We start from the raw sequence: 56,654 nt of genomic DNA on the forward strand, positions 1-56,654 counted from the left end.
CCCGCCTCGATGTCCAGGCCCGCCTTGGGGTCCTCCATCGGCTCCTCGGGGCACAGCTCCACGCCGCCGACGGCGTCGACCAGGCCGACGAACCCGCCCATGCCGATCTCCACGTAGTGGTCCACCCGCACGCCCGAGGCCTGCTCGAAGGTCCGCACCAGCGGCGCCGGGCCGCCGCAGACCTCCTCGCCCTCCTCGTCGGTGCCGCAGACGGCGTCGGCGAAGGCGGTGTTGATCTTGTTGGGGGCGTAGCCGGGGATGGCCAGCTGCACGTAGGAGTCGCGGGGGACGCTGATGATGGTGGGCTCGGCGTCATCGGTGTCGGGGATGTACAGCAGCATGATCGTGTCCGTGCGGCGGCCCTCGGCCCGGCCGGTGGACAGCTCCCGGATCTGGTCGTCGTCCAGCCCGTCGCGGCTGTCGGAGCCGACGATCATGTACACGTCGCCGTCCTGGCGCTCGGGGCGGCCCTCGTAGTCCTGGAGGGCGTCGACCCGCTGCAGGCGCGCGTTGGACCACAGGTAGAACCAGGTGGGCAGCACCAGCACCGCGGCCAGCAGCACCACCAGGGTCACCACGGTCACGTTGCGGGCCTTGCGGGCCGTCCTCTGGCGGCGCCGCCGGGTGCGGCCGGTGCCGTCGTACTCGCGCCCGGCGTGGTGGGTGCGGCGCTGCGGGCGCTCGGGCCGCAGCGGGGGGACGTCCCCGGCCGCGGGCATCCGCCGGGTCTCGCCGACGACCCGCTGCTCCGATTCCCGGCCCCGGTACAGCTTCTCGAACGCGTCGGCCCCGTCCCCGTCCCCGGCGCCCTTGCGCCGGAAGACACCCGGTCTGTCGTGCTCACCGGTCGGGTCGGAGCCTTCCCGGTGCCGTCGGTCTGCCATCGAACCGCCTATCTCCTCCGCGACGCAGAAGGTCCGTGGTCACGGCCTCCACTGTGTGGGATCGCAGAAAGGGTAGCGGGGTTCGATGAACCGACCCTGATCCGGAACCGGGGGATATTCCGGAGGCGTCCCCGGGGTGCGGAGGCGGCCGCGGGCCGCCCCCGGGAGCGCCCCCGGTCAGCGCAGCCGGTGCGCCCCGGCGGCCGGGAGCGCCGAGCGCACCCGCGGCGGCACCAGGCCCCGGCCGATGAAGGCCTCCTCCAGGGCGGCGCCGATGCCCGCCACCCGGTCGTCGGCGGCCAGCGCCAGGGCGGTGCCCGCCCAGCCGCTCATCCTCACCCCGCGCGCGCCCGCCCGGCCGGCGGTCTCCACCGCCAGCTCCACCTCGGGCACCGGGAGCCCGGCCCGGCGCAGCGACAGGTGCGAGGCCGTGAGGATCACGCCGACCTCCCCGAACCGCTCGGCGCGCAGCAGGCCCACCACCGCGTTCAGGCGGTGCACCTCGGTCACCGCGTACTCCACCCGGCGGCGCTGGGCGGGGGAGGGCAGCCGGGACAGCGCGGCGGGCAGGTCGCGGACGGACCGCAGCGGGCCCAGGACCTTCCCGGCGCGCTCCAGGTCGGCGGCGTGCCCGGGCCGGGGGTCGCGGCGGGGCAGCGCACCGGTGTCCACCACCAGCAGGCACAGGTCCTCGGCGGCCGGGTCGAAGGGCAGCACGGTGGTGCCGAGGGTGCGCAGGTTGACCCGGACGGCGCAGCCGGGCCGGGCTGCCAGGGACACCCGCTGGTCCACGGTGCCGCCCTCCGGGGGCGGGCCCCCGGCCAGGTCGGCCAGGGCCAGCGCCACCGCCGCCCCCACCGCCCCGGAGTACCCCAGGGAGGCGTCGCCGGGCAGGTCGGAGCCGAGCATCACGCGCAGTCCCGTCCCGGCCTCCAGCAGCCCCGTGCGGCGCGCCGCGGCCACGGCCCGGGCCACCGCCGCGCCCTCCGCGCCGCGGGCCCGCAGCGGCCCGCTGAGCGCCGCGGTCCGCACCCTGGGGTCGCCGGGCACGGCCCCCACGGCGGCCGTCACCCCCCAGGGCAGCGCCGCGTACAGCCCCACCCCGCCCGAGGGGGCGGTGTGCTCGCCCAGCAGCGCGACCCGGCCGGGGGCGTGCCACACCCCCGCGGGCGGCTCCCCGAACAGGGCGTCGAAGCCCTTGGCCAGCCCGTCGGCGTCGGGCGCCTCCGTCGGCCATTCCCCCCGCGGCCCCGCCGACCGCATTCCCAGCGCGGCCCTCCACCGCGCCCCCGCGCCCCCCACGTCGTCACCCTTCCCCCGGTCGACCTCTGTCCCTCCAAGTCTGCCCAAGTCCGGGAGTATCCGGTGTGGGACCTTCGAGACAGAGCGGGTAGGCCGTTAGCGTTGCGGTTCGACGAGGTGGGGGAGGGCGCGGTGGCCTCGGTGCTGGACAGGGCCAGGGAGACGGTCCGGCACTACCGGAACACGTCCATGGACGCCTACTGGGCGCTGCGCCGGCGCCGTCCGGGCGTGGACCACCTGGTGCGGGCCTACGAGCGCTACGCCGACCGCAACGGGAACCAGCTGGCCGGCGCGGTCACCTACTTCGCGTTCCTGTCGTTCTTCCCGCTGCTCGCGCTGGCGTTCGCCGCGGTCGGGTTCGTGCTGGCCACGCTCCAGATCGAGCTGGGCGGCCAGCTGGACCGGGCGCTGGACGACGTGCTGCCCGGCCTCTCGGAGCAGCTGCCCATCGACCAGATCGCCGACGCCCGGGTGGGCGCCGGCCTGTTCGGCCTGGTGGGCCTGCTGTACGCGGGCCTGAACTCGGTATCGGCGCTGCGCGAGGCCCTGCACTCGATCTGGCTGAAGAACCCCAAGGAGGGCCCCAACCCCTTCCTCGCCAAGGGCACGGACCTGCTGGTGATGATCGGCCTGGGCCTGGCCCTGCTGCTGTCGGTCTCCGTCACCGGTGTCGCCCAGGCCGCCACCAGGTGGCTGCTGTCCCTGGTCGGCCTGGACGGGTCGATCGTGGCGAACATCGCGCTGCGGCTGCTGGCCCTGGCGATCGCCATCGGCGCGAACGCGCTCATCTTCATGCTGGTGTTCGCGCTGCTGTCCGGCAGCGGGCGGCCCGCCCGCACGATGTGGCGGGGCGCCCTGCTGGGCGCGGTGGGGTTCGAGGTCCTCAAGGCCGCGGCGGCGCTGCTGCTGACCGGGACGCTGAGCAACCCGCTGTACGCGTCGTTCGCGGTGCTGGTGGGCCTCCTGGTCTGGATCAACCTGGTGATGCGCCTGGTCATGTTCAGCGCCGCGTGGACGGCGACCCGGCTTTCGGTGCCGCCGCCCTACACGGGTTCGCTGCCGCTGCCGGAGGAGAACGGCATCGACTGGACCCGGCCCGCCCCCGTCGTGCGGGTGGACCCGGTCGAGGCGGCCGAGCGCAGGCGGGTGCGGCGCGGCCTCGCGGCGGGGCTCTCGGCGGCGGGGGCGCTGGGCGCGGGAGGGCTCACGGCGTGGCTGTTGCGGCGGCGGAAACGTCCTGTTGCCTAGTGTGACACTCTGTTAGCGGAAAATGACGCTGAAGGTTCCCCGTGCCCGTATGTTCCAGGTTCCGAGGGGGTAGTCCTCCCCTGTCCCGGCCGAGAGCCCCGCCGGGGCACGACCGGTTCGCCGAACGAAAAGTTCGGCAGACACCCCCCTCGGAGGGCAGATGGGAACCGCATTCAAGTCGTCCGAACGCGCGACGATCGGCGTGGAGTGGGAACTCCAGCTCGTCGACCGCCGCAACCGGCACCTGCGGCAGGAGGCGCAGAAGCTCCTCTCCGAACTCCCCGAACTCAGTTCCGCGGCGGCGGTCCCCCCACTGCGCCACGAGCTGATGCAGTCCCAGGTGGAGGTCGTCACCGGGATCTGCGAGACGGTCGAGCAGGCCAAGGACGACCTGGCCCGCAACGTCTCCCGCATGCGGCAGGTGCTCGCCCCCTGGGGCACCACGCTCACCTGTTCCGGCACCCACCCCATCGACGACTGGCGGGACCAGGACTTCAGCCCCGGCACCCGGTACCGGGAACTCGTCGAGCAGATGCAGTGGGTCGCCCGGCGCATCCTCACCTGCGGCGTCCACGTGCACGTGGGCGTGCGCCACCAGGACAAGGCCATTCCCATCGTGAACGCGCTCGCGAGGTATCTCCCGCATTTTCTCGCTTTGAGCGCCTCCAGTCCATTCTGGGCGGGTCACGATACCGGTCTGGCCTCCGCCCGCTCCGTGATCTTCGGCGCGCTGCCCACTTCCGGTCCGCCGCCGAACCTCCCGAACTGGTCGGCTTTCGAGGAATACCTCGAAACGCTTCTCAGGGCGGGTACCATCGCATCCATCAAAGAAGTGTGGTGGGACATTCGTCCGCACCCGGATTTCGGGACCATCGAGATCCGGATGTTCGACGGGATCCCCACCCTGCGCGAGGTGGGAATGGCCGCCGCGCTCTCCCAGAGCCTGGTGGAGTTGTTCGACCACCAGCTCGACCGCGGGTATCGGCTGCCCAGCCCGCCGTCCTGGCTGGTGAGGGACAACAAGTGGCGGGCCACCCGCTACGGGCTCGACGCTCGCGTCATCACGGACGGCCGAGGGACCACCGTCCCGATCCGTGACGACCTCTACGAGCTGGTCCGCGAACTGAGGCCGGTCGCGACCCGGCTGGGCTGCGCCGAGGACCTGGACCTGATCTCCGAGATCCTGGACAAGGGCGCCTCCTACGAGCGTCAGCGCGCGGTCATCGCCGAGGGCGGCACCCTCGACGACGTCGTCGACATGCTCGCGGCCGAGCTCGACGACGGACCCACCCGTGCAGGGGTCGGTGCCGGCGACGGCGCCGGCGCTCGGTAAGACATGGGCGAAAGCGTAGAGAGGGCCCTCGTATGCAGGGACGAGACCTGCCGGAACAGTTGACCGCTTTTCTGGCGCGCCGCGAGCGGGACTTCATCGGCTTCCGCCGTGACCTGCACATGCACCCCGAACTCGCCTTCGCCGAGCATCGCACCACGGGGCGGATCGTCGAGCACCTGCGCGGGGTCGGGCTGCACCCCCGGGTGCTCCCCGGCGGTACCGGGCTGGTCTGCGACATCGGCTCGGGCCCCGGGCCCACCGTCGCCCTGCGGGCGGACATCGACGCCCTGCCCCTCACCGACGAGAAGGACGTCCCCTACCGCTCCACCGTCCCGGGGGCCGCGCACGCCTGCGGCCACGACGTCCACACCACGGTCCTGCTGGCCACCGGGGTCTTCCTGGCCCAGCAGGACCGGGCGGGCGCCCTGCCCGGCCGGGTCCGGCTGGTCTTCCAGCCGGCCGAGGAGCTGCCCGGCGGCGCCGTCGAGGTGATCAACGCCGGGGCCCTGGAGGGCGTCGACCGGATCTTCGCGCTGCACTGCGACCCCCGGCTGATGGTCGGCCGGGTGGGCCTGCGCACCGGCGGCATCACCGCCGCCTGCGACCAGCTGACGGTCCGGCTGTCCGGGCCGGGCGGGCACACCGCGCGCCCCCACCTGACCGCGGACCTGGTGTACGCGATGGGCAAGGTCGTCACCGAGCTGCCCGCCGCGCTCTCCCGCCGCATCGACCCGCGCGCCGGGTTCAGCCTGGTGTGGGGCCGCATCAGCGCCGGGTCGGCGCCCAACGTCATCCCCGACGACGCGGTCGCCGAGGGGACCGTGCGCTGCCTGGACGACGAGGCGTGGCACGCGGCGCCCGACATCGTCAAGGGCCTGGTGGAGTCGGTGGCCGCCGCCTACGGGGCCGACGCCGAGGTCACCTACAAACGCGGCGTCCCGCCCACCATCAACGAGGCGTCCAGTGTGGACGTCATGCGCGAGGCCACCGCCCTGGCCCTGGGGCCGGACGCGGCCTCGCCCACCCCGCAGAGCCTGGGCGGGGAGGACTTCGCCTGGTACCTGGAGAACGTCCCCGGCGCCCTGGCCCGGCTGGGCACCCACTCGCCGGACTGGGACGGGCCCATGCTGGACCTGCACCGCGGGACTTTCGACGTGGACGAGCGCGCCATCGGCGTCGGCACCCGGTTCCTGGTGACCACGGCCCTCACCGCCCTGGCCGCGGACGGCCGCGACCGCGTCCCGGCCGCCGAGGAGGCGGTGTCCTTCTGAGCCCCCCGACCCCCGGCGCGACCTGCGCGGACGCCGTGGATCTACCGGGTTCCCGGTAACTTCGCGCCGGGGTGTCGGGCCGGGTGCGGCGCCGGTGGCATTCTGAGTACATGAACCAGCCACTCACAGTCGAACAGATCCGGCGGGCGCCCAAGGTGCTCCTGCACGACCACCTCGACGGCGGGCTGCGGCCCGCCACGGTGGTCGAGCTGGCCCGGGAGGTCGGATACAAGGACCTGCCCACCTACGACCCGGTGGAGCTGGGGCACTGGTTCCGCGAGGCCTCCGACTCCGGTTCGCTGGAGCGCTACCTGGAGACGTTCGCGCACACCACCGCGGTCATGCAGACCCGCGACGCCCTGGTCCGGGTCGCCGCCGAGGCGGCCGAGGACCTGGCCGCCGACGGCGTGGTCTACGCCGAGCAGCGCTACGCCCCCGAGCAGCACCTGGGGCGCGGGCTCACCCTGGAGGAGGTCGTCGAGGCCGTCCAGGAGGGACTGGAGCTGGGCGAGAAGCGCGCCGCCGACGCCGGGCGGAGCATCCGCACCGGGCAGCTGGTCACCGCCATGCGCCACGCCGCGCGGTCCTCGGAGATCGCCGAGCTGGCCGTCCGCTACCGCGACGCCGGGGTGGCCGGGTTCGACATCGCCGGGGCCGAGGCCGGCAACCCGCCGACCCGGCACCTGGACGCCTTCGAGTACCTGCGCCGGGAGAACTTCCACTTCACGATCCACGCGGGCGAGGCGTTCGGGCTCCCGTCGATCTGGGAGGCCCTCCAGTGGTGCGGCTGCGACCGGCTCGGCCACGGCGTGCGCATCATCGACGACATCACCGTCACCGAGAACGGCGCGCCCCGCCTGGGCCGGCTGGCCCAGTACGTGCGCGACAAGCGCGTGCCCCTGGAGATGTGCCCCAGCTCCAACGTGCAGACCGGGGCCGCCCCCTCCATCGCCGAACACCCCATCGGCCTGCTGCGCGACCTGCGCTTCCGGGTGACGGTCAACACCGACAACCGGCTGCAGAGCGGCACCAGCCTGTCGGAGGAGTTCGCCCGGCTCTCCGAGGCCTTCGGGTACGGCTGGGACGACGTCCAGTGGTTCACGGTCAACGCCATGAAGTCGGCGTTCCTGCCCTTCGATGAGCGCCTGGCGCTCATCAACGGTGTCATCAAGCCCGGCTTCGCGCAGCTGAAGTGGGCGGCCGACCGATGAGCGGACCGGCGCCGGGTGCCAGCCCGACGGTGCACTACTCCCTCTTCTCCCGGGTCCTGGCCGTGGTCTGGATCGTCGTCGCCGTGCTCCTGCTGGCCGACCTGTTCCTCCGCGGCCGGGGGCCGGAGATATGGCTGTACGGCGCCGTCCTGGTGGCCAGCGTCGCGCTGGTGTACCTCGTGTGGCTGCGCCCGCGCATCGTGGTCACCGAGCGGGGCCTGCGGGTGATCAACCCGCTGCGCGAGACCTTCGTCCCCTGGGCGGCCGTGCGGTGGGTGGACGTGGTCGACGTGCTGCGGGTGCACACCACCGACGGGGTCGTGCGCTCCTGGCCGCTGCGCGAGACCAAGCGGGCCCGGGTCCGCGACAATCTGCGCCGCGAGGGCGGGTTCATGGACGGGCCCGACGAGGAGGACCCGCGGGGGATGCGCCCGATGGACCGGGCCGCCCTCCAGTTGCGCCAGGACGCCGAGCGCCACAAGGCGCGCCCGCTGGCCGGCCCGATCCGCGACATCGACGAGGCGGGGCCCGCCGCGCTGGGCGCCGAGGACCGCCCCCAGACGATGGTCTCGGTCGAGGTGGTGGTCATCGCCGGTGCCGTCGCGGTCCTGGTCGCGGCGGCCCTCCTGCTGGCCTGAGCGCCCCTCTCCCGGATCCGGACCCGGCCCCCGCCCGGGCGGGGGCCGGGTCCTTTCTCCGTCGGTGCGCGGGGTTGACGGGACCCGGTCGGCTCTGGTTAGGTAAGGCATGCCTAATGGAGAGTGTTCCGGGCGGGAGGGCTTCGCGCGGATGGCCGCCCGCCCGGACCTTCTCCGAGGCGCCACGCTGTTCTGACGAGCTGTTCCGACGAACAACGGGAAGAGGAAACGGTGTCCCACGGCCCGTGAGTCCAACGGGGTCTGCGGGGATCCTGCACGGGCGGGACACCGGAGCGGGGCACACGCCTCCGGACGGAGCACGGCCGGTACCGTCCACCCCAAGGCCTCGGGGTGTACGCTCGCCACGCCGGTACCGGACGGGTCCGTTCGGAGGCGGCCCCGCGACGACGCCTCCGGGCCGCGTCGCGCGATCGAAGGACCTGCGGGGGTCCCGCGCGGCGCGCCCGGGGAGCGCCGAGGGACCCGGCACCGCCGGGTCCCCTCTCTTCTCCCCCGACCGGGCCCTCAGGCCCGGACCAGCAGCCGGTTGAGCAGCTCGCCCAGGCGGCGCGCCCGCTGCCGGACGATCTCCAGGGCCCGCTCCCCGTCGAACGGCTCCAGCACCGCGCCCAGGGCGTCGTTGCTCACGATCGACAGCCCCAGCACCTCGGCGCCCATCTCCACGGCGGCGATGGCCTCCAGCGGGATCGACCGCCCCACCACGTCCGCCCCCGCCTGGCGCAGCACCTTCGACTCCGTGGGGGTCTGCAGCTGCGGTCCCGGTGTGGCGGCGTACACCCCCTCCGCGAGCGAGGCGTCCACCTCGTGGACGAGCCGGCGCAGCCGCGGGCTGTACACCGACGACAGGTCCACGAACGTGGGGCCGACCAGCGGGGACCTCGCCGTCAGGTTGATGTGGTCGCTCAGCACCACCGGCTGCCCCGGCGCGATGTCCACCCGCAGGGAGCCCACCGAGCCCGTCAGCACGGCCAGCCGCGCCCCGGCGGCGATGCCGGTGCGCACCGCGTGCACCACCCGCATCGGGTCGTGGCCCTCGTACAGGTGCAGGCGCCCTGTGAAGACCACCACTCGTTTGTCCCCGACCCACATGCTGTGGACGGTGGTGCCGTGGCCCTCCCCGGCCGGTGCCAGGAAACCGGGCAGCTCCCGCGCCTCGAACCCGATGTCCGGCGAACCGAGCGTGTCCACCGCGTCCGTCCACCCGGAACCGAGCACCACCAGGGCGTCGAAGCCGTCGGCCCCGGCCCGGGTCAGGAGTTCGTGCGCCGCGTCGGCCGCCAGTGCCCGGGCCTCGGCGGTCGTCGTCGGCGGCTGCTCTGTTTCACTCACACAGCGGATGCTACCGCCGTGTAGCCGGATGATTCCGGAACGCAACGCTACGGTGGCGGTAAGGGGAATGCCCGACCCCCGGCCGGGGCGGGTGCGGAATCCGCCGGCCGGTATGGCCGACAATAGGGGTAAGGCGAGAGAACCACATGCCGCCCCGTCATGCCCACCGCCCCCGACCGGGACGGGCGGGACGACGGCCGGCCGCAGAGGGAGTGAAGCAGAGTGACGAAGGTCGTGATCATCGGGGGCGGTCCCGGGGGCTACGAGGCGGCACTGGTCGCCGCGCAGCTCGGCGCGGACGTGACGGTGGTGGACCGCGACGGCATCGGCGGCGCCTGCGTCCTCACCGACTGCGTTCCCTCCAAGAGCCTGATCGCCACCTCCACCCGCACCACCTACGTGCGCGAGTCCGAGAACCTGGGCATCCAGGTCGACGACCAGCTCGACGGCAAGTCCTCCGTGCGCGTCGACATGCCCACGGTCAACAACCGGATCCTCGCCCTGGCCCAGGCCCAGTCCGACGACACCCGCGCCCGGCTGATCAAGGAGGGCATCGAGGTCGTCAGCGGCGAGGCGCGCCTGGTCGACCCGCGCATCGTCGCCGTCGGCGACACCCGCATCCGCGCCGACGTCGTGCTCGTCGCCACCGGCGCCCACCCGCGCGAGCTGCCCTCGGCCCGGCCCGACGGCGAGCGCATCCTCACCTGGCGCCAGCTCTACGACCTCCACGAGCTGCCCGAGAAGCTCATCGTCGTCGGCTCCGGCGTGACCGGCGCCGAGTTCGCCAGCGCCTACCAGTCCCTCGGCTCGAACGTGACCCTGGTCTCCTCCCGCGAGCACGTCATGCCCACCCAGGACCCCGACGCCGCCCGCGTGCTGGAGGAGGTCTTCCTGCGCCGCGGCATGACCGTCCTCAACCGCACCCGCGCCGAGTCGGTGGTGCGCACGGAGGACGGGGTGCTGGTCACCCTCTCCGACGGCCGCACCGTCGAGGGCTCCCACTGCCTGATGACCGTCGGCATGATCCCCAACACCGACGGGCTCGGCCTGGAGGAGGCCGGCGTGCGCCTGGGCCAGGGCGGGTTCGTCGAGGTCGACCGGGTCTCGCGCACCACCGTCCCCGGCGTGTACGCGGCCGGCGACTGCACCGGCGTCAACATGCTCGCCTCCGTGGCCGCCATGCAGGGCCGCATCGCCATGTGGCACGCCCTGGGCGAGGCCGTCGCCCCGCTGAAGCTGTCCACGGTGGCCTCCACCGTGTTCACCCACCCCGAGCTGGCCGCCGTCGGCGCCAGCGAGGACGACGTGCGCAGCGGCCGCATCGACGGCCGCTCCGTCACGCTGCCGCTCAACACCAACCCGCGCGCCAAGATGAACGAGGTCAAGGACGGCTTCGTCAAGCTCATCTGCCGCCAGCACACCGGCATCGTGCTGGGCGGCGTCATCGTCGGGCCGCGCGCCAGCGAACTGATCCTGGCCGTGTCGGTGGCCGTGCAGCAGAGGCTGACCGTGGACGACCTCGCGCACACCTTCGCGGTGTACCCGTCCCTGTCGGGCAGCGTCACCGAGGCGGCCCGCTCCCTGATGCTGGCCTCACCGGAGTAGGCTCCAGAGCAACGGCCCGAGCCCTGCGGCCGGGCCGTTTTTACGTTTCCTTAACGCCGATGAGAGTAGCGTCCTGTTGTGATCTGTCCCAAATGCCAAAGCAACATGCGCACGTTCGACCGTCACGGCGTGCACATCGAGCGGTGTGACGGGTGCCAGGGCATCTTCCTGGACCGAGGCGAGCTCGAGCGCATCGTCGAAGCCGAGAAGCGCCACTACAGCTCGACCCCGCCGCCCGACCCGCAGGCCCCGCCGCCCTCCGGCGGCTACGTGCCCCAGGGCCAGCCCCGGCCGGGCTACCCGACCCCCGGGTACCCCGACTCCCCCCGCGGATACCGCCCCGGCTACCCGGACTCCCCGCGCGGCTACAGCGACTCGCCGCGCCCCTACCGGCGCCGCCGGAAGAGCTTCCTCGAGGACCTCTTCGACTAGAGAAACCACCCCGTGCACCCGCTGATCTGTACTCACTGCGGGGAATGGGACCCGACCCCCGACACCTCGTCGGGGGTCTCCGTGTTGCTGTGCCGCTTCTGCGGCCGCACCCGCCCCTTCCTCCGCCTCCCGCTCTACTGCGTCTCCGGCCCCAGCGGCACCGGCAAGTCCACCGTCGCCGGGCTGCTGCTGGAGCGCCTGCGGGACCGGTTCGTCGTGCTCGAACAGGACCTGCTCTGGGTGGGGGGCCTGCGCGACCCCGCCGACCACCACCGCCTGTTCCGCTCCACCTGGCTGCGCACCGCCGCCATGGTGCAGCAGAGCGGGCGGCCGGTCGTGCTGTGCGGGACGGTCGTCCCCCCGGAGTTCGAGCCGCTGCCCGAGCGGGCGCTGTTCGACGGCGTCCACTACCTGGCGCTCACCTGCGACCCGCGGGTGCTGGCGGAGCGGCTGCGGTCCCGGCCCGCCTGGCGGGAGTGGGACGAGGAGCGCATCGCCGAGACCCTGGAGTTCGCCGCCTGGGTGGAGCGCGAGGCCGACCGGCTCGAACCGCCGCTCACCCTCGTGGACACCACCGACGCCGGACCGGAGGCCACCGCCGACCGCGTCGCCGCCTGGGTCGGGGACCTGGACGCGGCCCGGGTCACCGGTCCTTGAAGTAGCGGAACAGGTGCTCTTCCCGGACCAGGGCCGTCGCGGCCGCCGCACCGACCAGCGCCGCGAGCACCGCCGCCACCGGGCCGCGCACGTCGATCAGCACCGTGTCCCACGGGTCCGCGGGATTGCCGACGTGCGCCGCCACCACCAGCGCGCAGCCCGCCAGGGCCAGCCCGGCCAGTGACCACACCGCGGTCTCCAGGGCGGTCCCGGCCAGCAGCGCCCGCCGCGACACACCGACGTGGAGGGCGCCCGCCAACTCCAGGCGGCGCAGCCGGACGGCCACGAAGCCCAGCACCAGCCCGGCCAGGGCCGCCGCGGGCGGCGCGAACCTGGTGGGGCGCTCGGCGAACGCCGCCGCTCCGTCGAAGGTGGCGCCCAGGCTCGTGTTGAGCTGGCCCAGGGTGACGGACAGGCTCGGGTCCGCGCCGGGGCGCACCGCCCAGCGGAGCAGTTCGTCGGCCTCCTCCGTGGGCGGGCGCACGTCCGCCCAGCACTGGTCGAACACCCCCGCCGCGGGCTCGGGCACCAGGACCGCGTAGCCGAGGCGGCTGTCGCGCCCGTCGTCGGGGTAGTCGAACACCCCGGCCAGGGTCACCGTCCCCGAGTCGGTCTCCAACCGCTGCCCCGGGCCCACGCCCAGGGTCTCGGCCGTCCCGGTCGACACCCACACCCCCGAGGCCGCCTCCGCCCGCACCCCCAGTACCGACGCCATCCCCGGCGTCACCCGGTAGGCGGGCAGCGGGTTGTCCGGCATGGCGGCCAGGCGCAGGGAGCCGTCCTCCGCGAGCGCTCCGGAGGCGCCGATCCCCGGGACGCCGGTGAGGGCGTCGCAGGCGCTCCCGGCGACGTTCCCGGCGACGTTGAGCACGCGGACCGAGGCGCCCGCGGCGGTGAACTCGGCCGAGCGCTGGTGCAGCCCCACGATCGCGCGCGCGTCGGCGACGGCGAGGGCACCGACGACGGCCGCCAGCGCGAGGGCGAACAAGGCGGCCCGGGTGGTGCCGGTGCCCAGGTTCCGCCGCACCTCTCCGATCAGTTCGCGGACGTTCATCCGGTGCCGCCGGGCGGGGTCGCGGAGCGGAACGCCCTGCTCGGCGGCGGTGTCCTGGGGTGGCTTCTCACGTGGGTCTCCCGGGGGTCGCAGGGTCCGCGGAGAGCCGGTGCCCGGTTCCGGGTTACCCTGGTGGCGGTGGGACCGGGCGAGTGCGTTTCGTCCGGTCCCACACCTTTTCTGTGGCTTCTGTGATGGGGCGTTCCGCGGCTTCCGCGGCGGCGCGGACCGCGCGCTCGACCGGTGCTCAGGCGTCGGCGCGCGTCCGCTCCTGGAGGTCGATGACGTGCGTGCAGGCGTCGCGGGTGCGGGGGTCGTGGGTGGCGATGACGACGATGGTGTCCGTCCGCGCGATCGCGCCGAGCGTGGCGTTGACCGTCTCGGCGGTGCGCAGGTCCAGCTGGGCCGTGGGTTCGTCCACGAGGAGCAGGTCGGGCGCGGAGCACACCGCGCGGGCGAGCATCAGCCTCTGGGCCTCGCCGCCGGAGAGCCGTCGGAAGGGCCGGTCGGCGACGGCGTCCAGCCGGAAGTCGCCCAGCACCCGCCGGGCGTGCTCCTCGGCCTCCTCCCGCCGGCGGCCCCGGGCCAGCAGGGGGAGCACCACGTGGTCCAGGGCGGTGCGCCCCGGGACGCCGTACGGGTTCTGGAACACCCAGCCGGTGCGCTCGACACCGACCGGGTCGACGCTCCCGGCGGTGGGGGCGACCCATCCGGCCAGGATCGACAGCAGGGTGGACTTCCCGCAGCCGGAGGGGCCGCACAGGCCGGTGATGTGCCCGGGCGCGAGGGTGAAGGACAGGTCCTCGAACAGCATGGGGTTGTCCCCGAAGCGGTGTCCGAGCCCGTGGGCGGTCACGCTCCTTTCGCTCACGCGCCCCCCTCGCAGGAATCCCCGGTCAGGGCCGGGCCGAGGTCGACGTCGGCGGGCAGGTCGGCCCCGTCCTCCTCGGGGACCACGACGGTGCTGCCCACACCGGAGCCGATGATCCGCACCGGGTGGAAGGAGCCCTCCGAGCGCAGGCATCCGGTGTCCCCGGCCACGGCGAACAGCGCGCCGGGCGGGACCCGGGCGGCGTCCACGGGCTCGGCGAGCGCGACGGAGCCGGTGAGCGGTTCGCCCTCGCCCGCCACGGCCGCCCGGGCCTCGGGGGTGTCGGCCAGCTCGCGCAGGAATTCGGGATCCTCGGCCAGGCCCTCGGCGTCGACCGGCCCGGTGACCCCGGCGACGGTGAGCAGCCGGTCGCCGGGCACGTCCAGGTCGGGGACCGAGCCCAGGCGGGCGGCCTCCAGAGCCCCGGGCACACTGGCGAAGGCGCCGCCCGCGGACGCCTCGGAGCCCGGCAGGGCCTTGCACTCCTCGAAGGTGACCTCGGAGGAGGGCATCCAGAGCACGTCGGCGAGGGCGACGGAGCCGGTGGGGTTCCCGATCCCCGCCTCGCGCTGGAACTCGCGTACGGCCTGGTGGGTCTGCCAGCCGTACACGCCGTCGACCGCCGTGGCGTGGCCCAGCCGGTCCAGTTCCTGCTGGAGCGCCCGCACGTCGCCGCCGCGGCTGCCCCGGCCGAGGTCGCGGTACAGCGGCATGGACGTGGCCAGGGCGACCACGGGCCGGTCGTCCACCCGGGCGGCCTCCTCACCGGAGGCCAGGACCGTTCCGGGCACGCACGCGGAGGAGGTGACCCGGCCGGACCCTCCGAAGGCGAGGTCGAGGGTGGGGGTGACGGTCAGTTCGACCTCGACGCTGCGCGCGTCGTCGAAGGGCTCGCGCAGGACGGGGGCACTGTCGATGTCCGCCGCGGCGGCGAGGTCGGGGGGAGGATCCGGGGGACGGAGCAGGAATCCTGCGGTACCTCCGGCGGTGAGCAGGAGCAGCGCGGACAGCAGCACCGTCCCGCTGGGGCGAGTTTTCACGTGCGCTTCCCGTGGTCGGTTCGCGGGCGGGGGAAGGCCCGGGGCGGAGTGGTGGGAGGGGGCGGTGGGACGCGGGGAGGGCCGGGAGGGTCATTCGCCGACGCTGCCGCCCTCGCCCCCGGAATCGTGTTCCATGCCGGCCTCGGCCAGGCAGTCGGTGAACGCCTCGTTCCCCACGTCGATGGAGGCGTCCTCCGGCGGCGACATCATGTCGGCGCCGAGCTGCTCGACGGTGTAGGACTCCGGCGCCAGCCCGGCCTCGATCAGGCAGTCCACGGCGGCGTCCCCCTCGGGGCCCAGGTCGACGGCCCCGCCGACGTTGGACTCCTCGGAGACCCCGCCCTCACCTTGGGTAGCGGATCCGTCGACGGACACCGATCCGCCGGGCTCGGAACCACTCCCGCCCGTGCTGCACCCGCTCGCGAGGAGTGCCGCGGCGGAGATGCAGAAAAGGGCGCGAAGAAGGTTTTCCTGATTCTTTTTCATGTTTCTTTCCTCGTTTTTCTCAGCCGACCGATATGGCGAATCCAGCCATGTAGAGACAGAGGTTCGCCGCTTCGTCGGAAGGGTCGAACGGGGCGTCGGCGAAAACATTCTCCAGGTCTTCGTCGAACTCTTCGGGGGTGTAGGAGTCGGGTTCGACGATCCCCTCGTCCTCCAGGCACTGGATGGCGGCCAGGCGGGGGTCCTCGATGCCCTCGGGGTTGCCCAGCTGGAGGGAGTACGCGCTCTCGATGAGCAGGATCGTGCCCTCGGCGCAGTCGGCGCTGGTCTCCATGTGGGCGTTGGTCGCGGCCTCGTAGGCCTCCTGGTCCCGGGGGTCGGCGTCCACCTCCCAGTCCGTGAGCTGGTAGAGCCCGTTAGGGAGCTTGGTGTAGGTCTCCCGCAGGCCCGCGGCCTCGGCGCACTCGGTGTACCGGTTGAAGGCCTCCTCGTAGTCCTCCTGGGTGACGCCGCCCTCCTCGATGGCGCGGTCGAGCACCTCCTGCTCGAAGTCGGTCCCGGCCCTCTCCCGGAGGGCCTCGAACTCGGTGAGCAGGGCCGGGCTCAGCGGGCTCTCGGCCTCGCCGGCGCCGTCGGCGCAGGCGGAGAGGGCGAGCGTGAGTAACAGTGCGCAGCCCAGGGCGCGCGCGTTCGTGGTGATCGCCATGGCGGTCGGGGGTTCCCTTCGGTCCTCCCGCGGTCCGCGGCGCGGGCCGGCCCGCCGGGGGCGGGACCGGGCGAGTGCGTTTCGCCCGGTCCCGCCGGTCAGCGGCGGCTCAGGTCACGGGCCGGTCGGGTGTCAGCGGAAGGCGTATCCGGCCACGCGGGGGTAGGAGCCGTAGCTGTCCGCCGCGCGGGCGCTGGAGCTGCGGGTGGTCCATCCGGTGGCGGCCGAGTAGTCGCCGTGGGTCGCCCAGGAGCGGCCCTGGTAGCTGCAGTCGGCGGTGTTGGTGCGGCCCCAGGAGTAGGACGGGCCGATGGTGGCGGCGCCCCAGCGGCAGGCCGCCTCGGCGGGGGAGGCGGTCGCGACGGTGGTCGCGAACCCGCCGCCCAGGAGCAGGGAGAAGGCGAACAGGGTTCCGGCCGCCCGCGCACCGATTCGGGTGCGCAGGACGCCGGAGCCGGACTGGCTCGACATGCTGGTTCCTTTCGAGATTTTTGTTTCATGCAGCGCTGCATTTCGTTTCTACCTGAGCCGGGTCAAGGAATTCAATGGTGATTTCATGTCCGGATCACGCCAGTCGCGGTAAGTTAGTGAAAGATTTGATATAAGTCGGGGGTCCGGGGTGTGGTCAAGGGTGCTCACGAAAGGTTCCGCAGGTCTTGCGCGCGGTCATGGAACTCCGTTCGCGTTACTCTGTGTGACTGTTCTGGCCGGATGCGGACGGTGACCGTCCGGTCCGTTCCGGGCCGACAGGCGGACCGGGGTGAGCACGAGGGCGAGGAGGACGGACGCGGCCACCACACCCGCGAGGCACACGGACACCAGCGGCCACGGCACCACCAGCGGCCAGGTGGGGTTGGCGAACCCCGCCCGGTAGGTCTCGGCCGCCACCCGGGCGGCGCCGATCCCCGTTCCCGCCGCCGCGCCCAGCAGGACGCCGGCCGCCGCGACCACACCGCTCCGGGCGGCTCCGAGGGCGCGGCCGGTGCCCGGCCCCGCCCCCACCGCCACCAGCGTCGCCGCGTCCCTTCGGGAGTCGGCGGCGGCGAGCCGTACGGACACCAGGCTCGAACCCACCGCGACCACCGCGGCCAGCCCCAGCACCAGGGCCATCTGCCGGGTGCGCGGGGAGGAGTAGGGGCGCTCCACGAACAGGTCCGCCCCGGTCGCCTCGCGCACCGCCGCACGGGCCCGGTCGACCTCCGCCCCGGCGGGGGCGCGCGTGGTGCCGGCCGCCATCCCGACGGTGGCCGCCGCCAGGCCCCACTCCCGGGCCACCGACGGCGGGACGACCAACTCGTACTGGGCGCTCGGCCAGTCCACGACCGTCGCGGGCACCTCCAGGACCCGGCCCGCGTCGGCCGCCCCGGGAACGTCCGGGACCTCGCCGTCCCGCATCCAGGCGAACTCCACCCGCGCGTTCCCGTCGGCCCACAGGTCCAGGTCGCGGGTGACGACCACGCGTCCCGCCGCCAGCGCCCGGGCGGCCTCCTCGGCGCCGGGCAGGCCCAGGGCGCGCACGAGCGTGCCGTCGTCCACCAGCGGGTTGACCCCGCCCTCCGTCTCCCACCACTCCTGCCTGTTCCGGTCGCCGTTCTGCTTCATCGGCGCGCAGTCGGGCGAGTCCAGGGGGACCCGCTCCGGCACCGGTTCCGTCCTGATGCTCACCGGCGGCCACACCGCCCAGTCCGGGCAGGGCTGCTCCGGATCCGGCAACGGGTGCACCCACAGCGGGGAGTCCGCCATCAGGACCGGGACCGGGTCGTGCACGGGCAGGTGGGCGGTGAGCGCGGACGCCGCCTCGGACGCCTCGCCGTCGCCGACGGGGTCGGGGAAGCGGACCATGACGGTGTCCGGCGCCGCCCGGGGGCGGTGCTCGGCCCCCTCGAAGGCGACCGCCGACGCGGTGGTGACGGCCACCGCCACCAGGAGCGCCGAGGCGGAGGCGACCACGGCCACCGCCATCGTGGTGCGCTCGCGGTTGCGCCCCGCGTCGCGCAGCGCGAGCCGCCACACCAGGGGGAGGCGGTGGGCGGCCCCGGAGAGCGCGCCCACCAGCGCGGGGGTCCACAGCAGGAGTCCGAGGGAGGCCGCGAGGGCCCCCGGCACGAACAGGTCCGAGCGGGGCAGGGCGAACGCCGCCGCGACCAGGGCCGTGCCCGTCGCGAACAGCAGGGCGGACAGCGCGGCCCGGCCGCGGCGGCGCGCACCCGGGCGGGGCGGGCGCCCGGCCAGTACCGCCGCCGGATCGGTGCGCCCGGCCCGCAGCGCGGGAGGGAGCGCGGCCACCACGGACACGGCGACCCCCAGGGCCAGGAACAGTGCCGTGTGCGTCGCCGGCAGGACCAGTTCCGGGTACTGGGCGTCGCCGCGCGACCGCAGCACCGCCGCCACCGCCCACACCCCGCCGGCGCCGAGCGAAGCGCCGATCACTCCGCCGGCCGCCCCGACGGCCAGGGCGCCGCAGAGGACGATCCGCCGCAGGGTCCGCGCGTCCCCGCCCTGGGCGGCGATCAGGGCCAGGGTGTGCTCGGTGCGCCGAGCGCGCATGGCGAACGCCGGCCCGATGACCAGGCAGGCCAGCAGGCAGGCTCCCGCCACGAGCCCGGTGTACGGGACCAGCGAGTCCGGCGGGGCGGCCGTCGGCTGTCCGGCCAGCAGCGGGACGTCGGCGTCCGGAGGCGGATCGAGGACCACCGCCCGGCTCACCGCGGAGGCCCCCGCCGCGTTGATGTCCAGGACGCCGCCCCAGGTCAGCGGTTCGTCCCCGAGGACGAACCAGACAGCGGAGGCGGCGGGGGACTCCACCGCCTCCCCGGTGTCCAGCAGGGTCCCGGGGGCCAGCACCGCCTCCGCCGGATGCCGGGTGGCCCGGTAGGCGCCCACGACGGTCACGGTCGCCGAGCTCCCGTCCCCGGCGACCAGCTCCATCTCCGTGCCCTCGTCCAGCCCCAGGCGGCGGGCCAGCCCCAGGCCGACGGCCGCCTCGCCCGGCCGCTCGGGGGTGCGCCCCCAGGCGGGGACGAACATGCCCGACAGCGGGCCGCCGGTGGGCGACTCCAGCGCGGTGAGGTCCTCGGTGGCCCGGCCCCCCGACGAGGCGCGGACCGGGCCGGCGGCCGCGTCGACCAGTTCCGACCCCGGGGGCAGCAGGTCGAGGAGGAGGTCCTCGTACTCGGCGCGGGACAGGTCCAGTTCGGAGTCGCTGCCCGCGAGCACGATGTCCTCGCGCGGGCTCTGCGTCACCTCCCCGGGCGTCTGCCAGGTGATCCGCGCCTGCGCGCCGTCGCCGAGCATCATCCGGGCGAAGGTCCCGGGTGAGGCCGCCGAGGAGAGCAGGAGGGCGTCGGCGGCCACGGTGCCGCCGACGACCAGGGCGACCGCGGCCGTGGCGAGGGCGGTCACGCCGCGGTGGCGCAGGGCGTCGCGGCGGGCCAGGCGCAGCGCCGCGCGCCAGGGCGCGGTGCGGGACGGTGCCATCACTCGTCCCCGTCCGGTACGGGCCCCACCAGGGACTCCAGGCCCAGGCGACTGCCGGTGGAGGTGGTGATCCGGCCGTCGCGCAGGAACACGGTCCGGTCGGCCCAGGCGGCGTACCGGGAGTCGTGGGTGACCATCAGGCCGGCCGCACCGCGGTCCACGCGTTCGCGGATGACCGAGACGACCTCCTCGCCGCTGCCGGAGTCCAGGGCGCCGGTGGGCTCGTCGGCCAGGAGGAGCCGCCGGGAGCCCACCAGGGCGCGGGCGATGGCCACCCGCTGGCGCTGCCCGCCGGACATCCGTTCGGGGAACCGGTCGTCCAGACCGGCCAGGCCCACCTCGGCCAGGGCGGCCCGGGCCTGGCGGCGGGCGGCCCCGGCCGCCGTCCCGTCCAGCTCCAGGGGCAGGGAGACGTTCTCGGCCGCGGTGAGGGACGGGATGAGGTTGAAGTCCTGGAAGACGTAGCCGATCCGGCGGCGGCGGAGCCGGGAGAGGGCCCGTCCGTCGAGGTCCGCCAGGTCCTGGCCGCCGACCGCCACACTGCCCTCGGTGGGGGAGTCGAGGCCGCCCGCGAGGGTGAGCAGCGTCGACTTGCCCGATCCGGAGGGGCCCATCACGGCGACCAGTTCGCCCGGGGCGACGGCCAGGTCCACGGCGGTGAGCGCCGCGACCCGGGCCGGGCCCTCGCCGTGGACCCGGCCGACGCCTCGCATGAGCAGTTCGGGGGCGGCGTCGTTCACGCGCGCGTCCGGGGGTGCCGGTCCGAGGGCTCGGAGGGGGCCGTCGGGGCGGAGCCGCGGTGCCCGGCGGCCCGGGTCAGGCGCGCCTCCACGTGGTCCAGCCACTGCATCTCGGCCTGGGCGGAGAAGATCAGGGCGTCCAGCACCAGGTGCCAGGCCAGGTCGTGGTGGGGGTCGGCGTTCCCGCCGCCGGTGCGCTTGAGCCGCGTGTAGTCCTGGAGGCCGCGCAGGGTCTCGGCCCGCTGGGCGTCGACGAGGGCGTGGACGTCGACGCCCGGGGTGGTCACGGCCAGCGCCAGCTTGAGGGAGAGCTCGTCCCGGGTGGGGGCGCCGCGCCCGACCGGGTCGCGCCACCAGCTCTCGACCTCGGCCCGGCCCGCATCGGTGAGGGCGTAGCGCTCGGGGGCGTCGGGATCGTCGTCCTCGACCGCGGCCACCAGGCCGTCGCGCTCCAGGCGCTGGAGGGTGGTGTAGGCCTGGCCGATGTTGAGCGGCCAGGTGCCTCCGGTGCGGGCCTCGAATTCGCTGCGCAGCTGGTAGCCGTGGCGGGGCCCGTGGACGAGGAGGGCGAGCAGTCCTTGGCGGACGGACATGGGAACACCTACTTATCGGGTAACTAGCGTCAGGCTACTTACCCGGTAAGCACCGGGCCAGGGGGTGGCCGGATCCGGTCACCGGGAACGGCGAGGGGCTCCGGACCGTGCGGTCCGGGGCCCCTGGGCCGTATTCGGCGGATCGTTCCGGGTCGCGGCCGCGAGGCCGCCTCTCACCGCGCCGGTCGTCCTGCGAGAGATCGCCCCGCGGCCGCTCCCGGCGTTCGGCGCGAGCGCCGGAATGCTCGAGAGCATCCACCGAACACGCCCTCGCGCCGTGTCGGGATCAGAAGTCGAAGCCTCCGAAGTCGCCGCCCCCGCCGAAGTCGCCCCCGCCGAAGTCACCGCCCCCGAAGTCGCCCTCGGCACCGACGTCGCCGGTGGCGTCGCCCATGCCCATGCCCATCCCCATGCCCATCATGGACCCCATCATCTGGCCCATCATCATGCCGGTGAACATGCCCATCATCATGTCCATGCCGAAGTAGCCGCCCGCGTAGGGCGAGTAGGCCGGGCCCGCGTCGTAGTACGGGACACGGCGGCCGTCGACCTCGACCATGCGCACGTCGTCGGGGTTCATGCCGCTCTTGACCGCCTGGGCACAGGACGCGCAGGCCGTGACCGAGCGGGGCGAGCCGCCGGGCGGGGCCCAGGTGACGTCCTCCACCGACGGGCCGTGCTGCGGGTTGAAGAAGCAGGGCCCGCGCCGGTCCGGCACCGGCGTCCCGTTGAGCCGGGCGCGGGTGGCCGTCATGTAGTAGCGGCCGTCCTCCAGGGAGTTGGTGACCTGGCGGATCTCCTCCGGCTCGCGGATGGTGTCCAGCCGGGTCTTGGCCTGGTCGTAGGCGTCCATGGCGCGCGAGTAGTCGGTGCGGGTCTCGTCGTCGACCGCGGACAGGTCGATCTCCAGCCGCGCGACGTCCTCGCCCAGGCGCACGACGTCCTCGGTGGCCATCTGCTTGATCTCGGCCAGCTGCTTGGCCTTGAGCTCCTCGCGCTTGCGGCGGTTGTTGCGGACGACGAGGAAGATGCCGCCCGCGACCAGCACCGCGACGACGAGCAGGATCCACAGCGTGGTGGTCCCGGCCGCGGCGGCGTCCTCGACCTCCTGGGCGGCGTCGGGGACCGCGACCAGGGTGTCGACCTGGTTGCCGCCCCCCTCGCGCAGCGCGACCTCGCGGATGGCCTCGGTGTCCTCGACGTTCGGCGACAGGACGCGGAACTCCTCCGAGCCCGCCAGCACGCCGTACAGGCCGTCGCCCACGTCGGACATGACCGGTTCCATCAGCGCGTTGAGCGCGGAGTCGGAGCCGACCGCGTCGGTGGGCAGGATCACGTAGTAGACAGGGGTGTCGGCCCCGGCCGCGGCGGCCTCCAGGGCGCTCTCCTCGGCGGCGGGGATGGCGTCCCCGACGGCCGGGTCGATGAAGACGCCGTCGTCCTCCAGCTCCTGGACGATGGCGTTGCTCTCCGGGGGCTGCACGGTGTCGGCGGCCGCGGGCATCACCGCGGCGCTCACCACCGCGGTCGCGATCCCGGCGGTCAGCACAGTGGGTGTTACCAAGCGGCGCAACATGTCGTTCCTCTCGCTTCCCTCACACTCCAGGGACGAACGGGGTGCCCCCGGGGTTCCCATCGTGACGGTTCTCTCCGGGGACGCGAAACGGCCCGCCGGTGTTCCGGCGGGCCGTTTCGGCGCAGGGTGCGGAAGGGCTACTCCTTCGCGGCGCCCGCGGGCACCTTGGCGACCTCTTCGGCCTCCTCGCGGTCGGCCCCGTCCTCGGCGGCGGGCTCGTCCAGCGGCACGAACCCGGAGGCGTCGCGCGGCGCGTTGTAGCGGGCCACGTCCAGGATGCCCTCGCGCTTGGCGACGATCGCCGGGATGAGGGCCTGGCCGGCCACGTTCACCGCGGTGCGGCCCATGTCCAGGATCGGGTCGACGGCCAGCAGCAGGCCGACGCCCTCCAGGGGCAGGCCCAGGGTGGACAGGGTCAGGGTCAGCATGACCGTCGCGCCGGTGGTGCCGGCGGTGGCGGCCGAGCCGATGACCGACACGAACACGATGAGCAGGTAGTCGGTGATGCCCAGGGAGATGTCCGGGAAGAACTGGGCGATGAAGATCGCCGAGATCGCCGGGTAGATCGCGGCGCAGCCGTCCATCTTGGTGGTCGCGCCGAACGGCACCGCGAACGCGGAGTAGTAGCGCGGCACGCCCAGGTTCTGCTCGGTGACCCGCTGGGTGACCGGCATGGTGCCCATCGAGGAGCGCGACACGAAGGCCAGCTGGATCGCGGGCCAGGCCCCGGTGAAGTACTTGACCGGGGACAGGCCGTTGACGCGGGCGAGCACCGGGTAGACGGCGAACAGCACCAGGGCGAGGCCGAGGTAGACGGTCAGCGTGTACTTGCCCAGGGCGCCGATGGTGGTCCAGCCGTAGCTGTAGACGGCGTTGCCGAGCAGGCCGACGGTGCCGATCGGGGCCAGGCGGATGATCCACCACAGGGCCTTGAGGACGACCTGGAGGGCCGACTCGGTGAACGAGATGAACGGCTCGGCGGCCTTGCCGGTCTTGACGGCGGCGATGCCCAGGACGATCGCGATGACGATCAGCTGGAGCACGTTGAAGCCCAGCGAGGTGCTCAGGGTGCCGTCCTCGGCGGCGGAGGTGTCGGCGGCCAGGCCGAGGAAGTTCGCGGGCACCAGGCTCTCGATGAACGCGAGCCAGGAACCGCTGCCGGAGGGCTCGGCCACGGTGCCGGGGTCGACGGAGCTGTTCACGCCGGGGCGGACCACCAGGCCCAGGGCGATGCCGATCGCCACCGAGACCAGGGCGGTGACGGCGAACCACAGCAGGGTCTTCCAGGCCAGCCGCGCGGCGTTGGTGACGTTGCGCAGGTTGGCGATGGAGGAGATGACGGCGAGGATGATCAGCGGCGGGACGACCGTCTTCAGCAGGGAGACGAACGTGCTGCCGATGGTCTGGAGGGTGACGGCGAGCCAGTTGGGCTCCTCGCCGGCGGGGCCGATCTGGAGGGCGACGAAGCCCAGGACCAGGCCCAGGACCAGGCCGAGGAGGACCTGGACGCCGAACGACGGGAGCCGCAGGCGGCGCCGGGGCTTGACCGTGGCGGTCTGTGCGGACACGGAAGTGACTCCAAGCGGTGGGTGCACCGGAGCACGGGCACGCCGCGGCGGTCGGCCTGTGGGCGTGCGGATCTCCGGCTCGGGGAATGTGTGCGGGTGTCACCGGAGAAGAGGTGACGTGCGGAGGCCCGCCCCGGAGAGGGCGGGCAGGGGAAGGGTGTGCGGCGCTTCGCCCGGACGGGCGCGCGTGGACCTAGCTACACGCCTGACAACCGCGACGGCACAGGTCGATGTGCCAGCGGCGGGTCAGTCCCCAGATGTTCGTCACAAGGGGGAACGATATACGCCCTTTCCTCCCTTTTCCAGGGGGGTTCGGTCGGGGTTTCCCACATCCGATGACCGGATCGCCGTCCCTATCGGACTTCCCGCAGCCCGGCCCGCCCCGGGGTGCGGCGAGAATCACCCTCCGGCGGGTGTCGGTGGCATGATTTCCGGATACCACCCCGGTGAGGTGATGGACATGGCCACTGTCGGCGATGAGAACGATCCGATGATCGGAGACGAGATGTCCGCACCCACTGTGGCGAGGGCCGAGACCGCCGGCGAGCCGTTGCCGTGGTCCCTGCTCCAGCCCCCTCCCGGCGGGTTCACCGCCGAGGACCTGGACCGCATCCCGGATCTTCCGCCGCACACCGAACTCATCGACGGAAGCCTGGTCCTGGTGAGCCCCCAGAAGCTGTTCCACATGCTGGTCATGGACGTCCTGCGCGACGGCCTCAAAGCGACCGTCCCCGATCACCTCAAGGTGGCGTGGGAGTTCTCGGTGGTCCTCGCCGAGAGACAGCGTCCGGAGCCCGATGTGCTGGTCGTGCGCAAGGAGGCGTTCGCGCGGCTCGAACAGACCTGGTTCCCGCCCGAGGCGGTGGAACTCGTCGTCGAGGTGGTCTCACCGGAGTCGGTCGACCGCGACCGGGAACGCAAGCCGCAACTGTACGCCAAGGCGGGGATCCCGCACTTCTGGCGGGTGGAACAGGAAGGGGACGAGGCGGTGGTCTACGTCCACGAGCTGGATCCGGCCCGCGGTGAGTACGGAAAGCCCTCCATCCACCGCAAGAGGTTGGAGCTCTCCGTCCCGTACCCCGTCGACATCGACCTGTCCGACATCCTGAACCGCTGAGCCGACACGGAGCGGGGAGGCACCGGCGGTGCCTCCCCGCTCACGTTCAGGGCCCTAGGCGTCCTTGATCTCGCAGATGACGGCGCCGTTGCCGACGGCCTCGCCCGGGCCCACCTTCAGGCCGGTCACGGTTCCGGCCCTGTGCGCGGCCAGCGGCTGCTCCATCTTCATGGCCTCGATGACCACGACCGTGTCGCCCTCGGACACCTCCTGGCCCTCGGCCGCGACGACCTTGACCACGGTGCCCTGCATCGGCGACACCAGCGCGTCGCCGCTCGCCGCGGCGGCCGTGCCGCCGCCGGAGCGGGAGGCGCGCTTTTTGCGGCCGCCCGCCGGGGCGGGGGCCGGGGCCGCGCCCACGTTGAGGGAGGCGGGCAGCACCACGTCGATGCGCTTGCCGCCGACCTCGACGGTCACGGTCTCGCGCGCGGCCGGGGAGGCCTCGCCCGGCGTGCCCGCCCAGGGCTCGATCCGGTTGTCGAACTCGGTCTCGATCCACCGGGTGTACACCCCGAACGGCTCGTCCGGGTCGGCCGGTGCGAACGCCGGGTCGGCCACCACGGCCTGGTGGAACGGGATCACCGTGGGCATGCCGCCCACCGTGAACTCCGCCAGCGCCCGGCGCGCCCGCTCCAGCGCCTGGGTGCGGGTGCGCCCGGTGACGATCAGCTTGGCGACCATGGAGTCGAACGCCTGCGGCACCGTGAACCCCGCCTCGCAGCCGGTGTCCACGCGCACGCCCGGCCCGCCCGGCAGGGCGAACTCGGTGATGGTGCCCGGCGCGGGCATGAAGTTCCGCCCCGGGTCCTCGGCGTTGATCCGGAACTCGAAGGAGTGCCCGCGGACCTCGGGGTCCCCGTAGCCGAGCTCCTCGCCGTCGGCGACGCGGAACATCTCCCGTACCAGGTCGATCCCGGTGACCTCCTCGGTCACCGGGTGCTCGACCTGGAGGCGGGTGTTGACCTCCAGGAACGAGATGGTGCCGTCCACCCCGACGAGGAACTCGCAGGTCCCCGCGCCCACGTAGCCGGCCTCCTTGAGGATGGCCTTGGACGCCGAGTACAGCCGGTCCATCTGGTCGGGGGTCAGGAACGGCGCCGGGGCCTCCTCCACCAGCTTCTGGTGGCGGCGCTGCAACGAGCAGTCGCGGGTGGACACCACGACGACGTTGCCGTGGGAGTCGGCCAGGCACTGGGTCTCCACGTGCCGGGGCTTGTCGAGGTAGCGCTCCACGAAGCACTCGCCGCGCCCGAACGCGGTGACGGCCTCGCGCACCGCGGACTCGTAGGCGTCGGGGACCTCGTCCAGGGTGTGGGCGACCTTGAGCCCGCGCCCGCCGCCGCCGAACGCGGCCTTGATCGCGATGGGAAGCCCGTGCTCGCGCGCGAACTCCACGACCTCGTCGGCGGAGGCGACGGGGTCGGGGGTGCCCGCGACCAGGGGGGCGCCGACCTTCTGGGCGATGTGGCGGGCCTGGACCTTGTCGCCCAGGGCGGTGATCGCGGAGGGGGGCGGCCCGATCCAGGTGAGCCCGGCGTCGATGACGGCCTGGGCGAAGTCGGCGTTCTCGGCCAGGAACCCGTAGCCGGGGTGCACGGCGTCGGCCCCCGACTCGGCGGCGACGGCCAGCAGCTTGCCGATGTCCAGGTAGGAGTCGGCGGGGGTGGAACCGCCCAGGGAGTAGGCCTGGTCGGCGACCTTGACGTGCAGGGCGTCCAGGTCGGGTTCGGCGTAGACGGCGACGCTGTCCAGCCCGGCGTCGCGGCAGGCGCGGGCGATGCGCACGGCGATCTCGCCGCGGTTGGCGATCAGAACTTTACGCACGGTGGAGATCCTTCTGCTGTGGGTGGGGCGGATGCGCCGACCGCCCCCCTGGGAGTCCGGGTAGTGGCGGTGTCACCGCAGGCTCGTGCGCCAGGCGCCGGGGCCGGGGCGCAGCGGGGTGCGCAGTCCCCGGGCGCGGTCGCGCCAGGCGGAGGCGCGCTCCTGCCGGTCCGGGGCCCGGGCCGCCGCGAGGGCGGCCGCGGCGCGTGCGGCGAGCACCGCGGTGAGGGCGGCGATCTCCTCCGCGGTGGGCTCACCGCGGACGACGACCAGGTGCGGCGGTGTGTGCTGCGCGCTCACAGCGGGATGTTCCCGTGCTTCTTGGGCGGCAGCTGCGCGCGCTTGTTCGCCAGCGCACGCAGCGCCTTGGTGATCTGGACCCGGGTCTCCGACGGCAGGATGACCCCGTCGACGTAGCCGCGCTCGGCCGCCGAGTAGGGGTTGAGGAGGGTGTCCTCGTACTCGCCGATGAGGCGGGTCCGCTCGGCCTCCACGTCGTCGGCGGCCGCGAGGGTGCGCCGGTGCAGGATGTTCACCGCGCCCTGGGCGCCCATGACGGCGATCTGCGCGGTGGGCCAGGCGAGGTTGATGTCGGCGCCCAGGTGCTTGGAGCCCATGACGTCGTAGGCGCCGCCGAACGCCTTGCGGGTGATCACCGTGATCAGCGGGACGGTGGCCTCGGCGTAGGCGTAGAGCAGCTTGGCGCCGTGGCGGATGATGCCGTCCCACTCCTGGTCGGTGCCGGGCAGGAAGCCGGGCACGTCCACGAAGGTCAGCACCGGGATGTTGAACGCGTCGCAGGTGCGCACGAACCGGGCGGCCTTGACGGACGCGTCGATGTCCAGGCACCCGGCCAGGCTCATGGGCTGGTTCGCGATGATGCCGACGGAGCGCCCGTCCACGCGGCCGAAGCCCACCACCATGTTGGTGGCGAACATGGCGTGGACCTCCAGGAAGTCCCCGTCGTCCAGGACCGTTCCGATGACGGTCCGGATGTCGTAGGGCTGATTGGCCGAGTCGGGGACGAAGGTGTCCAGCGCCAGGTCGGCGTCGTTCACCTCCTCGCCGGGGTCCTCCTCGGGGGGCAGGACGGGGGCGTCCTCCAGGTTGTTGCCGGGCAGGTGCGCCAGCAGGGCCTTGACGTAGTCGAGGGCGTCCTGCTCGTCGGCGCCCATGTAGTGGGCGACGCCGGACCGGGTGTTGTGGGTGCGCGCCCCGCCCAGCTCCTCCATGGAGACGTCCTCGCCGGTGACGGTCTTGATGACGTCGGGGCCGGTGATGAACATCTGCGAGGTCTCGTCGACCATCACGATGAAGTCGGTGAGGGCGGGGGAGTAGACGTGGCCGCCGGCGGCGGCGCCCATGATCACGGAGATCTGCGGGATGACGCCGGAGGCGTGGGTGTTGCGCTTGAAGATCTCGGCGTACAGGCCCAGGGAGACGACGCCCTCCTGGATGCGCGCCCCGCCGCCCTCGTTGATGCCGATGACGGGGCACCCGTTGGTGAGGGCGTGGTCGAGGACCTTGCAGATCTTCTCACCGTAGACCTCGCCGAGCGATCCGCCGAAGACGGTGACGTCCTGGCTGAACACGGCGACGGGGCGGCCGTCGACGGTTCCGTAGCCGGTGACGACACCGTCCCCGTAGGGGCGGTCGGCGTCCAGTCCGAAGTTGGTGGACCGGTGGCGGGCCAGGGCGTCCAGCTCGACGAACGACCCCGGGTCGAGCAGGGCGTCGATGCGTTCGCGGGCGGTCATCTTGCCCTTGGCGTGCTGTTTCTCGACGGCGCGCGCGGATCCCGCGTGGACCGCCTCGTAGCGTCGCCGCTGCAGGTCGGCGAGTTTGCCCGCGGTGGTGTGGATGTCGATCTCGTCCGCGGGCAGTGGTTCAGGGGCTTCGGTGGCCATAACTACGCAGGTTAACTCCGCGGGGCGGGTCGGCGCGGACGCGCCCTGTGGTTACTGGCCAGTAACATCCGGCCCCCGGGGGCGGCCGCAGGGGCTCGGGCCGGAGTCGGGAACGTGATCGGCTGTGAATTCCGCGCACTTCTGGAACAATTGTTAACGCCAAGGCAAAGGCTCGGAAATGCGCCCCCGGGAACGCTCCGGAAGAACCGTTCTCTGTAGTGTCGGCCCTATGACAGCGGTAAGCGCAGAGCGCGACAGTGCGCGCCAGGAAGTGCCCGAACAGCTCAGGAATGACGTCAAGCTGCTCGGTGAGATGCTCGGAACCGTGCTCAGGGAGAGCGGCGGCGAGGATCTGCTCGCCGATGTCGAAAAACTCCGTCATGCGGTCATCGGCGCCCGCGACGGTTCCGTCACCGGCGAGGAGATCACCGCATTGGTGGCCGCCTGGCCCCTCGAACGCGCAAAGCAGGTCGCGCGCGCCTTCACCGTCTACTTCCACCTCGCCAACCTGGCCGAGGAGCACCAGCGCATGCGCACGCTGCGCGAGCGCGACGACGCGGCCAACCCGCCCCGCGAGTCCCTGGCCGCGGCCGTCCGCGCCATCCGCGAGGGCGCCGGGGGAGAGGAGCACCTCGACGCGCTGGTCGCGGGCATGGAGTTCCACCCCGTGCTCACCGCCCACCCCACCGAGGCCCGCCGCCGCGCCGTCTCCACCTCCATCCTGCGGATCAGCGCCCAGCTCGACGCCTGGCACGGCGCCCACGAGGGCAGCACCGAGGCCGCCGAGGCGCACCGCCGCCTGCTGGAGGAGATCGACCTGCTCTGGCGCACCTCCCAGCTGCGCTACACCCGGCTCGACCCGCTCGACGAGGTGCGCACGGCCCTGGCGGCCTTCGACGAGACCATCTTCTCCGTCATCCCGCACGTCTACCGCTCCCTGGACCGGGCCCTGGACCCCGAGGGCACCGGCGTCCGCCCGCCCCGGGCCGTGCCGTTCGTCCGCTACGGCACCTGGATCGGCGGCGACCGCGACGGCAACCCCTACGTCACCCACGAGGTGACCCGCGAGGCGGTGCGCATCCAGTCCGAGCACGTGCTGCGCGGCCTGGAGTCCGCCTGCGACCGGATCGCCCGCACCCTCACCGCCTACGGCAACCTCACCCCCGCCTCGCAGGCCCTGCTCGACGCGCTCTCCTCGGCCCGCGCCGGACAGCCGTCGCTGCTGGCGGAGATCTCCGACCGCTCGCCCAACGAGCCGCACCGCCGGTTCCTGCTGTACGCCGCGGCCCGGCTGCGCGCCACCCGCGAGCGCGACGCCGACCTGGCCTACCCGAACGCCGAGGCGTTCCTCGCCGACCTGCGCACCGTCCAGGAGTCCCTGGCCGCAGCCGGGGCGAACCGGCAGGCCTACGGCGAGCTCCAGCACCTCGTCTGGCAGGCCGAGACCTTCGGGTTCCACCTCGCCGAGCTGGAGATCCGCCAGCACAGCGAGGTGCACGCCGCGGCCCTGGCCGAACTGCGCGAGCACGGCCCCGACGGGGAGCTGACCGAGCGCACCCGCGAGGTCCTGGACACCATCCGGGTCGTCTCCTGGATCCAGGAGCGCTTCGGAGTGGAGGCCTGCCGCCGCTACATCGTCAGCTTCACCCGCTCCGCCGACGACATCGCCGCCGTGTACGAGCTGGCGGAGTACGCGCTGCCGGCCGACCGCCGCCCCGTCCTCGACGTCATCCCGCTCTTCGAGACCGGCGCCGACCTGGACGCCTCCCCCGGCGTCCTGGACGGCATGCTCGGACTCCGCCAGGTGCGGGAGCGCCTGGAGCAGAGCGGCCGCCGCGTCGAGGTGATGCTCGGCTACAGCGACTCCGCCAAGGACGTCGGCCCGGTCAGCGCCACCCTGCGGCTGTACGACGCCCAGGCCCGGCTGGCCGACTGGGCCCGCCGCCACGACGTGCGCCTCACGCTGTTCCACGGCCGCGGCGGCTCCCTGGGCCGCGGCGGCGGCCCCGCCAGCCGCGCCCTGCTCGCGCAGGCGCCCGGCTCGGTCGACGGCCGGTTCAAGGTCACCGAGCAGGGCGAGGTCATCTTCGCCCGCTACGGCCAGGCCGACCTGGCCCGGCGGCACATCGAGCAGGTCGGCCACGCCGTCCTGATGGCCTCCACCGACGAGGTGCAGGAGCGCGAGCGCTCCGCCGCCCTGAAGTACCGGCCGCACGCCGACGCCATCGGGGCCGCCGCCCAGCGGGCCTACCTCGACCTCATCAACGCCGACGGGTTCGCCGCCTGGTTCTCCCGGGTCAGCCCGCTGGAGGAGCTGGGCGAGCTGCGGCTGGGCTCGCGCCCGGCCCGCCGCGGCGCCGCCCGGGGGCTGGGCGACCTGCGCGCCATCCCGTGGGTGTTCGCCTGGACCCAGACCCGGGTCAACCTGCCCGGCTGGTACGGGCTGGGCACCGGGCTGGCGGCCGTGTCCGACCTGTCGCTGCTCCAGGACGCCTACCGCGAGTGGCCCATGTTCTCGTCGCTGCTGGACAACGCGGAGATGAGCCTGGCCAAGACCGACCGCACCATCGCCGAGCGCTACCTCGCCCTGGGCGGCCGGCCCGAGATGAGCGAGCGGGTCCTGGCCGAGTACGACCTCACCCGCGACCTGGTGCTGCGGGTGACCGGGCACTCCCGGCTGCTGGAGACCCGCCGCGTGCTCTCGCGCGCGGTGGACCTGCGCAACCCGTACGTGGACGCGCTGTCCCACCTCCAGCTGCGGGCCCTGGAGGCGCTGCGCTCGGAGGACGCCGCGACCCTGTCGCCCGAGGACCAGCAGCACCTGGAGCGGCTCCTGCTGCTGTCGGTCAACGGCGTCGCCGCCGGGCTCCAGAACACCGGCTGACCGCCCGCCCCCGCGCGCGGCCGGGCCCCGGCCCCCTTCGGGGGGCCGGGGCGGGCCGGCCGGGCACGGTGTCCCGGCGGGGTTCCGGCGCTGCTGTAATGGGGGTATGGCCGCAACCGAGGACCCCTTCCCGCGCCCGCCGCTCGACCCGGCGGCGCTCAACGCCGGACTCGTCCGCCCCGGCGGCATGTGGGAGCGGATCGAGGTGGTGCCCGAGGCCGGGTCCACCAACACCGAGCTGGCCGCCCGCGGCCGCGCCGGGGCGCCGCACGGCAGCGTGCTGGTGGCCGAGCACCAGAGCGCGGGCCGGGGGCGGATGGGGCGCGGCTTCAGCACCCCGCCGCGCGCCGCCCTCACCGTCTCCCTGCTGCTGCGCCCCGACGTGCCGCCCTCCCGGCTGGGCTGGCTGTCGGCGCTGATGGGCGTGGCCGCGGTCGGCGCCGTGCGCCGCACCACCGGGGTCCGGGCCGCCCTCAAGTGGCCCAACGACCTGCTGGTCCCCGAGGCGTTCCGGGCCGGGCCGGGCGGCGGCGACGGCAAGCTCGCCGGGATCCTCGCCGAGGTCGACTTCTCCTCCGGAGATCCGGCCGTGGTCGTCGGCATCGGGCTCAACGTCTCCCAGGCCCCCGGCGAGCTGCCCGTGGACACCGCGGTCTCCCTGCGCGGGGAGGGCGCCGCCGCCCTCGACCGGGGCGTGCTGCTGGCGTCCCTGCTCGGCGAGTTCGAGGAGCTGTACACGATGTGGGCGGCGGCCGGCGGCGACGCCGAGCGCAGCGGCCTGGCCGCCGTCTACCGCGACGTCTGCACCACCCTGGGCCGGCGGGTCCGGGTGCACCTGCCCGGCGACCGGATCCTGGAGGGCGTCGTGACCGCGATCGACGCCGAGGGGCGACTGGTGGTCGACGGACCCGAGGGGGAGCGGGCCCTGAGCGTGGGCGACGTCGTGCACGTGCGCCCCGCGGGCTGAGGCCGGCCGGGGCGGGACCCGCGGGGAACGTTCCGTGGAACTTCCGCGCAACGCCGTCCACAGGCCGCGGACACCGCCTTTCTGGGCGGTACCGGCCTGTGCCATGATCCAGGCATGGCTATCGCGGACCGTCACCTCTCCGACGACGAGGAGCTCGTCCACGTCGTCCGTCAGCACTGGACCGTGCTCGTCGAGGAGTTCACGGCCCTGGCGGCCATCGTCGCCGCCACCGCCGCGGCGCTGTGGTTCCTGCCCTGGCAGGAGGAGTGGGCGCCCGCCGCCGCCGGGGTGGTCGGGGTCCTCGCCCTGGCCGCCGCGCTGGTCTTCTGGCTCGTCCCCCTGCTGCGCTGGTCCTCGACCGTCTACATCCTCACCGACCGCCGCCTGATGACGCGTCAGGGCCTCATCTCCCGGAAGGGGCGGGACATGCCGCTCACCCGGGTCAACGACGTCGCCTTCAGCATGTCGGTGTGGGAACGCGTCATGAGGTACGGGACGTTGACGGTGCAGTCGGCCTCCGAGCAGGAGGCCATCACCCTCAGAAAGGTCCCGCGCCCGGAGTGGTTCCAGTCGGAGATCTACAGACGGGTCGACGGCGCCCACCGTCCGGAGTCCCCCGCCGCCCCCCGGTGACGGCCGCCCGGAGCGGCGGCGGTCTCCGGCGTAAGCTGGAGGTGGACCCCGCGGCGCCGACGCGGTGGCCCCCAGTACTCGCTCCCCGCACGGGCGGGGACGGTTCCGTGAAAGAGAACGTATGTCGTCGCGTCCTGACCCGAAAGTGATCGAGACCGCTCTCCTGGGCGGTGAGGCGGTCTACACCAGGGAGCAGGCGATCGAGCTGGCCGCGGCCGACCCCGAGCTCGCCGGCCGGGTCTGGCGTGCCCTGGGCTTCCCCACGCAGAGCGACGACACCGTCATCTTCACCGAGAGCGACGTCGAGGCCCTGCGGCTGGCGACCGGGCTGCTCGACGAGGGCGTCCTCGACGAGGAGGCGGTGGTCCGCTTCGCCCGCGCCATGGGGCAGACCATGGCCCGGCTGGCCGACTGGCAGACCAGCATCCTCAGCACCCTGCTGTTCCGCGAGGGGGAGGGCGTCGGGGGCGCCGGGCCCCTGATGAACCAGGTCAAGGAGCTGCTGCCCGACGTGGAGCGGCTGCTGCTGCACATCTGGCGCCGCCAGCTCGCCGCCTCCACCGCCCGCACCCTGGCCGTGATGTCCAACGGTGTCGACGGCGTGCCCAACTACTACCCGCTCATCGTCGGGTTCGCCGACCTGGTCTCCTTCACCACCCTCAGCCGCGAGCTCGACGAGGTGGAGCTGGCCCAGGTGGTGGAGGGCTTCGAGGCCACCGCCGCCGACATCGTCGCCTCCGGCGGCGGCCGGGTGGTCAAGACCCTCGGCGACGAGGTTCTCTACGTGGCCGACGACCCCGTCAAGGCCGCCGACATCGCCCTGCGCCTCGCCTCGGGGGTGAAGACCCACGTCGAGGTCCCCGACGTGCGGGTGGGCCTGTCCTCGGGCCCGGTGCTCACCCTGCACGGCGACGTGTTCGGCACCACCGTCAACCGGTCCAGCCGCCTCACCTCCTTCGCCCGGCCCGGCACCGTCCTCATCGACGAGGAGCTGGCCCGCAGCCTGGACGGCGCCGAGGGCCTCCAGGTGGTCAAGGTGCGGGCGCGGCACGCCCACGGGCTGGGCCTCATCCAGCCCTACGCCCTGCGCCGCAACTTCGAGCCCGGCGTCACCGCCTGAGCCCCGGCCCGGCGGCGGACCCGGTCCCCGGAGGCGTGTGGGCGGGGGCCGCTCGGGATAGGCTCATAGGCGCCGGAACCCAGTAGCGGACACAGGTGGTGGAGGCTTCGATGACCGACCCGTACCCGGTCGTTCGGCTGCGCACCTCAGGGGTGCTCAGCCTTGAGGGCGCCGAGTCCGCGATCGAGAACAACGTGTGGATCGTCGGCGACGAGGAGAGCGCGATCGTCATCGACGCCGCCCACGACCACCGGGCCATCGCCCGCGGCCTGGGCGACCGGGAGCTCATGGCGATCGTGTGCACCCACGGCCACGCCGACCACATCAACGCGGCGGTGGCGCTGGCCGAGCTCACCGACACCCCGGTCCTGCTGCACCCCGACGACGCCGACCTGTGGCACCTGGTGCACCCCGACCAGGAGCCGGACGCCCCGCTGCTGCACGGCGAGGCCCTCCAGGTCGGCGGGATCGAGCTGCGGATCCTGCACACCCCCGGGCACACGCCCGGCGGGGTGAGCCTGTACGCGCCCGCCATCGGCGCGGTGTTCACCGGGGACACGCTCTTCCCGGACGGGCCGGGGGCCACCGGGCAGCCGCTGTCGGACTTCCCGACCATCATCGCGTCCATCCGCGACCACCTGGCGGTGCTGCCGGGGGAGACGGTCGTCCACCCCGGGCACGGGGAGTCGACCACCGTCGCCGAGGCGGCCGCGCACCTGGACGACTGGGCGGCCCGCGGCTTCTGAGCCCGGGCGGGGGCGGAAAACCCGTGGCGCCGCGGGGCCCGCGGTCCCTACGGTGGTGCCCGTCACCGCCCCCTATCGAACGAGGCCACCGATGACCATGCCCAGGAAGGGCACCCGCAGGATCACCGTCGACGGCGTCGCCTACCGCTGGCGCCACCGCTCCCGCCGCAGCGTCACCGAGGCCCGGGCCCGCTCCCGCCCGCTGACCTTCGCCGTGGAGCGCGAGGACGCGCCCGGCCGCCTGCTCTCGGTGACCCTGGGAGAGTGGCTCCCGTTGTCCCACTACTGCTGCCCGGACTGCTCTCCCGACGAGTTCATGCCCGAGCCCATCACCCCGGCCCGGGTGGCCGAGGCGGTCCGCGCCGCGCTCGCCGACGGCTGGGACCCGCAGGGGCCCGCCGGGGTGCACCGGCTGGACATGCGCCCGCTCATCGCCGCCGGGGCCTGACGGCCGGGCGGCTCAGACCCGCAGCCCGAACGGGGCGGCCGCCTTGATCGCCCCGTTGACCTGCACCTCCACCAGGTGTTCGCCCGGGTGGTGGGTGCGGGTGCTGACCGGCTTCACCCGGTGCCGCTTGACCAGCGCGCGCCGCTCGCCCGCGCACAGCTCCACGGTGGTCCACTTGAACACCTTGGGGCGGCGGGTGCCGTCGGCCTTCACGTAGTGGACCCGGTAGTCCACGATGACCGTGTGCGGGCGGTCGTCGGTGTTGGCCAGCTCCACCCGCACCTCCAGGGTCTCCCCCAGGTCCAGTACGGCGGGGGAGAGGGCCAGCCCCTCGGCGAGCACGCGGTCGCCGCCGGTCGCGCCCAGCAGCGCCAGCGCCCGCGGGTCGCCCCGCTTGACCAGGGTGCGCAGCGCGTGCCGGACGGTCCAGGCGGTCTCGGGGGTCGGGCTCTCCCGGGTCCACCGCTCGGCCAGGTCCAGGACCCGTCCGGGGTGGTCGCGCGAGATGTCGTTGAGGTTGTTGGCGACCGAGGTGCGCACGTACGCCGACGGGTCGTTGCGCAGCGCCTCCAGGACCTCCAGCACCGGCCCGGGGTCGGCGACGAACTCCGGCAGCCGTCGCGCCCACGGCAGCCGGGGCCGCAGCCCCTCGCTGGCGAACCGCCGCACGTTGGGGTCGGGGTCGGCGGCGCAGGCGCGCATCAGCTCCATGGCCGCCTCCCGGTGGTGCACCAGGAAGGGGCGCACCGCGAACTCGGAGGTGTGCCGCCGGGTGATCTCCACCAGTGCGGGCAGCGACACCTCGGGGTGGGCCACCCCGTACTCCTCCACGAACCGGGCCACCGCCATCAGGTGGAAGCCCTGCGCGTACATCCCCGCTCCGTCCACCAGGTCCTCGCCCAGGGAGTCCACGAGCACCCCGACGGCCTCGGGGTAGGCGGCGGGCAGCCGGGCGCGCAGGCCCTCGGCCATCACCATGACCCGGTCCTTGAGCTCCAGCGGGCCGACCCGGGCCGCCACCTCGGCGGCGTAGCCCTCCACGTCGAACCCGGGGAGCCGCTCCCGGATCGCCGTGCCCAGCACCCGCGCGGCCCCGCCGCCGACGTGCCGTTTGAGACCGCTCTCGTCCGCCATGTGCCCCCGCCCTGTCCGAGGGGCACAGTGTCCCGTCCGGCACGGGAAAAGTCGAGATTCGCCATCAAGCGGATGATCGGTTGTTCTCCTCGCTCTCGGCTCATAGGCGCCCATTTCCGGCAGTGGACGTTCCCGGTGGGGAACGCGGCCCCGGGCCTCCGCGTACCGGGGGCCGTGCGGGGTGCGGCAGTGGTGCCCCCACGCTCTGGTCGGTGGGCACCCGCCCCTGGGCGCCCGTTCTGCGGCCGCTGGCGTCGGGGCGCGGGACCGGTACCCCTCACGCCCTGGTCGGTGGGCACCCGCCCCTGGGAGGCCACCGCGACCGGGGCGCGGGAGTGGCGCTCTCACACCCTGGTCGGTGGGCACTTGCCTCCGGGCGCCGGCGGCCGTGCGGGGTGCGGGGCGGGCGGACCCGCACCCCGCGCCGGGTCAGTCGCCCGCCGGGCGGCGGATGTTGGGCACGATCGGGGTGTCCTTGGGGCGGACCCCGATCTTGGACCCCAGCCACACCAGCGGGTCGTACCTGCGGTCGGCGACGCGCTCCTTCATGGGGATGAGCGCGTTGTCGGTGATGTGGATGCCCTCCGGGCACACCTCCGTACAGCACTTGGTGATGTTGCAGTAGCCGAGCCCGAACTCGTCCTGGGCGATCGCCCGCCGGTCGGCGGTGTCCTCCGGGTGCATCTCCAGTTCGGCCACCCGCATGAGGTACCGGGGGCCGGAGAAGTGCGGCTGGTTCTCCTCGTGGTCGCGGATCACGTGGCACACGCTGTTGCACAGGAAGCACTCGATGCACTTGCGGAACTCCTGTGAGCGCTCCACATCGACCTGCGCCATCCGGAAGTCCCCGGGCTCCGTCGCCGGGTCCGGTGCGAAGGACGGGATCTCCCGCGCCTTGTCGTAGTTGAACGACACGTCGCACACCAGGTCCCGGATCACCGGGAACGTGCGCAGGGGCGTCACCGTGACCGTCTCGTCCTCGGCGAACACGCTCATCCGCGTCATGCACGACAGCCGCGGCATCCCGTTGATCTCCATCGAGCACGAGCCGCACTTGCCCGCCTTGCAGTTCCAGCGCACCGCCAGGTCGGGGGCCTGGGTGGCCTGGAGGCGGTGCAGCGCGTCCAGCACCACCTCGCCCTCGTTCACCTCCACCCGGTACTCCGACAGCCCCCCGTCGGCCCCGCCGCGCCAGACCCGGAACAACCTCTCGCTCATGCCCGCTCCTCTCCGTCCACGCCGCCGGCCGCCTCGGGCAGCTCCTCCTTGGTCAGGTACTTGGCCAGCTCGTCGGGGTCGAACACCGACAGCAGGTCCCCGGGGATGTCGGGCACCGGACGGCGCCCGACCACCACCGCGCCGTCCCCGCCGACGCGGACCTCCAGGTTGATCCGCCGCCACTGGGACGACATCTCCGGGAAGTCGTCGCGGGTGTGGCCGCCGCGCGACTCCTCCCGCTCCAGCGCCGACGCCGCGATCGCCCGCGACACCACGAGCATGTTGGGCAGCGACATCGCCAGGTGCCAGCCCGGGTTGTACACCCGGTCGCCGGGGGCGCTCAGCCCCGCGGAGCGTTCCAGCAGGACGTCCAGCCGCTCCAGGGCCTCCGCCAGCTCCGGACCGCGCCGGATGATCCCGACCAGGTCGTTCATGGTGTCCTGGAGGTCGGAGTGGAGCGTGTACGGGTTCTCCCCGGTGCCCTGCTTGAGGAACGCCAGCGCGTGCTCGGCGGCCTCGGCCACCCGGCCCGCCACGCTCCCGTAGGGCGCGCGCCCGGAGAGCCCGGCGACGTACCCGGCCGCGCCCTGCCCGGCCCGGCGGCCGAACACCAGCAGGTCCGACAGCGAGTTGCCGCCCAGCCGGTTGGAGCCGTGCATGCCGCCCGCCACCTCGCCGGCCGCGAACAGCCCGGGCACGTCGGAGGCGGCGGTCTCCGCGTCCACCCGCACCCCGCCCATCACGTAGTGGCAGGTGGGGCCCACCTCCATCGGCTCGGTGGTGATGTCCACGTCCGCCAGCTCCTTGAACTGGTGGTGCATGGACGGCAGCCGGCGGCGGATCTCCTCGGCGGGCAGCCGGGTGGACACGTCCAGGAACACCCCGCCGTGCGGGGACCCCCGGCCGGCCTTGACCTCGCTGTTGATCGCCCGCGCCACCTCGTCGCGCGGCAGCAGCTCCGGGGGCCTGCGGTGGTTCGCCGGGTCGTCGTACCAGCCGTCGGCCTCCGCCTCGGTCTCCGCGTACTGGGCGCGGAACACGTCGGGGACGTAGTCGAACATGAAGCGGCGGCCCTCGGAGTTGCGCAGCACCCCGCCGTCGCCGCGCACGGACTCGGTGACGAGGATGCCCCGCACCGACGGCGGCCAGACCATGCCGGTCGGGTGGAACTGGACGAACTCCATGTTGATGAGCGAGGCCCCGGCCCGCAGCGCCAGCGCGTGGCCGTCGCCGGTGTACTCCCAGGAGTTGGAGGTGGTCCGGAACATCTTGCCGATGCCGCCGGTGGCCAGGACCACCGCGGGCGCCTCGAACACGACGAACCCGCCGTCCTCGCGGCGGTAGCCGAACGCCCCGGCGATCGCCCCGTCGTGCAGCAGCAGCTCGGTGACCGCCGTCTCGGGGAAGACCCGCAGCATGGCGTCGGGGTCGCCCAGCTCGGCGGCGTCGGCCTGCTGGAGCGCCACGACGCGCTGCTGGAGGGTGCGGATCATCTCCAGGCCGGTCCGGTCGCCCACGTGCGCCAGGCGCGGGTACTCGTGTCCGCCGAAGTTGCGCTGGCTGATCCGGCCGTCGGGGGTCCGGTCGAACAGCGCGCCCCAGTACTCCAGCTCCAGGATGCGGTCGGGGGCCTCGCGCGCGTGCAGCTCGGCCATGCGGGGGTCGTTGAGGAACTTGCCGCCGCGGATGGTGTCGCGGAAGTGGATCCGCCACTCGTCGGCGGGGTTGGCGTTGCCCAGCGCGGCCGCGGCGCCGCCCTCGGCCATCACCGTGTGCGCCTTGCCGAACAGCGATTTGGAGATGACGGCGGTGCGCATGCCCTGTTCGCGGGCGGCGATGGCGGCGCGCAGTCCCGCGCCGCCCGCGCCGATCACGACCACGTCGTAGGTGTGTCGGGTCACGCCGGGTGCTCTCGGAGGAGCCATCGTGTGCCTTTCCGGGTCGGCCTCGTGCCCAGAGGGTTCAGTTGAAGAAGCGCAGGTCGGAGATGACGCCGCTCGCCATGAGCGCGACGTAGGCGTCGGTGGCGATGAGGGTGGCGATGCTCGCCCAGCCGAAGTACATGTGCCGGTCGTTGAGCCGGGAGACGCCCGTCCACAGCCGGTAGCGGACCGGGTGGCGGCCGAAGCTGCGCAGGCGGCCGCCCATGATGTGGCGGCAGGAGTGGCAGCTGAGCGTGTAGCCCCACAGCATCAGCACGTTGACGACCATGATCACGTTGCCCAGGCCGATGCCGAAGCCGCCGTCCGTGCCGTGGAAGAAGGGGACGAGCATGTCCCAGGTGTTGATCACGGTGATGGCGAGGGCGACGTAGAAGAAGTACCGGTGCGCGTTCTGCGGGAGCATCAGCGGCCGGGTCTCGCCGGTGTAGGACCGGTGCGGCTCCCGGACGGCGCAGGCCGTGGGCGCCTGCCAGATCGAGCGGTAGTAGGCCTTGCGGTAGTAGTAGCAGGTCAGCCGGAACAGCAGCAGGAACGGCAGGCTGACCAGCGCGTAGGGGATCAGCGGCGGGAACTCCACCGGCAGGCGCCCGAACAGCGCGGCGTCGGGCGCGCACTGGGCGGCCAGGCAGGGCGAGTAGAACGGGGTCAGGTAGTGGTGCTCCTGGACCCAGTAGTGGTCCTGTTGGAGGACGCGCAGGGTCGCGTAGACGACGAAGGTGGCCAGGCCCAGTGTGGTGAGCAGGGGGCCGAGCCACCATCGGTCGGTGCGCAGGGTGCGCTGCGGGATCTGTATCCGGGCGCGTGCGGGGGTCGCGCCGTCGGGCGGGGTCACCGTCGTCTCCACCTCCAGTGGGAGGGGCCGGTCGGGGAGGGCCGCGGGTGGCCGCGTCCCCGCCGTCGCGCCTCCGTCGAGTGCCGGCCGGCCCGGGATGGCCGGAAGGGAACCGCTCTGTCACGCCACGTTAGGCGACTGTGATGACGGTCACATATCAGGTTCCACGAAACCCCGGAGAAAAGGATGTGAAACGCGTCACTCTTTTTCTGTTTTTTGTGTGCTTATGTCACAAAAACGGAATGGGAAGGAGCTTTTGGGATGTTCGGTTCTTTTGATAATTAAGTGGCGGAAGTGATAGGGGTCAACCCCCGCTCCTTTCCCGGCCGCCCGCCTCCGGGTCCGTGATGAGCACTTCCAGGTCCGGGCCCAGCTCCTGCGCCGACATGCCCAGCAGGTACTCGTTGAGGTGGCGGCGGAACGCGTCCGCCGAGTGCGAGGGGTCCACGTCCTTGCGCCGCGCCAGCGCCACCGTGCGCAGCAGCCGGGGCCGGGCCAGCGGCGTCCCCCGCAGGCCCGGGCGGTTCTTGAGCACCATGCTCGGCACCACCGCCAGGCCCAGGCCCGCCTCCACGAAGCGCAGCACGGCGTCCATCTCGCCGCCCTCCACCGCCAGCTCCGGCTCGAACCCCGCCGCCCGGCACGCCCGCAGCGTCGCCTCGCGCACGTCGTACCCCCGCCGGAACATCACCAGGGGCCGGTCCCGCAGCTCCGTGATCCGGACCGACGCCCGGCCGGTGGGGGAGGGGCGCGTCATCGGGCTGGCCACCACCAGGTTCTCCCGCAGGATCGGGACGGTGGACAGGTCCGGGTCGCTGCTCTGCAGGGGCAGGATGATCAGCGCCAGGTCCAGCTCGCCCCGGCCCAGGTCGCGGATGAGGTCGCGGGACCCGCTCTCCTCCACGTTCAGCTCGATCCCCGGATAGCGTGTGTGGAAGTCGGCGAGCACGTCCGCGAGCAGCCCCGCGCACAGCGAGGGGGTGGCCCCCAGGCGGACCCGGCCCCTGCGCACCCCCGCCAACTCGGCCACCTCGCGCCGGGCCGTCTCCAGGTCCGTCAGGATGCGCTGGGCCAGCGGGAGCAGCGCCTCGCCCGCCGGAGTGAGTGTGATATTCCCCCGGGCACGACTGAATAACGGCGCGCCCAACTCCCTCTCAAGGCTGCGGATCTGTTTGCTCAAGCTCGGCTGGGCGACGCGGGAAAGCTCTGCTGCGCGGGTGAAATGGCGTGTACGGGCGACTGCGACGAAGTAGGCGAGCTGTTGGAACTGCATGATCCATAGCCTACGGCTATGGAGACCAGAGTCCTGATGCCTTAGACGTCGGGCTTAACTCGAATTTAAAGTGGCAGGCTGTGGCGAACAGTACCTTGACCAAGAAGCGGTCTACGGCCTACGGGTCCACGGTGGCACTCAAGTCAGCGATGGCTGTCACCGGGACGATCCTCGTGCTGTATTTGATCGCGCACATGTACGGCAACCTGAAGGTCTTCTCGGGCCAGGAGGCGTTCGACGGCTACGCGCACGGCCTGCGCGAGCTGGGCTACCCGCTCCTGCCCGAGTCCGGCTTCCTGTGGATCGCGCGCGTCGTCCTGCTGGCGAGCATCCTCATCCACATCTACGCGGTGGTCATCCTGTGGCGCCGTGCCGGCCGCGCCCGGCAGAACCGCTACCAGGTGAAGAAGCGCGTCCAGCGCACCTACGCCTCCTACACCATGCGGTACGGCGGCGTCCTCATCGCGCTCTTCGTGGTCTTCCACATCCTGCACCTGACCGTCAACGCCATCGCGCCCGGCGGCAAGTCCGACAGCCCCTACGAGCGGCTCGTGAACGGGTTCCAGCCCGAGTTCTGGTACGTGACCCTGTTCTACGTCGCCGCCGTCATCGCGGTCGGCTTCCACCTCCGGCACGGCATCTGGAGTGCCATGGCCACGCTCGGCGCGAACAAGGCGTCCCGCCAGGGCAAGATCAACGCGGTGGCCGTGGCCGTCTCGCTGATCGTGACCATCGGCTTCCTGCTCCCGCCTCTGGCGGTCACCTTTGGACTGGTGAGTAAGTAATGTCTGACACCGACTACTTCGTCGTCGGCGACCCGATCCGGGACGAGAAGGCCCCCGAGGGCCCGATCAACGAGCGCTGGGACAAGCGCCGTTTCTCCGCCAAGCTGGTCAACCCCGCGAACCGGCGCAAGCTCTCCGTGATCATCGTCGGCACCGGCCTGGCCGGCGCCTCGGCGGCCGCGACCCTGGGCGAGGCGGGCTACAACGTCACCTCGTTCTGCTACCAGGACAGCCCGCGCCGCGCCCACTCCATCGCGGCGCAGGGCGGCATCAACGCGGCCAAGAACTACCGCAACGACGGCGACAGCATCTACCGGCTGTTCTACGACACCGTCAAGGGCGGCGACTTCCGCTCCCGCGAGTCGAACGTGTACCGCCTGGCCCAGACCAGCGTCGAGATCATCGACCAGTGCGTGGCCCAGGGCGTCCCCTTCGCGCGCGAGTACGGCGGCCTGCTCGACAACCGCTCCTTCGGCGGTGTGCAGGTCTCCCGCACCTTCTACGCCCGCGGCCAGACGGGGCAGCAGCTGCTGATCGGCGCCTACCAGGCGCTGGAGCGGCAGATCGCGGCCGGCACCGTCCAGATGAACACCCGCCACGAGATGCTCGAGCTGATCGTGGTGGACGGCAAGGCCCGCGGCATCATCGCCCGCGACATGGTCACCGGCGAGATCGAGACCCACTTCGCGGACGCGGTCGTGCTGGCCACCGGCGGCTACGGCAACGTGTTCTTCCTGTCGACGAACGCGATGGGCTGCAACGTCACCGCGAGCTGGCGCGCGCACCGCAAGGGCGCGCTCTTCGCCAACCCCTGCTACACGCAGATCCACCCCACCTGCATCCCGGTCAGCGGCGACTACCAGTCCAAGCTGACCCTGATGAGCGAGTCGCTGCGCAACGACGGCCGCATCTGGGTGCCCAAGCAGCACGGCGACGACCGCGACCCGCGGCAGATCCCCGAGGACGAGCGCGACTACTACCTGGAGCGCATCTACCCGTCCTTCGGCAACCTGGTGCCGCGTGACATCGCCTCCCGCGCCGCCAAGAACGTCTGCGACGAGGGCCGCGGCGTCGGCCCCGGCGGCCTGGGCGTCTACCTGGACTTCGCCGACGCGATCCAGCGCATGGGACGGGCGGCCGTCGAGGCCAAGTACGGCAACCTGTTCGACATGTACCAGCGCATCACCGGCGAGAACCCGTACGAGGTTCCGATGCGCATCTACCCGGCCGTCCACTACACCATGGGCGGGCTGTGGGTCGACTACGACCTGCAGAGCACCATCCCGGGCCTGTTCGTGACCGGTGAGGCCAACTTCTCCGACCACGGCGCCAACCGCCTGGGCGCGAGCGCGCTGATGCAGGGCCTGGCCGACGGCTACTTCGTCCTGCCCAACACCATCAACGACTACCTCGCGAGCGGGCCGTTCGAGAAGATCGACGAGTCGCACCCCGAGGCCGTCGCCGCCAAGGAGCAGGTCACCTCCCGGATCGAGAAGCTCCTGTCCCTCCAGGGCTCCCGCACGGTCGACTCCTTCCACAAGGAGCTCGGCCACATCATGTGGGAGTACTGCGGCATGGAGCGCAACGAGGAGGGCCTCACCAAGGCCATCGAGCTCATCCGCAACCTGCGCGAGGAGTTCTGGCGCGACGTCAAGGTGCTCGGCACCAACGACGAGCTCAACCAGGCCCTGGAGAAGGCCGGCCGCGTCGCCGACTTCCTGGAGCTGGGCGAGCTCATGTGCATCGACGCCCTGCACCGCCGCGAGTCCTGCGGCGGCCACTTCCGCGCCGAGAGCCAGACCGAGGACGGCGAGGCCCTGCGCCACGACGACCAGTTCGCCTACGTCGCGGCCTGGGAGTTCGGTGGCGATGGCAGCAAGCCCGTACTCCACAAGGAAGCCCTGGAGTACGAGTACGTCGAGATGAAGCAGCGGAGCTACAAGTGAACATCACCCTGCGCGTATGGCGCCAGAAGGGCCGTGACGACCAGGGCCGGTTGGTCACCTACAAGCTCACGGACGTCTCCCCGGACATGTCCTTCCTGGAGATGCTGGACGTCCTCAACGAGAAGCTCACCCTGGAGAACGAGGAGCCGGTCGCGTTCGACCACGACTGCCGGGAGGGCATCTGCGGTGCCTGTGGCGTCGTGATCGACGGCGAGGCCCACGGCCCCGAGGTCACCACCACCTGCCAGCTGCACATGCGCAGCTTCAAGGACGGCGACACCATCACCGTGGAGCCGTGGCGCGCCAAGGCGTTCCCGGTCGTGAAGGACCTGGTCGTGGACCGCGGCGCCTTCGACCGGATCATCCAGGCGGGCGGCTTCATCAGCGCCCCGACGGGTACCGCCCCGGACGCCCACGCCACCCCGGTGCCCAAGGCCGACGCGGACCGCGCGTTCGACGCCGCGACCTGCATCGGCTGCGGCGCGTGCGTGGCGGCCTGCCCGAACGCCTCCGGCATGCTGTTCACCGCCGCGAAGGTCACCCACCTCGGCATGCTCCCGCAGGGGCAGCCGGAGCGGGCCTCGCGCGTGGTCAAGATGATCAACCAGCACGACGAAGAGGACTTCGGCGGCTGCACGAACATCGGTGAGTGCGCGGCGGTCTGCCCCAAGGGCATCCCGCTGGACACCATCTCCCAGCTCAACCGCGACCTGCTGGGGTCCCTCGCCAAGGGCGTCGGCTAGCCGACACCCCCGCGAGGCCCGGGGCCGCACCCCTGCCGGGGTGCGGCCCCTCCCCGTGTTCGGGGTTCCGCGCCGGCCGGTCCGGTCCGGGGCGTCGGCGGACCGGCCCCGGTGGCGCCCCTCCCGGGCCCAGTCCCTCCAGGGCGTCCCTTTGCCGTGTCCGGTGTACCGCGGGCCCCGATCCCTCCGGGGCGGCTCGCCCGTGCCCGGGCGGTCATGCCCGCGGGGGCAGGCCCCGCAGCCGCTCGGCGATCTCGGCGACCTCCACCAGCTCCCCGGTGGTGACCGCGATGACCAGGTCGTAGGCGGCGTCCTGGTCCACCGGACCCCAGGCGACCCCGTTGAGCCGCAGGAACGCCTTGGCCGAGGTCCAGGCCAGGCGCTTGTTGCCGTCCGACAGCGGGTGCCCGACCAGGACCGAGCGCAGCAGCGCCGCCGCCTTGAGCCACGGGTCCGGGTACGCCTCGGCGCCGAAGGCCGTGTCCCCCGGGCGGGCCAGGGCGGCGTCCAGCAGGTCGGCGTCGCGCACGGACACGTTCGGGGGCAGGATCACGCCGGCGATCTCCAGCGCGTCGCCGCGCGTCAGGTGCCGGGTCATTCGCCGAGCCTCGCCAGCAGTTCGGCGTCCTCGGACGCGATCTCCTCGGCGCACCGGCGCACCTGGGCGCGGCGCAGGTCCAGGTGGTCGCGCAGGGCGGCGACGGCCGCCGTTCCGACGTCGGTGCCCTCGGAGCCGGCGATCTCGCGCAGGTGCTCCCACAGGTCCGGGGGAAGATCCAGGGTGAGGTTCATGCCCGGAGGCTATCGCCGTCCCCGGCGTCCGCGTAATGCTCCGCGACGGCGTGGAAGGCCTGTTTGGGCTCCCAGGAGGAGAGGTCCGCGGAGGGGCGGACCACGCCGAATCCCGCGGCGTCCAGGTCCAGCTCCGGGTCCGGGCTATGGGGGAAGCCCGGCATCGAGAACGTGAACACGAACGCGCCCAGCACGCCGCTCTCCCGGTACAGCTCCAGCAGCTCCGCCAGGTACCGGGCCTGCACGGACTCGTCACGCACGATCCCCCGGCGCAGCCGGGGCGGATCGGCGAACCAGTCCACCGCGAAGAACGACCCCGCGCCGCGCACCTCGGCGCCCCGGTAGGCGCCGCAGCCGAACTCGGTGACCACCAGCGGCCGGTCGAGGCGGGCCACCAGCTCCCGCAGGCGGCGGGCGTACCCCTCGGTGTCGGTGCCCTGGCGGTACAGGTTCACCCCCGCCACGTCGAACCCCGACCAGTCCACGTCCTCCCAGGGCCCCGCGCCGTAGGTGAGCGGCCCGGAGAAGTGCTCCCGGGCGACCTCGCGGGACGTCTCCAGCAGCGTGCGCAGCCGCCGGTTCATCCGCCGGGAGAACAGGCGCAGCAGCCGGGGCCGCCGGATGACCTGCACCCGGGAGAACTCGCCCGGCCCCGGCAGCAGGCCCGGGGCGGTCAGCGAGAACTCGGTCCCCACCAGCAGGGTGACGCGTCCCGGGTGGGCGGCGCGCAGCTCCTCGGCCATGGCGGCGGCCGCCGCCAGGTGCTCCATGTGCTCGGCGGCCGGCCGGTTCGCGCAGCGCGGCCGTACCCAGACCTCCAGGCCCGCGGCCAGGGCCGCCTCCGAGGCGGCGCGCAGGCGCGCGAGGTCGGAGCCGATGGGCATCACCGCCGTGCAGTGCAGCTCCCGGCGGATGGCGCGCATGTCCGCGGCGGCGCGCTCCTCGGTCAGGTGGTCGACGTGGTGCGAGATCCCGCGGATGTCCATACGGGCCAGGATGGCACGGCCCTCAGGCGGGCGGGCGCAGCATCAGGTGCGTGAGCGGGGTGCCCGGCTCGGCCACGGTGTCGGTGACCGCGAACCCGAAGCGCGTGTAGTACGCGACGTTGGCCGGGTTCATCGTCTCCAGGTACACCGGGGCCCCGTCGGCGTCGGCCCGCTCCAGGCCCGCCCGGAGCAGCAGGGTCCCGATCCCCGAGCGCCCCGCCGCCGGGTCGGCGCCCAGCACCTGGAGGTGCCAGTGCGGCTCCCGGGGGGCGTGCGCGGCCAGGGCGGAGAAGTAGCGGAGGATCCGGGGGAGGCGTGCCGGACCCACCAGCTCCAGCCAGTGCGGCAGGGAGCGCAGGGCGGCGGCCGCGCCCCCGGCCTCCCCGGCCGGCGGCGACCAGAGCGCGGCGCCCCGGACCACCGGTCCGCGGTCGTCGTCCTCCCGGGCCTCGACGAGGGCGGAGTACCCCAGGGGGACGTACACGAAGCCCGCCATCAGGGCACTGGCCCGGGTGCCCTGGGCGATGCGGCGCTCGTCGTCGGGGAACAGCCACAGGAACAGCGGGTCGTCCTGGAAGGCGCGCCCCAGGACGCGCGCCACCCCCGGCAGGTCGTCCATGGTGGCGGTGCGCACGGTGCGCGTCGGCGCGCTGGTCATGGCGGTGTCCCCTCGTTCGGCGGCCCCACGGTGGATCACGGCTGGGTCACGGGAGGGGCCGCGTGCCCGGTCCGGGCCGGTCTCAGGAGGGGTCGTGCCGCAGGAACCAGCTCGTCACCGCGTCCGGGGTGGACGCCTCGCCGACCACCCGGAAGCCGAAGCGCTCGTAGAAGCCCAGGCTCTTCTCGTTGAGGACCTGGGTGAAGACCGGCTGGCCCGCGGAGTCCGCCCGGTCCAGGCCCGCGGTGAGCAGCCCGCCGCCCAGGCCGGTTCCGGCCATCGCCGGGTCCACGCCCAGCGCCGCCAGGTACAGGTGCGGCTCCTGCGGGGCGGCGATCTTCCACTCCGCGAACACCCGCACGAACCCCGTCGCCCGGGCCCGTCCCAGCAGCTGGCCCCAGTGCGGCCACATGCGCAGCGACACCAGGCGGCCCTCGGGGTTGGTCGTGTAGGGGGCCCACAGCGCGGCGCCGCGGACCACGGGGTCCGAGCCCTCCTCGGCGACCTCCACGACCCGGGTGTCGCCGAAGGGCACGTAGCCGAACCCGGCGGTCAGCGCCAGCATGCGGCGGGTCCTGGCCATCCGCAGTTCGAGGTCGGGGAACAACCACTCGAAGAGGGGGTCGTCGTACAGGGCGCGGCTCAGCACGCGCGCCACCCCGGGCACGTCCTCCGTCGTCGCGGCCCGGGAACCGGCGGTCACAGTCGCAGTCATGCGTTGACTCTCCAATAGGGGGTCGTCTACCCGGCCATGTTAGATCACGAATGAGTCACGGGAGTCGCTGGGGTGTGACCGTTTCCGGCACCTTCTGGTCGAAAACGTGCGCCCGGACCCAGGCGTGCATCGCGATCGCCGCGGCCGCCCCCGCGTTGATCGACCGGGTGGACCCGAACTGGGCGATCGACAGCACCGCGCGGCACACCGAGCGCACCTCCTCCGACAGCCCCGGGCCCTCCTGGCCGAACACCAGCACCGCGTCCCGCGGCAGCGGATAGGTCTCCAGCGGCACCGCGCCGGGCAGGTTGTCGATGCCGATCAGCGGCAGGTCCCGCCGCGCGGCCCACTCCACCAGCGCCCCGGTGTCCGGGTGGTGGTGGACGTGCTGGTAGCGGTCGGTGACCATCGCCCCCCGCCGGTTCCACCGGCGCCGCCCCACGATGTGCACGGCGGCGCACCCGAACGCGTTCGCGGTGCGCACCACCGAACCGATGTTGAAGTCGTGGGACCAGTTCTCCACCGCGACGTGGAACGGGTGCCGGACGGTGTCGAGGTCGGCGACGATCGCCTCCCTGCGCCAGTAGCGGTAGCGGTCCACGACGTTGCGCCGGTCGCCGCCCGCCAGCAGCTCGGGGTCGTAGTGGTCGCCCTCGGGCCAGGGGCCCGTCCAGGGGCCGACGCCGACCTCGCGCGCCTCGTCCTCACCAGGGGTGCCGGGGTTCTCGTTCATCGCACCCCAGCTTAGGTACCGCCTACAGGTGGATGTCCCCGTGGAAGTCCCGGCCCTGGACGACCCTGGCGCGGCCGCTCACGTCGCCGTGGATCTGGTTGACGACGTTCCCCTCGCCCTCCTGGCCGACCTCGACCTGCGCGCCCAGCTCCCGCACGAGGGCGCCGATCTCCGGGTCCTGGGCCGCGATCCGCTCCAGGTGCTCTGCCACCGCCTCGACGGCCGCGGGGTCGTCGGTGTCGAGCATCGCCTCGTCCAGGGCGTCCTGGGCCGCCTCGTCGCCGCGGAAGCGCTTGAAGACGGCCCGCCGCAGCCGCTTCAGCCCCTCGCCGACGGCCTCGCCGGCGCGCTCGGAGATCTTGGAGGCCATGCCGGTGACGACGGCGGTGGCCAGGGCGATGGTGACGGGATCGGCCACAGGGGGCTCCTTCTCGCTGGGGGCGGGCTCTCCTCCCAGTCTGGCCGATCAGGCGGCTCTCTGTCGCCTCCGTGTGACCAGGAGTGCGATCACCCGCCAGCCCAGCATCGCGGCGGCCAGGAAGAGCGAGGTGACGATCACGAAGGAGAGCGGCGTCCCCTCGCCCACGAACCGCCGCAGCAGCATGCCCCCGACCACGGTGATCGCCCACACGAACACCCCCGTCGGCCACAGCGCCGCCGGCGCGCGCCAGGCCCGGGACGCCGCCCACCCCAGCAGGGCGGCGGCCAGGAACGGCCACGCGGTCGACAGCACCGCCCCGACCGCGGTACCGGTTCCGTGGTCGGTCTTCCCGATCACGACGAACACCAGGACGCACACCAGGTCGGCCACCAGGGCCAGGGGAGCCGCATACGAACGCATGGGCCCAGGTTACGACCGCCCGCGCGCGATCCCCCGTCGGCCCCGGGAACCTTTTTCCGGCACTCGGTATCGTAAGAGGCGGTCACGGAAGGTGACCCCCACCCCCTGGAACCGAGCGAGGATCGACGTTCCCTTGAACCACCCCCCGACGCCCCACCGGCCGGGCCCCGTCGGCGTGTCCCCCCTGCAGGCCGGGGACCCCCGCACCGTCGGCCCCTTCCGGATCGTCGGCCGCCTCGGCGCCGGCGGCATGGGCACCGTGTACGCCGCCCTGGACGACCGCGACCGGCGCGCCGCCCTCAAACTCGTCCACGCGATGTACGCGGCCGACCCGGACTTCCGCGACCGCTTCGCCCGCGAGGTCCGGCTGGTGCGCCGCGTCCGGGGCGAGGGCGTGCCGCGCTTCCTTGCCGCCGACACCCGTGCCGGCGTCCCCTGGCTGGCCACCGAGTACGTGCCCGGCCCCACCCTGGACGCCCGGGTGCGCGGCGGCGGCCCGCTGCCCGCCGGGTTCCTCGTCGACTTCGCCCGTGTCACCGCGCGGGCGCTGTCCGGGATCCACGCCGCGGGCGTCGTGCACCGCGACCTCAAGCCCGGCAACGTCATCCTGTCCCCGGACGGGCCCCGGGTCCTGGACTTCGGCATCGCCCGCGCGGCGGAGGAGACCGCGCTGACCCGCACCGGCGCCCTGGTGGGCACCCCGGGGTGGATCGCCCCCGAGCAGTACCGGGGGGAGGCCGCCGGCGACCGCTCCGACGTGTTCGCCTGGGCGTGCATGGCGGTGTTCGCCGCCACCGGCCGCGGCCCGTTCGGCTCGGGCACGGAGGAGGGGGTGATCTCGGCGGTGCTGTCCGCCCCGCCCGCTCTCGACGGCGTCCCCGACGCGCTGCGCCCGGTCCTGGCCGCCGCCCTGGACAAGGACCCGGCCCGGCGGCCCTCCGCCGCGGAGGCGGCCGCGGCCCTGCCCGAGACCGTGGTGGGGCCCTGGGCCGCCGTCCTGCCCCCGGTGGACGCCGTCCCGGACTCCTGGGTGCGGATCGCCCCGCCCCGCCGCCCCTGGGCGCGCCGCCACGGCCGCGTCCTGGCGATGGCCGCCGCCGCGACGGCGGTCGCCGTCACCGCGGCCACCGCGTCCGCCCTGCTGCCCCCGGACGACCCGGCCGACGGGGGGACCTCCGGCGGCTCCGCCGCGGAGGACCCCTCGGCCGACCTCGCGCAGGGAACGGCCGCCGACCCGGTACCCGCCGACGTCCCGGAGGAGTACCGCGACCTCTACGAGAACGGCACCGTGGTGGTGGAGCCGGCCTCCGACACCGAGCCGACGGTCGTCCGCTCCCTGGTCGGGGCCGACGGCACCACCCTCGACCAGATGCGGATCACCTTCGCCGGATCGAGCCAGCACACCGGCACCCTCCGGGTCGAGGTCCGGGTGGAGTACCTGCCGGACTTCGGGTCGCTGCGCGTGCACGGACGGGACTTCGCCTGGGTCCAGTACTTCACCGAGGGCGACGAACGGCTCGACTTCGCCAGGTCGAGCGAGGCCGGGCAGCTGGCGGAGACCGGCCCGGACGACCCCGTGGCGGAGTTCTCCGTGAACTTCTTCGGCATCCCCGGGGGGAGGGTCTACTACCTGCCCGACGCCGCCCTGGGCGAGGACCGCAGTGCCCCGGCGGACCAGCCCGGGGGCTTCTGCCACGGTGCCCCCGAGGGCTCGGGGCCGCTCAGGGACCCCTACCCCGGCTTTCCGTACCTGGGTCGCTACGACCCCGCCTTCGGCGGCCAGCCCGAGGGCTGCATCATCAGCCCCACCTGACGACCCCTGCTGAGGAGATCCCCCGTTGAACCCCGACCCCCGCCCCTTCGACGAGAACAGCCTGCCCCCGGGTGCGACCCCGCCCGCCGCCACGGACCCGGAGCGCATCGGCCCCTACCGGGTCGTCGGGCGCATCGGGGCGGGCGGCATGGGCGCCGTCTACGCGGGGATCGACCCCGCGGGGTCCTGCGCCGCCGTCAAGGTCGTCCATCCCCAGTACGCCGCCGACCCGGACTTCCGGGCCCGGTTCGCCCGAGAGGTCTCCCTGGTCGCGAGTGTGAGCGCCACCTGCACCGCGGCCTACTTCGGGGCGGACACCGGCGCCGAGGCGCCCTGGATGGCGACCGAGTACGTGCCCGGCGACACCCTGCGCGTCCACGTCCGCAAGAACGGCCCCCTCACCGGGGGGATGGCGGTCTCCCTGGCCGCGGGCCTGGCCGAGGCCCTGGTGGCGATCCACGCGGCGGGGGTGGTGCACCGCGACCTCAAGCCCGGCAACGTGATCCTGTCGCCGGGCGGCCCCAAGGTGCTGGACTTCGGCATCGCCCGGGCGACCGACGGCACCGCCCTCACCCGTACCGGCGGCCTGTTCGGCACCCCGGGCTGGATGGCGCCGGAGCAGTACAACGGTGTCCCGGCGAGCGACCGCTCCGACGTGTTCGCCTGGGCCTGCCTGGTGGCGTTCGCGGCCACCGGTCGCGACCCCTTCGCCGGCGGCCCGGTGGAGGTGGTGGTCCACCGGACCCGCACCGAGGAGCCCGACCTGACCGGGCTGCCCCCGGAACTGCTGCCGACGGTGCGCCGCGCCCTGTCCAAGGACCCCGCCGACCGGCCCACCGCCGCGGAGGTCCTGGCCGAGGTGACCGGGGCGTGGAGCGCCACCCGCGTGGACGCCCCGCCGGCCTCGGACCCCACCCGCGTGGTGCCCGCCATGCTCGCCGCCGAATGGCGCGGCGTGACCGCGGGCGCGCCCGAGCGGGTCCGCCGGCCGCGGCGCGCCCTCCTGGTCTCCGCCGGCGCCGCGGGCCTGGCCGCGGCCCTGGTCGCGACGTTCCTCATCGTGCGCCCGGACGGCGGGGAGGCGGACCCCGGCGGGGACCCGGGGGAGGCGGCCCCGGAGTCCGCCGACGCCTCCGAGCCCGCCGGGCCCGCGGTCGCCCGGGACCCGGGGGACGGCGCGGCCGTCATCACCGAGGCCGTCGCCCTGGCGGAGGAGGCGCCGGAGTTCGAGGTGAGCCACTTCGAGCGGTCGGCCGAGACCTTCGAGGACAACTCGAACGTGCTCCTCCGGTACACCGAGGACCCCGAGCCCGTCCGGCAGATGGTCATGAACGCGGGCCCGGCCATCTACTTCACCCTGCACGTCGGGGAGGGGCCCGACGACGTGCTGGCCCGCACCGACTCCAACCTCGTCGGCGTGGTCGAGGGCGACTACTACCGCCCCGGGCCGGACGACCCGGCCACGGAGAGGAACCCGAGCGAGTGGTGGGAGCGTGTGCTCGCCTCGGTGGACGAGGTGCTCGTGGAGGAGGCCGAGATCACCTACCTGGGGGTGGAGCCCACGCCCTACGAGGACTACCCCCAGGAGATGCAGGACGCCTACGACGTGACCGGCCGCAGCGGCCACCACTACACCGGCACCGCGCCCGCCGAGGTCAGGGGTCAGGACACCGAGGTGACCTTCGACGTCTGGGTGGACGAGGAGGGGAACCTCCAGCACTTCCACTCCTACGGGTCCACCGGAGAGATGGAGGAGGACGCCGAGTACGAGCGGATCGCGTTCGTCTTCGGGCAGCCCGTGGAGATCCCGGTCCCCGACGAGTCCGAGATCGCCGCCGCCCCGACCTACTGACCCCGCCGGCCGGGCGCCCCCGGGGCGCCCGGCCCGGAGCCGGTCAGGCCCCGTCGCGCAGGGAGTCCTTGAGGAACTCCACCTGGAGCAGCATCAGGTTCTCCGACACCGTCGGGTCCGACGGCGAGTGGGTCACCCCCGACAGCGGCAGCACCGTGTGCCTGCGCCCCGCCGCCAGCAGCGCCGAGGACATCCGCTGCGTGTGGGCGAACACCACGTTGTCGTCGGACAGGCCGTGGATCAGCATCAGCGGGCGCTCCAGCTTGGCCGCGTCCTCCAGCAGCGAGCTGCGCTCGTACACGCCCGGGTCGTCCTGGGGCAGCCCCAGGTACCGCTCGGTGTAGTGGGTGTCGTACAGCCGCCAGTCGATGACCGGGGCGCCCGCCACCGCGGCGTGGAACACGTCCGGGCGGCGCAGCACCGCCAGCGCCGCCAGGTAGCCGCCGAACGACCACCCGTGGATCCCCACCCGGGAGGTGTCCAGGCAGCCGAACCGCTCCGCGGCGTCCCGCAGCGCGGTGACCTGGTCCTCCAGCACCCCCGAGGCCAGGTCCAGGTGGATCTCCTGCTCCCACTCCACGCCGATGCCGGGGGTGCCGCGGCCGTCGGCGATGACCACCGCGAACCCCTGGTCGGCGTACCACTGGGCGGTCAGGAACGCGCCGCGCGCGTGCAGCACCCGCTGGGCGTGCGGGCCGCCGTAGGGCGCCATGAGCACCGGCAGCGGGCGCTGCCCCTCCCGGAACCAGGACGGCAGCACCAGCGCGCACGGGATGCCCCGCTCGCCCGCCCGCCAGAACTCCACCCGCGGCTCGGGCAGGTCCGGGGTCTCGGCGAGGCTCTCGATGGACCCGAAGGCCCGCCGGGTCTCGGTGGCCGCCCCGCGCACCACCAGGGTGCGCACCCCGGGGAACTCCATCGACCGGTGCTGCACCACGAGGGTGCCGCCGCGCAGCCGCCCCGAGCGCAGGCCGCTGTGGGCGGAGGCGTCGGCCGTCGTCGAGCAGCCGTGCCCGGGCAGCTCGACCGGGGCGGACAGCCCGGTGCCCAGGTCCACCAGCCACAGCGACACGTCGCCGGGCCGGTCGGCGGGCGAGCCCGAGTACAGGATCCGGTCGCCGTCCACGTCCACCACGCCGCGCACGTACACGTCGGCGGGGCTGACGGCGTCGGCGCCCACGAACACCCGGCGCTCGCCGGTCCCGCCCTCGCGGCCGATCCACACCAGGTCGCCCGCGGCGGTGTGGGCGGGGACGCCCGGCATCAGCTCGACCCACACGTCGTCGGTCTCGGTGCGCGTCTCCATGGCCAGCCCGGTCGCGGGGTCGGCGCCGAACAGGGTGAGCGTGCGCTGGTCGCGGCTCTGCGCGGTGAACACCACGGTGGGCGAGCCGTCCGGGCCGGTCGTCCACCCGGCGGTGGCCAGGTAGGGCAGCGCCTCCCGGTCCCAGTCGATCCACACCGGCTCCGGGGCGCCCTCCCGGCGGAACGCGGCGGAGGAGGCCACCGGCAGGGCGGCCAGCCGCACCCGCGCGTTGTCGGTGCCCGCCGCGGGGTAGCGCAGCGCGGTGGGCTCCTGCTCGGGGGCGGCCGGGTCGTCCACGTACCAGCGGACCACCGGGGACTCGTCCACCCGGGCGGCCAGCAGCGCCGAGCCGTCGGGCGCCCACCAGAAACCGCGGTAGCGGCCCATCTCCTCGGCCGCGATGAAGTCCGCCAGGCCCCAGGTGACGCCGTCGCCGTCGGGGGAGGCCAGCGCCCGGTCGCCGTGGTCGGGCTCGGCGCCGGCGACGTCGATGACCCGCAGCGCGCCGCCGCTGACGTAGGCGACCCGGTCGCCCGCCGGGCTGATCCGCGGGTCCACCACCGGGGTGGCGGCGGGCAGCTCGCGCGGCTCGGCGCGGTCGCCCACGAGGTCCACGTAGAAGAGCCGGCCGGACAGGGCGAACACGGCGCGGGTGAACGCCTCGTCCACCGAGTACGACACGATGCCGCCGCCGCTCTCGCGCAGCCGCTCCCGGCGCGCCCGCTCCTCCGGCGGCAGGTCCTCGTCGTCGGCCCCGAGCGCGCGCGGGTCGGCGACCACGTGCTCGGTGTCCTCCTCCGCCTCGTGCACCCACAGGCACGTGGCGGTGTCGACGCCGTCGCGCCCTCTCAGGAAGGCGACGCGCCGCCCGTCCGGGGACACCTCGAAGGAGCGCGGGACGCCGATGGTGAAGCGCTGGGTACGTGCCTGTTGGCGAGGAAAGCTCATGGGTCCGATTGTGGCCCACATCTCCGGTTCCCGCTCGGCCCCTGTGGACGGGCGCCCCCGCCCGCGCCCCGCGTCCGCTCCCGATTCCGCGCCGAATCCGCGCCCCACCTGGCCGTTCGGGAGGAATCGCGGGCATGCGGCCGGTATTGTTCACCACGTGGTGACCGACAGACGACTCATGATGGTGCACGCCCACCCCGACGACGAGAGCATCGTCACCGGGGCCACGCTGGCGAAGTACGCGGCCGAAGGTGCCGGGGTCACCCTGGTGACCTGCACCCTGGGCGAGGAGGGCGAGGTCATCCCCGCCGACCTCGCGCACCTGGCGGCCGACCGCGACGACACCCTCGGCGACCACCGGGTCGGCGAGCTGGACAAGGCCTGCGTCTCCCTGGGGGTGCGCGACCACCGGTTCCTCGGCGGCGCCGGGCACTACCGCGACTCCGGGATGGCGGGCACGCCCTCCGCGGAGCGCCCCGAGGCGTTCTGC

Annotated in this window: 52 protein-coding genes (2 of these 52 running past the window's edge); 21 read left to right on the forward strand and 31 right to left on the reverse strand. The window is 73.5% G+C overall.

Annotated elements, in window-relative coordinates; all coding sequences use genetic code 11:
• Positions 1-884, reverse strand: the 5' portion of a protein-coding gene (locus ACFVNO_RS02185; protein ID WP_355256278.1) for an LCP family protein. Its footprint begins 397 nt before the window's first position; 884 of the gene's 1,281 nt are visible here — the first part of the coding sequence; it begins with the start codon at positions 882-884; its stop codon lies beyond the left edge, outside the window.
• A 177-nt stretch (positions 885-1,061) separates the two neighbouring features.
• The gene (locus ACFVNO_RS02190; protein WP_355257079.1) at positions 1,062-2,186 is read right to left on the reverse strand and encodes a galactokinase family protein; all 1,125 of its coding nucleotides are present in this window, start codon (positions 2,184-2,186) and stop codon (positions 1,062-1,064) included.
• 102 nt (positions 2,187-2,288) lie between these two features.
• Between ACFVNO_RS02190 and ACFVNO_RS02195 the strand changes: the two genes are divergently transcribed.
• The 5 genes from ACFVNO_RS02195 to ACFVNO_RS02215 all read left to right on the forward strand — a co-directional run bounded on the left by ACFVNO_RS02195 (position 2,289) and on the right by ACFVNO_RS02215 (position 7,887).
• Positions 2,289-3,434: a YhjD/YihY/BrkB family envelope integrity protein gene (locus tag ACFVNO_RS02195; RefSeq protein ID WP_355256281.1), complete on the forward strand. Its 1,146-nt coding sequence runs from the start codon at positions 2,289-2,291 to the stop codon at positions 3,432-3,434.
• A 160-nt stretch (positions 3,435-3,594) separates the two neighbouring features.
• Complete coding sequence (locus ACFVNO_RS02200) at positions 3,595-4,767, forward strand: glutamate--cysteine ligase (RefSeq protein WP_355256284.1); 1,173 nt, start codon at positions 3,595-3,597, stop codon at positions 4,765-4,767.
• 32 nt (positions 4,768-4,799) lie between these two features.
• A complete protein-coding gene (locus ACFVNO_RS02205; protein WP_355256287.1) occupies positions 4,800-6,038 on the forward strand; it encodes a M20 family metallopeptidase in 1,239 nt (412 codons plus the stop codon).
• Positions 6,039-6,148: 110 nt separating this feature from the next.
• On the forward strand, positions 6,149-7,249 hold the full coding sequence (locus tag ACFVNO_RS02210; RefSeq protein ID WP_378888550.1) for an adenosine deaminase: 1,101 nt from the start codon (positions 6,149-6,151) through the stop codon (positions 7,247-7,249).
• A complete protein-coding gene (locus ACFVNO_RS02215) occupies positions 7,246-7,887 on the forward strand; it encodes a PH domain-containing protein (protein ID WP_355256293.1) in 642 nt (213 codons plus the stop codon). Before ACFVNO_RS02210 ends, ACFVNO_RS02215 begins: the two co-directional genes overlap by 4 nt.
• A gap of 525 nt (positions 7,888-8,412) precedes the next feature.
• Here the strand turns inward: ACFVNO_RS02215 and ACFVNO_RS02220 are convergent.
• Positions 8,413-9,237 carry a purine-nucleoside phosphorylase gene (locus tag ACFVNO_RS02220; protein ID WP_378888553.1) on the reverse strand — a complete coding sequence of 275 codons (825 nt, stop codon included), beginning with the start codon at positions 9,235-9,237 and terminating at the stop codon, positions 8,413-8,415.
• 222 nt (positions 9,238-9,459) lie between these two features.
• Between ACFVNO_RS02220 and ACFVNO_RS02225 the strand changes: the two genes are divergently transcribed.
• The 3 genes from ACFVNO_RS02225 (at position 9,460) to ACFVNO_RS02235 (ending at position 11,931) form a co-directional block, all read left to right on the forward strand.
• Positions 9,460-10,842, forward strand: coding sequence for an NAD(P)H-quinone dehydrogenase (locus tag ACFVNO_RS02225; protein ID WP_355256296.1), 1,383 nt, complete (start codon positions 9,460-9,462; stop codon positions 10,840-10,842).
• 78 nt (positions 10,843-10,920) lie between these two features.
• The gene (locus tag ACFVNO_RS02230; RefSeq protein WP_220564894.1) at positions 10,921-11,274 is read left to right on the forward strand and encodes a zf-TFIIB domain-containing protein; all 354 of its coding nucleotides are present in this window, start codon (positions 10,921-10,923) and stop codon (positions 11,272-11,274) included.
• A gap of 12 nt (positions 11,275-11,286) precedes the next feature.
• Positions 11,287-11,931: an AAA family ATPase gene (locus tag ACFVNO_RS02235; protein WP_355256301.1), complete on the forward strand. Its 645-nt coding sequence runs from the start codon at positions 11,287-11,289 to the stop codon at positions 11,929-11,931.
• Here ACFVNO_RS02235 and ACFVNO_RS02240 read toward each other — a convergent pair.
• The 11 genes from ACFVNO_RS02240 to ACFVNO_RS02290 form a co-directional block, all read right to left on the reverse strand.
• Entirely contained in the window at positions 11,918-12,985 is a 1,068-nt protein-coding gene (locus tag ACFVNO_RS02240; RefSeq protein ID WP_355256304.1) for a hypothetical protein, read from the reverse strand. The two genes, ACFVNO_RS02235 and ACFVNO_RS02240, sit on opposite strands and share 14 nt — an antisense overlap.
• Before the next feature lie 247 nt (positions 12,986-13,232).
• Positions 13,233-13,856 carry an ATP-binding cassette domain-containing protein gene (locus ACFVNO_RS02245; protein WP_355256307.1) on the reverse strand — a complete coding sequence of 208 codons (624 nt, stop codon included), beginning with the start codon at positions 13,854-13,856 and terminating at the stop codon, positions 13,233-13,235.
• Positions 13,853-14,896, reverse strand: coding sequence for a peptidoglycan-binding domain-containing protein (locus tag ACFVNO_RS02250; protein ID WP_355256310.1), 1,044 nt, complete (start codon positions 14,894-14,896; stop codon positions 13,853-13,855). Before ACFVNO_RS02250 ends, ACFVNO_RS02245 begins: the two co-directional genes overlap by 4 nt.
• A gap of 90 nt (positions 14,897-14,986) precedes the next feature.
• Complete coding sequence (locus ACFVNO_RS02255; protein WP_378888560.1) at positions 14,987-15,271, reverse strand: hypothetical protein; 285 nt, start codon at positions 15,269-15,271, stop codon at positions 14,987-14,989.
• A 130-nt stretch (positions 15,272-15,401) separates the two neighbouring features.
• Positions 15,402-16,046 (reverse strand): hypothetical protein, encoded by a 645-nt coding sequence (locus ACFVNO_RS02260; protein WP_355256316.1) that lies wholly within the window; start codon positions 16,044-16,046, stop codon positions 15,402-15,404.
• 132 nt (positions 16,047-16,178) lie between these two features.
• Complete coding sequence (locus ACFVNO_RS02265) at positions 16,179-16,517, reverse strand: hypothetical protein (RefSeq protein WP_355256319.1); 339 nt, start codon at positions 16,515-16,517, stop codon at positions 16,179-16,181.
• 195 nt (positions 16,518-16,712) lie between these two features.
• Positions 16,713-19,523, reverse strand: a complete 2,811-nt coding sequence (locus ACFVNO_RS02270) for a hypothetical protein (RefSeq protein ID WP_378888564.1) — start codon at positions 19,521-19,523, stop codon at positions 16,713-16,715.
• Positions 19,523-20,263, reverse strand: coding sequence for an ABC transporter ATP-binding protein (locus ACFVNO_RS02275; RefSeq protein ID WP_355256325.1), 741 nt, complete (start codon positions 20,261-20,263; stop codon positions 19,523-19,525). The genes ACFVNO_RS02270 and ACFVNO_RS02275 overlap by 1 nt, the downstream gene beginning before the upstream one ends.
• A complete protein-coding gene (locus ACFVNO_RS02280; RefSeq protein WP_355256328.1) occupies positions 20,260-20,856 on the reverse strand; it encodes a PadR family transcriptional regulator in 597 nt (198 codons plus the stop codon). Before ACFVNO_RS02280 ends, ACFVNO_RS02275 begins: the two co-directional genes overlap by 4 nt.
• A 286-nt stretch (positions 20,857-21,142) precedes the next feature.
• Positions 21,143-22,432, reverse strand: coding sequence for a chemotaxis protein CheA (locus ACFVNO_RS02285; RefSeq protein ID WP_370634661.1), 1,290 nt, complete (start codon positions 22,430-22,432; stop codon positions 21,143-21,145).
• Positions 22,433-22,569: 137 nt separating this feature from the next.
• Entirely contained in the window at positions 22,570-24,000 is a 1,431-nt protein-coding gene (locus ACFVNO_RS02290; protein WP_378888569.1) for a dicarboxylate/amino acid:cation symporter, read from the reverse strand.
• Positions 24,001-24,460: 460 nt separating this feature from the next.
• Between ACFVNO_RS02290 and ACFVNO_RS02295 the strand changes: the two genes are divergently transcribed.
• Positions 24,461-25,117 (forward strand): Uma2 family endonuclease, encoded by a 657-nt coding sequence (locus tag ACFVNO_RS02295; RefSeq protein WP_355256334.1) that lies wholly within the window; start codon positions 24,461-24,463, stop codon positions 25,115-25,117.
• Positions 25,118-25,171: 54 nt separating this feature from the next.
• Here ACFVNO_RS02295 and ACFVNO_RS02300 read toward each other — a convergent pair whose 3' ends face one another.
• From ACFVNO_RS02300 to ACFVNO_RS02310, 3 genes are all read right to left on the reverse strand, one after another.
• A complete protein-coding gene (locus ACFVNO_RS02300; RefSeq protein WP_378888572.1) occupies positions 25,172-26,941 on the reverse strand; it encodes an acetyl/propionyl/methylcrotonyl-CoA carboxylase subunit alpha in 1,770 nt (589 codons plus the stop codon).
• A gap of 72 nt (positions 26,942-27,013) precedes the next feature.
• Entirely contained in the window at positions 27,014-27,241 is a 228-nt protein-coding gene (locus ACFVNO_RS02305; protein WP_355256340.1) for an acyl-CoA carboxylase subunit epsilon, read from the reverse strand.
• On the reverse strand, positions 27,238-28,848 hold the full coding sequence (locus ACFVNO_RS02310; RefSeq protein ID WP_355256343.1) for an acyl-CoA carboxylase subunit beta: 1,611 nt from the start codon (positions 28,846-28,848) through the stop codon (positions 27,238-27,240). Before ACFVNO_RS02310 ends, ACFVNO_RS02305 begins: the two co-directional genes overlap by 4 nt.
• A 313-nt stretch (positions 28,849-29,161) precedes the next feature.
• Here ACFVNO_RS02310 and ACFVNO_RS02315 point away from each other — a divergent pair, with 313 nt between their 5' ends.
• The 6 genes from ACFVNO_RS02315 to ACFVNO_RS02340 all read left to right on the forward strand — a co-directional run bounded on the left by ACFVNO_RS02315 (position 29,162) and on the right by ACFVNO_RS02340 (position 35,646).
• Entirely contained in the window at positions 29,162-31,732 is a 2,571-nt protein-coding gene (locus tag ACFVNO_RS02315) for a phosphoenolpyruvate carboxylase (protein WP_355257083.1), read from the forward strand.
• A 106-nt stretch (positions 31,733-31,838) separates the two neighbouring features.
• Positions 31,839-32,699 carry a biotin--[acetyl-CoA-carboxylase] ligase gene (locus ACFVNO_RS02320; protein WP_355256346.1) on the forward strand — a complete coding sequence of 287 codons (861 nt, stop codon included), beginning with the start codon at positions 31,839-31,841 and terminating at the stop codon, positions 32,697-32,699.
• 114 nt (positions 32,700-32,813) lie between these two features.
• Entirely contained in the window at positions 32,814-33,332 is a 519-nt protein-coding gene (locus ACFVNO_RS02325; protein WP_355256349.1) for a PH domain-containing protein, read from the forward strand.
• A 121-nt stretch (positions 33,333-33,453) separates the two neighbouring features.
• Positions 33,454-34,452, forward strand: a complete 999-nt coding sequence (locus ACFVNO_RS02330; RefSeq protein ID WP_220564904.1) for an adenylate/guanylate cyclase domain-containing protein — start codon at positions 33,454-33,456, stop codon at positions 34,450-34,452.
• Between the two features lie 110 nt (positions 34,453-34,562).
• The gene (locus ACFVNO_RS02335; RefSeq protein ID WP_355256352.1) at positions 34,563-35,198 is read left to right on the forward strand and encodes an MBL fold metallo-hydrolase; all 636 of its coding nucleotides are present in this window, start codon (positions 34,563-34,565) and stop codon (positions 35,196-35,198) included.
• A gap of 91 nt (positions 35,199-35,289) precedes the next feature.
• Positions 35,290-35,646: a hypothetical protein gene (locus ACFVNO_RS02340; RefSeq protein ID WP_220564906.1), complete on the forward strand. Its 357-nt coding sequence runs from the start codon at positions 35,290-35,292 to the stop codon at positions 35,644-35,646.
• Positions 35,647-35,658: 12 nt separating this feature from the next.
• Here the strand turns inward: ACFVNO_RS02340 and ACFVNO_RS02345 are convergent, their stop codons facing one another.
• From ACFVNO_RS02345 to ACFVNO_RS02365, 5 genes are all read right to left on the reverse strand, one after another.
• Entirely contained in the window at positions 35,659-36,780 is a 1,122-nt protein-coding gene (locus ACFVNO_RS02345; RefSeq protein WP_378888579.1) for a DNA alkylation repair protein, read from the reverse strand.
• Between the two features lie 429 nt (positions 36,781-37,209).
• Positions 37,210-37,998 carry a succinate dehydrogenase/fumarate reductase iron-sulfur subunit gene (locus ACFVNO_RS02350; RefSeq protein WP_355256360.1) on the reverse strand — a complete coding sequence of 263 codons (789 nt, stop codon included), beginning with the start codon at positions 37,996-37,998 and terminating at the stop codon, positions 37,210-37,212.
• Complete coding sequence (locus ACFVNO_RS02355) at positions 37,995-39,923, reverse strand: fumarate reductase/succinate dehydrogenase flavoprotein subunit (protein WP_355256363.1); 1,929 nt, start codon at positions 39,921-39,923, stop codon at positions 37,995-37,997. The genes ACFVNO_RS02350 and ACFVNO_RS02355 overlap by 4 nt, the downstream gene beginning before the upstream one ends.
• A 37-nt stretch (positions 39,924-39,960) precedes the next feature.
• Positions 39,961-40,785, reverse strand: a complete 825-nt coding sequence (locus tag ACFVNO_RS02360; RefSeq protein WP_220564910.1) for a hypothetical protein — start codon at positions 40,783-40,785, stop codon at positions 39,961-39,963.
• 292 nt (positions 40,786-41,077) lie between these two features.
• Positions 41,078-42,046, reverse strand: a complete 969-nt coding sequence (locus tag ACFVNO_RS02365; RefSeq protein WP_220564911.1) for a LysR family transcriptional regulator — start codon at positions 42,044-42,046, stop codon at positions 41,078-41,080.
• Positions 42,047-42,177: 131 nt separating this feature from the next.
• Here ACFVNO_RS02365 and ACFVNO_RS02370 point away from each other — a divergent pair, with 131 nt between their 5' ends.
• From ACFVNO_RS02370 to ACFVNO_RS02380, 3 genes are read left to right on the forward strand one after another with little or no spacing between them, the layout of a single operon-like run.
• Positions 42,178-42,831 carry a succinate dehydrogenase cytochrome b subunit gene (locus tag ACFVNO_RS02370; RefSeq protein WP_355257086.1) on the forward strand — a complete coding sequence of 218 codons (654 nt, stop codon included), beginning with the start codon at positions 42,178-42,180 and terminating at the stop codon, positions 42,829-42,831.
• Positions 42,831-44,777 (forward strand): fumarate reductase/succinate dehydrogenase flavoprotein subunit, encoded by a 1,947-nt coding sequence (locus tag ACFVNO_RS02375; RefSeq protein ID WP_355256367.1) that lies wholly within the window; start codon positions 42,831-42,833, stop codon positions 44,775-44,777. Before ACFVNO_RS02370 ends, ACFVNO_RS02375 begins: the two co-directional genes overlap by 1 nt.
• Complete coding sequence (locus tag ACFVNO_RS02380) at positions 44,774-45,520, forward strand: succinate dehydrogenase/fumarate reductase iron-sulfur subunit (protein ID WP_220564914.1); 747 nt, start codon at positions 44,774-44,776, stop codon at positions 45,518-45,520. The genes ACFVNO_RS02375 and ACFVNO_RS02380 overlap by 4 nt, the downstream gene beginning before the upstream one ends.
• Before the next feature lie 214 nt (positions 45,521-45,734).
• Here the strand turns inward: ACFVNO_RS02380 and ACFVNO_RS02385 are convergent, their stop codons facing one another.
• From ACFVNO_RS02385 to ACFVNO_RS02420, 8 genes are all read right to left on the reverse strand, one after another.
• A complete protein-coding gene (locus ACFVNO_RS02385; protein ID WP_378888587.1) occupies positions 45,735-46,118 on the reverse strand; it encodes a type II toxin-antitoxin system death-on-curing family toxin in 384 nt (127 codons plus the stop codon).
• A complete protein-coding gene (locus ACFVNO_RS02390; protein ID WP_220564916.1) occupies positions 46,115-46,312 on the reverse strand; it encodes a CopG family transcriptional regulator in 198 nt (65 codons plus the stop codon). Before ACFVNO_RS02390 ends, ACFVNO_RS02385 begins: the two co-directional genes overlap by 4 nt.
• Entirely contained in the window at positions 46,309-47,298 is a 990-nt protein-coding gene (locus ACFVNO_RS02395; RefSeq protein ID WP_378888590.1) for a hypothetical protein, read from the reverse strand. Before ACFVNO_RS02395 ends, ACFVNO_RS02390 begins: the two co-directional genes overlap by 4 nt.
• A gap of 22 nt (positions 47,299-47,320) precedes the next feature.
• Positions 47,321-47,956: a GNAT family N-acetyltransferase gene (locus ACFVNO_RS02400; protein ID WP_378888593.1), complete on the reverse strand. Its 636-nt coding sequence runs from the start codon at positions 47,954-47,956 to the stop codon at positions 47,321-47,323.
• Between the two features lie 82 nt (positions 47,957-48,038).
• Positions 48,039-48,671, reverse strand: coding sequence for a GNAT family N-acetyltransferase (locus tag ACFVNO_RS02405; protein ID WP_355256378.1), 633 nt, complete (start codon positions 48,669-48,671; stop codon positions 48,039-48,041).
• Between the two features lie 55 nt (positions 48,672-48,726).
• The gene (locus ACFVNO_RS02410; protein WP_355256381.1) at positions 48,727-49,404 is read right to left on the reverse strand and encodes an RNA methyltransferase; all 678 of its coding nucleotides are present in this window, start codon (positions 49,402-49,404) and stop codon (positions 48,727-48,729) included.
• A gap of 22 nt (positions 49,405-49,426) precedes the next feature.
• Entirely contained in the window at positions 49,427-49,822 is a 396-nt protein-coding gene (locus tag ACFVNO_RS02415) for a hypothetical protein (RefSeq protein WP_355256384.1), read from the reverse strand.
• A gap of 48 nt (positions 49,823-49,870) precedes the next feature.
• The gene (locus tag ACFVNO_RS02420) at positions 49,871-50,245 is read right to left on the reverse strand and encodes a DUF3054 domain-containing protein (RefSeq protein ID WP_378888598.1); all 375 of its coding nucleotides are present in this window, start codon (positions 50,243-50,245) and stop codon (positions 49,871-49,873) included.
• A gap of 133 nt (positions 50,246-50,378) precedes the next feature.
• On the opposite strand from ACFVNO_RS02420, the gene ACFVNO_RS02425 reads away from it, so the two are divergent.
• Together ACFVNO_RS02425 and ACFVNO_RS02430 are read left to right on the forward strand one after the other, a co-directional pair.
• Positions 50,379-52,058: a protein kinase gene (locus ACFVNO_RS02425; protein WP_378888601.1), complete on the forward strand. Its 1,680-nt coding sequence runs from the start codon at positions 50,379-50,381 to the stop codon at positions 52,056-52,058.
• Positions 52,059-52,083: 25 nt separating this feature from the next.
• Entirely contained in the window at positions 52,084-53,910 is a 1,827-nt protein-coding gene (locus ACFVNO_RS02430) for a serine/threonine-protein kinase (protein ID WP_355256397.1), read from the forward strand.
• Positions 53,911-53,953: 43 nt separating this feature from the next.
• Here ACFVNO_RS02430 and ACFVNO_RS02435 read toward each other — a convergent pair whose 3' ends face one another.
• Complete coding sequence (locus ACFVNO_RS02435; RefSeq protein ID WP_355256400.1) at positions 53,954-56,164, reverse strand: prolyl oligopeptidase family serine peptidase; 2,211 nt, start codon at positions 56,162-56,164, stop codon at positions 53,954-53,956.
• 160 nt (positions 56,165-56,324) lie between these two features.
• Here ACFVNO_RS02435 and mshB point away from each other — a divergent pair, with 160 nt between their 5' ends.
• Positions 56,325-56,654: the 5' end (the start) of an N-acetyl-1-D-myo-inositol-2-amino-2-deoxy-alpha-D-glucopyranoside deacetylase gene (gene mshB / locus ACFVNO_RS02440; protein WP_378888605.1), read on the forward strand. Its footprint extends 537 nt past the window's final position; only the first 330 of its 867 coding nucleotides appear in the window; the start codon lies at positions 56,325-56,327; its stop codon lies off the right edge, out of view.

The sequence above is a fragment of the Nocardiopsis sp. NPDC057823 genome (assembly GCF_042797335.1).
Lineage (GTDB): Bacteria > Actinomycetota > Actinomycetes > Streptosporangiales > Streptosporangiaceae > Nocardiopsis > Nocardiopsis changdeensis.

Excerpts from the sequence above, each read along its gene's own strand:
- ACFVNO_RS02200 (WP_355256284.1), top strand. The coding sequence starts at position 3,595 with ATGGGAACCGCATTCAAGTCGTCCGAACGCGCGACGATCGGCGTGGAG.
- ACFVNO_RS02205 (WP_355256287.1), top strand. The coding sequence starts at position 4,800 with ATGCAGGGACGAGACCTGCCGGAACAGTTGACCGCTTTTCTGGCGCGC.
- ACFVNO_RS02210 (WP_378888550.1), top strand. The coding sequence starts at position 6,149 with ATGAACCAGCCACTCACAGTCGAACAGATCCGGCGGGCGCCCAAGGTG.
- ACFVNO_RS02215 (WP_355256293.1), top strand. The coding sequence starts at position 7,246 with ATGAGCGGACCGGCGCCGGGTGCCAGCCCGACGGTGCACTACTCCCTC.
- ACFVNO_RS02240 (WP_355256304.1), bottom strand. The coding sequence starts at position 12,985 with ATGAACGTCCGCGAACTGATCGGAGAGGTGCGGCGGAACCTGGGCACC.
- ACFVNO_RS02260 (WP_355256316.1), bottom strand. The coding sequence starts at position 16,046 with ATGGCGATCACCACGAACGCGCGCGCCCTGGGCTGCGCACTGTTACTC.
- ACFVNO_RS02265 (WP_355256319.1), bottom strand. The coding sequence starts at position 16,517 with ATGTCGAGCCAGTCCGGCTCCGGCGTCCTGCGCACCCGAATCGGTGCG.
- ACFVNO_RS02270 (WP_378888564.1), bottom strand. The coding sequence starts at position 19,523 with ATGGCACCGTCCCGCACCGCGCCCTGGCGCGCGGCGCTGCGCCTGGCC.
- ACFVNO_RS02280 (WP_355256328.1), bottom strand. The coding sequence starts at position 20,856 with ATGTCCGTCCGCCAAGGACTGCTCGCCCTCCTCGTCCACGGGCCCCGC.
- ACFVNO_RS02285 (WP_370634661.1), bottom strand. The coding sequence starts at position 22,432 with ATGTTGCGCCGCTTGGTAACACCCACTGTGCTGACCGCCGGGATCGCG.
- ACFVNO_RS02295 (WP_355256334.1), top strand. The coding sequence starts at position 24,461 with ATGGCCACTGTCGGCGATGAGAACGATCCGATGATCGGAGACGAGATG.
- ACFVNO_RS02310 (WP_355256343.1), bottom strand. The coding sequence starts at position 28,848 with ATGGCCACCGAAGCCCCTGAACCACTGCCCGCGGACGAGATCGACATC.
- ACFVNO_RS02315 (WP_355257083.1), top strand. The coding sequence starts at position 29,162 with ATGCTCGGAACCGTGCTCAGGGAGAGCGGCGGCGAGGATCTGCTCGCC.
- ACFVNO_RS02320 (WP_355256346.1), top strand. The coding sequence starts at position 31,839 with ATGGCCGCAACCGAGGACCCCTTCCCGCGCCCGCCGCTCGACCCGGCG.
- ACFVNO_RS02325 (WP_355256349.1), top strand. The coding sequence starts at position 32,814 with ATGGCTATCGCGGACCGTCACCTCTCCGACGACGAGGAGCTCGTCCAC.
- ACFVNO_RS02330 (WP_220564904.1), top strand. The coding sequence starts at position 33,454 with ATGTCGTCGCGTCCTGACCCGAAAGTGATCGAGACCGCTCTCCTGGGC.
- ACFVNO_RS02335 (WP_355256352.1), top strand. The coding sequence starts at position 34,563 with ATGACCGACCCGTACCCGGTCGTTCGGCTGCGCACCTCAGGGGTGCTC.
- ACFVNO_RS02340 (WP_220564906.1), top strand. The coding sequence starts at position 35,290 with ATGACCATGCCCAGGAAGGGCACCCGCAGGATCACCGTCGACGGCGTC.
- ACFVNO_RS02345 (WP_378888579.1), bottom strand. The coding sequence starts at position 36,780 with ATGGCGGACGAGAGCGGTCTCAAACGGCACGTCGGCGGCGGGGCCGCG.
- ACFVNO_RS02350 (WP_355256360.1), bottom strand. The coding sequence starts at position 37,998 with ATGAGCGAGAGGTTGTTCCGGGTCTGGCGCGGCGGGGCCGACGGGGGG.
- ACFVNO_RS02355 (WP_355256363.1), bottom strand. The coding sequence starts at position 39,923 with ATGGCTCCTCCGAGAGCACCCGGCGTGACCCGACACACCTACGACGTG.
- ACFVNO_RS02365 (WP_220564911.1), bottom strand. The coding sequence starts at position 42,046 with ATGCAGTTCCAACAGCTCGCCTACTTCGTCGCAGTCGCCCGTACACGC.
- ACFVNO_RS02375 (WP_355256367.1), top strand. The coding sequence starts at position 42,831 with ATGTCTGACACCGACTACTTCGTCGTCGGCGACCCGATCCGGGACGAG.
- ACFVNO_RS02385 (WP_378888587.1), bottom strand. The coding sequence starts at position 46,118 with ATGACCCGGCACCTGACGCGCGGCGACGCGCTGGAGATCGCCGGCGTG.
- ACFVNO_RS02390 (WP_220564916.1), bottom strand. The coding sequence starts at position 46,312 with ATGAACCTCACCCTGGATCTTCCCCCGGACCTGTGGGAGCACCTGCGC.
- ACFVNO_RS02395 (WP_378888590.1), bottom strand. The coding sequence starts at position 47,298 with ATGGACATCCGCGGGATCTCGCACCACGTCGACCACCTGACCGAGGAG.
- ACFVNO_RS02400 (WP_378888593.1), bottom strand. The coding sequence starts at position 47,956 with ATGACCAGCGCGCCGACGCGCACCGTGCGCACCGCCACCATGGACGAC.
- ACFVNO_RS02405 (WP_355256378.1), bottom strand. The coding sequence starts at position 48,671 with ATGACTGCGACTGTGACCGCCGGTTCCCGGGCCGCGACGACGGAGGAC.
- ACFVNO_RS02410 (WP_355256381.1), bottom strand. The coding sequence starts at position 49,404 with ATGAACGAGAACCCCGGCACCCCTGGTGAGGACGAGGCGCGCGAGGTC.
- ACFVNO_RS02420 (WP_378888598.1), bottom strand. The coding sequence starts at position 50,245 with ATGCGTTCGTATGCGGCTCCCCTGGCCCTGGTGGCCGACCTGGTGTGC.
- ACFVNO_RS02435 (WP_355256400.1), bottom strand. The coding sequence starts at position 56,164 with ATGAGCTTTCCTCGCCAACAGGCACGTACCCAGCGCTTCACCATCGGC.